General features: G+C 45.5%; 42 protein-coding genes and 1 pseudogene (2 of these 43 cut by a window edge). 26 read left to right on the top strand and 17 right to left on the bottom strand.

Annotation, left to right across the window (positions count from 1 at the left end; all coding sequences use genetic code 11):
* The 5 genes in view from ACMHKJ_RS15125 to tssF are tightly spaced (at most 33 nt apart) and all read right to left on the bottom strand, a layout consistent with a single transcriptional unit that may run on beyond the window.
* Positions 1–1,212 carry the 5' portion of a GlcNAc-transferase family protein gene (locus ACMHKJ_RS15125; protein WP_413495157.1) on the bottom strand. It extends 135 nt beyond the left edge of the window, so the window shows 1,212 of its 1,347 coding nt (coding positions 1–1,212); its start codon is at positions 1,210–1,212; the stop codon falls past the left edge of the window.
* Between the two features lie 20 nt (positions 1,213–1,232).
* Positions 1,233–2,249 (bottom strand): fimbrial protein, encoded by a 1,017-nt coding sequence (locus ACMHKJ_RS15120; protein WP_413495155.1) that lies wholly within the window; start codon positions 2,247–2,249, stop codon positions 1,233–1,235.
* A complete protein-coding gene (locus tag ACMHKJ_RS15115) occupies positions 2,249–3,373 on the bottom strand; it encodes a type VI secretion system protein TssA (RefSeq protein ID WP_413495154.1) in 1,125 nt (374 codons plus the stop codon). Before ACMHKJ_RS15115 ends, ACMHKJ_RS15120 begins: the two co-directional genes overlap by 1 nt.
* 33 nt (positions 3,374–3,406) lie before the next feature.
* Positions 3,407–4,423 (bottom strand): type VI secretion system baseplate subunit TssG, encoded by a 1,017-nt coding sequence (gene tssG, locus ACMHKJ_RS15110; protein WP_413495152.1) that lies wholly within the window; start codon positions 4,421–4,423, stop codon positions 3,407–3,409.
* Positions 4,423–6,300 (bottom strand): type VI secretion system baseplate subunit TssF, encoded by a 1,878-nt coding sequence (tssF, locus tag ACMHKJ_RS15105; RefSeq protein ID WP_413495150.1) that lies wholly within the window; start codon positions 6,298–6,300, stop codon positions 4,423–4,425. Before tssF ends, tssG begins: the two co-directional genes overlap by 1 nt.
* A gap of 968 nt (positions 6,301–7,268) precedes the next feature.
* Here tssF and tssH point away from each other — a divergent pair.
* The 17 genes from tssH to ACMHKJ_RS15020 all read left to right on the top strand — a co-directional run bounded on the left by tssH (position 7,269) and on the right by ACMHKJ_RS15020 (position 30,902).
* Positions 7,269–10,046 (top strand): type VI secretion system ATPase TssH, encoded by a 2,778-nt coding sequence (gene tssH, locus ACMHKJ_RS15100; RefSeq protein WP_413495149.1) that lies wholly within the window; start codon positions 7,269–7,271, stop codon positions 10,044–10,046.
* Positions 10,047–10,110: 64 nt separating this feature from the next.
* Positions 10,111–10,671, top strand: a complete 561-nt coding sequence (locus tag ACMHKJ_RS15095) for a fimbrial protein (RefSeq protein WP_413495147.1) — start codon at positions 10,111–10,113, stop codon at positions 10,669–10,671.
* 59 nt (positions 10,672–10,730) lie between these two features.
* A complete protein-coding gene (locus tag ACMHKJ_RS15090; RefSeq protein WP_413495145.1) occupies positions 10,731–11,495 on the top strand; it encodes a fimbrial biogenesis chaperone in 765 nt (254 codons plus the stop codon).
* Between the two features lie 69 nt (positions 11,496–11,564).
* Positions 11,565–14,150 (top strand): fimbria/pilus outer membrane usher protein, encoded by a 2,586-nt coding sequence (locus tag ACMHKJ_RS15085; RefSeq protein WP_413495143.1) that lies wholly within the window; start codon positions 11,565–11,567, stop codon positions 14,148–14,150.
* Positions 14,141–14,728 carry a fimbrial protein gene (locus ACMHKJ_RS15080; RefSeq protein WP_413495141.1) on the top strand — a complete coding sequence of 196 codons (588 nt, stop codon included), beginning with the start codon at positions 14,141–14,143 and terminating at the stop codon, positions 14,726–14,728. The genes ACMHKJ_RS15085 and ACMHKJ_RS15080 overlap by 10 nt, the downstream gene beginning before the upstream one ends.
* 200 nt (positions 14,729–14,928) lie before the next feature.
* Positions 14,929–15,462, top strand: coding sequence for a type VI secretion system contractile sheath small subunit (gene tssB / locus ACMHKJ_RS15075; RefSeq protein ID WP_067365490.1), 534 nt, complete (start codon positions 14,929–14,931; stop codon positions 15,460–15,462).
* 21 nt (positions 15,463–15,483) lie between these two features.
* Positions 15,484–16,989, top strand: a complete 1,506-nt coding sequence (gene tssC, locus ACMHKJ_RS15070; RefSeq protein ID WP_413495139.1) for a type VI secretion system contractile sheath large subunit — start codon at positions 15,484–15,486, stop codon at positions 16,987–16,989.
* A gap of 170 nt (positions 16,990–17,159) precedes the next feature.
* The gene (locus tag ACMHKJ_RS15065; RefSeq protein ID WP_067365484.1) at positions 17,160–17,645 is read left to right on the top strand and encodes an Hcp family type VI secretion system effector; all 486 of its coding nucleotides are present in this window, start codon (positions 17,160–17,162) and stop codon (positions 17,643–17,645) included.
* A 172-nt stretch (positions 17,646–17,817) separates the two neighbouring features.
* A complete protein-coding gene (gene tssJ, locus ACMHKJ_RS15060) occupies positions 17,818–18,378 on the top strand; it encodes a type VI secretion system lipoprotein TssJ (protein WP_413495137.1) in 561 nt (186 codons plus the stop codon).
* 3 nt (positions 18,379–18,381) lie between these two features.
* Complete coding sequence (gene tssK / locus ACMHKJ_RS15055) at positions 18,382–19,728, top strand: type VI secretion system baseplate subunit TssK (protein ID WP_067365478.1); 1,347 nt, start codon at positions 18,382–18,384, stop codon at positions 19,726–19,728.
* Entirely contained in the window at positions 19,728–21,116 is a 1,389-nt protein-coding gene (gene tssL / locus ACMHKJ_RS15050) for a type VI secretion system protein TssL, long form (protein WP_413495135.1), read from the top strand. The genes tssK and tssL overlap by 1 nt, the downstream gene beginning before the upstream one ends.
* Before the next feature lie 9 nt (positions 21,117–21,125).
* On the top strand, positions 21,126–25,025 hold the full coding sequence (tssM, locus tag ACMHKJ_RS15045; protein ID WP_413495133.1) for a type VI secretion system membrane subunit TssM: 3,900 nt from the start codon (positions 21,126–21,128) through the stop codon (positions 25,023–25,025).
* An 811-nt stretch (positions 25,026–25,836) separates the two neighbouring features.
* Positions 25,837–28,416 carry a type VI secretion system Vgr family protein gene (locus tag ACMHKJ_RS15040; RefSeq protein ID WP_413495132.1) on the top strand — a complete coding sequence of 860 codons (2,580 nt, stop codon included), beginning with the start codon at positions 25,837–25,839 and terminating at the stop codon, positions 28,414–28,416.
* 60 nt (positions 28,417–28,476) lie between these two features.
* A complete protein-coding gene (locus ACMHKJ_RS15035) occupies positions 28,477–28,737 on the top strand; it encodes a PAAR domain-containing protein (protein ID WP_413495130.1) in 261 nt (86 codons plus the stop codon).
* A gap of 3 nt (positions 28,738–28,740) precedes the next feature.
* Entirely contained in the window at positions 28,741–29,568 is an 828-nt protein-coding gene (locus ACMHKJ_RS15030) for a TagK domain-containing protein (protein WP_413495128.1), read from the top strand.
* 19 nt (positions 29,569–29,587) lie between these two features.
* Positions 29,588–30,418, top strand: coding sequence for a type VI secretion system accessory protein TagJ (locus ACMHKJ_RS15025; RefSeq protein ID WP_413495126.1), 831 nt, complete (start codon positions 29,588–29,590; stop codon positions 30,416–30,418).
* Positions 30,408–30,902 (top strand): type VI secretion system baseplate subunit TssE, encoded by a 495-nt coding sequence (locus ACMHKJ_RS15020; protein WP_413495124.1) that lies wholly within the window; start codon positions 30,408–30,410, stop codon positions 30,900–30,902. The genes ACMHKJ_RS15025 and ACMHKJ_RS15020 overlap by 11 nt, the downstream gene beginning before the upstream one ends.
* Positions 30,903–31,016: 114 nt before the next feature.
* Here ACMHKJ_RS15020 and ACMHKJ_RS15015 read toward each other — a convergent pair whose 3' ends face one another.
* Positions 31,017–31,847 (bottom strand): FkbM family methyltransferase, encoded by an 831-nt coding sequence (locus ACMHKJ_RS15015; RefSeq protein WP_413495122.1) that lies wholly within the window; start codon positions 31,845–31,847, stop codon positions 31,017–31,019.
* Between the two features lie 727 nt (positions 31,848–32,574).
* On the opposite strand from ACMHKJ_RS15015, the gene ACMHKJ_RS15010 reads away from it, so the two are divergent.
* From ACMHKJ_RS15010 to ACMHKJ_RS14985, 6 genes and pseudogenes are all read left to right on the top strand, one after another.
* The gene (locus ACMHKJ_RS15010) at positions 32,575–33,954 is read left to right on the top strand and encodes a hypothetical protein (protein ID WP_413495120.1); all 1,380 of its coding nucleotides are present in this window, start codon (positions 32,575–32,577) and stop codon (positions 33,952–33,954) included.
* 489 nt (positions 33,955–34,443) lie between these two features.
* Positions 34,444–35,805 carry a nucleobase:cation symporter-2 family protein gene (locus tag ACMHKJ_RS15005; RefSeq protein ID WP_413495118.1) on the top strand — a complete coding sequence of 454 codons (1,362 nt, stop codon included), beginning with the start codon at positions 34,444–34,446 and terminating at the stop codon, positions 35,803–35,805.
* A 262-nt stretch (positions 35,806–36,067) separates the two neighbouring features.
* Positions 36,068–37,957 (top strand): bifunctional glutathionylspermidine amidase/synthase, encoded by a 1,890-nt coding sequence (gene gss, locus ACMHKJ_RS15000; RefSeq protein ID WP_413495116.1) that lies wholly within the window; start codon positions 36,068–36,070, stop codon positions 37,955–37,957.
* Positions 37,958–38,266: 309 nt separating this feature from the next.
* Positions 38,267–38,389, top strand: a pseudogene (ykgO, locus tag ACMHKJ_RS14995) (type B 50S ribosomal protein L36); the annotation flags it as partial.
* A 5-nt stretch (positions 38,390–38,394) separates the two neighbouring features.
* On the top strand, positions 38,395–39,039 hold the full coding sequence (gene zinT, locus ACMHKJ_RS14990; protein ID WP_413495114.1) for a metal-binding protein ZinT: 645 nt from the start codon (positions 38,395–38,397) through the stop codon (positions 39,037–39,039).
* Between the two features lie 298 nt (positions 39,040–39,337).
* Entirely contained in the window at positions 39,338–41,302 is a 1,965-nt protein-coding gene (locus tag ACMHKJ_RS14985; RefSeq protein WP_413495112.1) for an FAD-dependent oxidoreductase, read from the top strand.
* A gap of 76 nt (positions 41,303–41,378) precedes the next feature.
* Here ACMHKJ_RS14985 and ACMHKJ_RS14980 read toward each other — a convergent pair whose 3' ends face one another.
* From ACMHKJ_RS14980 to kbaZ, 11 genes are all read right to left on the bottom strand, one after another.
* Positions 41,379–42,860: a nucleobase:cation symporter-2 family protein gene (locus tag ACMHKJ_RS14980; protein WP_413495111.1), complete on the bottom strand. Its 1,482-nt coding sequence runs from the start codon at positions 42,858–42,860 to the stop codon at positions 41,379–41,381.
* Positions 42,861–44,496: 1,636 nt separating this feature from the next.
* A complete protein-coding gene (locus ACMHKJ_RS14975; protein WP_413495109.1) occupies positions 44,497–45,669 on the bottom strand; it encodes a MalY/PatB family protein in 1,173 nt (390 codons plus the stop codon).
* A gap of 13 nt (positions 45,670–45,682) precedes the next feature.
* Entirely contained in the window at positions 45,683–47,254 is a 1,572-nt protein-coding gene (malX, locus tag ACMHKJ_RS14970; RefSeq protein ID WP_413495107.1) for a maltose/glucose-specific PTS transporter subunit IIBC, read from the bottom strand.
* 137 nt (positions 47,255–47,391) lie between these two features.
* Positions 47,392–48,249, bottom strand: coding sequence for a tagatose-bisphosphate aldolase subunit KbaY (gene kbaY / locus ACMHKJ_RS14965; protein ID WP_067365150.1), 858 nt, complete (start codon positions 48,247–48,249; stop codon positions 47,392–47,394).
* 2 nt (positions 48,250–48,251) lie between these two features.
* Positions 48,252–49,421 carry an SIS domain-containing protein gene (locus tag ACMHKJ_RS14960; protein ID WP_413495104.1) on the bottom strand — a complete coding sequence of 390 codons (1,170 nt, stop codon included), beginning with the start codon at positions 49,419–49,421 and terminating at the stop codon, positions 48,252–48,254.
* Positions 49,422–49,701: 280 nt separating this feature from the next.
* A complete protein-coding gene (gene nagA, locus ACMHKJ_RS14955) occupies positions 49,702–50,841 on the bottom strand; it encodes an N-acetylglucosamine-6-phosphate deacetylase (RefSeq protein WP_413495102.1) in 1,140 nt (379 codons plus the stop codon).
* Positions 50,838–51,272 (bottom strand): PTS galactosamine/N-acetylgalactosamine transporter subunit IIA, encoded by a 435-nt coding sequence (gene agaF / locus ACMHKJ_RS14950; RefSeq protein WP_413495101.1) that lies wholly within the window; start codon positions 51,270–51,272, stop codon positions 50,838–50,840. Before agaF ends, nagA begins: the two co-directional genes overlap by 4 nt.
* Before the next feature lie 23 nt (positions 51,273–51,295).
* Entirely contained in the window at positions 51,296–52,174 is an 879-nt protein-coding gene (gene agaE, locus ACMHKJ_RS14945) for a PTS N-acetylgalactosamine transporter subunit IID (RefSeq protein ID WP_413495099.1), read from the bottom strand.
* Positions 52,164–52,943 carry a PTS N-acetylgalactosamine transporter subunit IIC gene (gene agaW / locus ACMHKJ_RS14940; protein WP_413495097.1) on the bottom strand — a complete coding sequence of 260 codons (780 nt, stop codon included), beginning with the start codon at positions 52,941–52,943 and terminating at the stop codon, positions 52,164–52,166. Before agaW ends, agaE begins: the two co-directional genes overlap by 11 nt.
* 10 nt (positions 52,944–52,953) lie before the next feature.
* Positions 52,954–53,427, bottom strand: a complete 474-nt coding sequence (gene agaV, locus ACMHKJ_RS14935; RefSeq protein WP_413495095.1) for a PTS N-acetylgalactosamine transporter subunit IIB — start codon at positions 53,425–53,427, stop codon at positions 52,954–52,956.
* Positions 53,428–53,439: 12 nt separating this feature from the next.
* Positions 53,440–54,714, bottom strand: a complete 1,275-nt coding sequence (gene kbaZ, locus ACMHKJ_RS14930) for a tagatose-bisphosphate aldolase subunit KbaZ (RefSeq protein WP_413495093.1) — start codon at positions 54,712–54,714, stop codon at positions 53,440–53,442.
* A 259-nt stretch (positions 54,715–54,973) separates the two neighbouring features.
* On the opposite strand from kbaZ, the gene ACMHKJ_RS14925 reads away from it, so the two are divergent.
* The 3 genes from ACMHKJ_RS14925 to ACMHKJ_RS14915 all read left to right on the top strand — a co-directional run.
* On the top strand, positions 54,974–55,783 hold the full coding sequence (locus ACMHKJ_RS14925; RefSeq protein WP_067365129.1) for a DeoR family transcriptional regulator: 810 nt from the start codon (positions 54,974–54,976) through the stop codon (positions 55,781–55,783).
* A 303-nt stretch (positions 55,784–56,086) separates the two neighbouring features.
* Positions 56,087–57,484 (top strand): hypothetical protein, encoded by a 1,398-nt coding sequence (locus tag ACMHKJ_RS14920; protein ID WP_413495091.1) that lies wholly within the window; start codon positions 56,087–56,089, stop codon positions 57,482–57,484.
* A 22-nt stretch (positions 57,485–57,506) separates the two neighbouring features.
* On the top strand, positions 57,507–57,671 hold the 5' end (the start) of the coding sequence (locus ACMHKJ_RS14915) for a hypothetical protein (protein WP_413495090.1). It continues 336 nt past the right edge of the window; only the first 165 of its 501 coding nucleotides appear in the window; the start codon lies at positions 57,507–57,509; its stop codon lies beyond the right edge, outside the window.

Here is a 57,671-nt window from a genome sequence, read left to right as displayed (position 1 = left end):
CATCAGCGCACTGAGTTGCGTAGGTGTAATCCGCTGCATAGCAAGCAGAGAATCATCTTCTGTGAATACACCTAATGACCAGTAATCTATATTGTCACTGTTTTCCGCAATTTCATTTTTATGGATATCGACAGAACGGTAATACGGGCTGTAAAGTGTCACAATCCATTCTTCTCTGGATACCGGCTTTTTATCAAAATAGCAGGGTTTAATATCACAAAGCAGTTCCTGAGAAAGCAATTGTTCATTGAAACAGATACCGGTCAGATATTCATATTCTTCCAGTGTCCGTTCAGTGCCCAGGATATATTTTCCGAGATCTATTTCATTCTCCTGACTAATCTCCAGCACCCGGCGAACCCGTTGTTTAGAGACAATATCCCGTTCCCACCAGCCTTGCTCAACCTGTTTTGCCTCTTTTTTTTCCTGGGTGTGATCCCCCCAGATTTTGTCACAGCCTTCACGCCCGTAAAAATGCCAGAGAAATTGTTTTTCCGGATAAAAAATATCATATCCATGAGTGAATGCTTTTGCGGACATCGATATTTCTTCACCGATGAAAAAAACCAACGGATCATTGGGGACATCCAGAACAAAACGACCGCAAGTGAAGGTAAACCCGCCGGCAAGAAAACAGCCACGGCTGGGTTGTGTTGCATCAAGAAGTGCGATCGGGAGAAATGAAGGGATATCATTATCATTAAAGGCATTAAAAACCATCCGTGCACAGCCTTGATGCAATACTTCTTCTTTCTCTTCCGTTGCTGGTGTATAGCCCGGCGGATAGCCTGAAATAACTGGTTTCTCTGTTTTTTCTTTCAGGGATAAATAGTATTTAATCAGTTCTGTATCCCAGTTTTTAATAAACCGGCAATGAGAGTCTATTTGCAGGAAGTACTGTTCATCTGTGTAATATTGTTCACAGCAGTATCTGGCCCAGCAGGCACCTTTAGCCTGATATATCTGAACAAAATGAATGTTCAGTGTTGCACCAAGATATTCCAGGCGAACAACGTCCGGATTATCGCTTTTGTAATCTGCCTGCCGGGCTCCCATATCCATAAAAATGGAAAAATCCCGCTCTTCAACCTGCCAGCAGATTGAGATAAATAACTGTTTCGGATGCTCCGCTTTTGCAACCATATCTTTTATGGTCGGAATTAATTCATTATCCCGATAGCTGGCGATGCTGACAAAAATTGTATTATTCATATCATCAATGTCACTTAGTACTATTGTAAATCAAGGGTAATAATAGCGGATGCTTTAAAAGGACCTTGTGCCGGATAAGGTGTTCCATCTTGTTTTTTCAGTATTGCATTCCATTCGTAATTTGCTTTTACACCACTTGATTTTGTTCCGGACTCTATCTTTGTTGATCCATCTACATTAATTTTATTACCGGTTTTGTCAGTAATTTCGATTATTAATGAGTCGCTATTATTTTTTGCATCATCAACTTTTATAAATTTTCCATCAGGTGTTCGTTGTGCCGCAGTAATTGAAGCAACAGCATTGTAATCATTGTAGTCAGTCATACAGGTGATACCGAAATTAAACAAACGTGATACACCTGCTCTTACTGACTCAGCATTCACGGTATTAAAATCGACAGGCAGTGGTTTATCAACGGTACAAACCGGAATGCCGACAATATCAACTTTATCTAATCTATAATAAGCGTAAGTGAAGTCTTCTATTCGTGATTCAGCAACGGGGGTAGGCATCATCAGATTAACTGTATTTTGATACGCTGATTTTAATTTAACGGTATCTTCTAATTTATAGAAATAAGCGACGAGACGACCCTGTCCAATTAGAGTGGTGGTTGCATTCCCGTTTGGTTTACCAGGTGTTGCCACGTATGAATCTACAGGTAATTCTACACCGACATCACCACCGGGGCCGGTAAGAACAAATTTAACACCAATACCATCAATATTTGTACGGTAATAATTGGTATAGCCCGGATAGACCTGAAGACCGGGTCCCGTGATAGGACGGCTTCCGTTGACACCATTAATCCCCTTGCACAGGACGGTCATATTCGTACTGTTTGTTGCAGAATTGGCCCGGCCGATAGGTGTCTTATCGTTTTTTTTCGCGTCAGCACGTAACCGGATTGGTGCTGACGAGGCGAGTAAATGTTCCGGCATATAACCCGCAGGCTCACTTATACTACAATCGGCAGCCATTGCATTTCCGGCCATTCCCATTGCAGCTAACAACACGAGTAATTTTAGTTTCATTACATTTCCTTGTTAATATCTAAAATAGCAAGCATGTCAGCAGGGAATAATTTACTGAGTTCAACGAAATTTTTTCCTGCCGCTCCTTCGGCATAGGTCAGCAGCAAAATAATCGGGTTACCGGGTTCGGTTTGCTGAAACCATGCACGCGCTTCGCGGATCTTTTCCAGGGCATCCTGCCGGGTATTGATCACTTTTTCACGGTAGACAATGCGTTCAGTTGTCACCGTTGTTGTATCACCATCAACCACTGTTTCAGTGGTTGTGCTGACAGAATCTTCGGGTTGATTATTGTTGTCTTTGTCCGGGGACTCATCAGAAAAGACTAAAGCCGACATCGAGTTTTCACTTTCAGCCACCGCAGCGGCAGCGGCTGATTTATTACCGCTGTGAGTAAGATCTTTATTAAACAATGCCAGTATTAATGTCAGTACCGGCAGTGTCGGTGTTTCATTTTCTAAGGTTTCACGAGCCAGCTTTTTAATTGCATCCAGGATGAATGCCGCATTATTCAGTGATGCCAGTGTCTTATCATTTTTGGTACGCCATTCATTGAGGATCCCGACGACACTCTCTTCCGCTAAGGAATTTTCGTCTTTCGGGATAGCAAAGGCGCGTTCAATTTCTTTAACTGTCAGTTGAAGTCCGTTAATCTTCGGCAGTGTGAGCTGGCGTAAATCCAGCAGGAAGCCATCGATATCATCCAGCTCAGAAATAGCATTTGCCCGCATAAACGGCTCAAATTCCCCTTCATCGTAAAGTTGGGGATGAACTTCATTGGGAAAATCTTTCAGCAACTGATACATCGCCATCAGACCTTCTTCCAGGGCAAAAAGACCTATCTGACGGCTGCGTGAACGAATTAACAGAATAATCAGGCGAACGTGTTTACTTTTCGTCAGAAGCTCAAGGCAGTCATTTTCAATTTCACGCCAGTTAACCGGTTCGGTCGTTTCGACGAAATCACCATACTCAGCACCGATTTTTGGTGTCATTTTGGACTGCAATGTGATGAATAACGGGTCATATTCAATACCTTCACCGCAGACGAATTTACCCGGCAGCGGTTTGAGTACGTCTTTATAAAAATCGGACTGAAAAGTAGATTGCAGTTCTTCGCTCACGGTCATATTCCATTATCTGTTGAAAATCAGTAATCAGTTAAGGTGCGTTTCGGGATCAAAACTCATCCCCGAAATAGGTTCATCCTGTTTTTCACGGGGAAGCCACGCGGCATACCCTAACTGGTGGCTGCCATCAAGGTTCGCCTGTGGTATTGCATCCGGCGCCAGTACTAACTGGACATCCCAGGCATATTCGAAACCAATGAAGTTTCGGACCCACTCTTTAAGGATTGGCAGATCCTCACCCCATAAACTGAAGCGCATATATTGTTCTAATGTTAACGGTCCCAGAACCAGACTGAATTTATGCTGCCGGTCCTGAACGGTATTACCTAAAATGGCACCTTCCGATAACAGTAAAGAGGAGCTTAAATCCCCTATTTTTGTCTGGTCTGAGGTTTCCAGAAAAATCCATTGCTTGGTAAATTCTTTCAGCCCGACCTTTATCCCGAAATAATATTCCAGCGCACCGACAAGTCCCTCGGGGTTACGTGCTTCGCGGATCAGGTGAGATGAAGAGGAGAGTCTGGCGTGTGTCGGCAGAACCGAGTCACGGATTTCATCCGGTACCAGCCCGATGAGTGACCCGATATAAAAAGAGAACTTTTCATCATCTTTGCGATCGAGTGTGGCGACATCCTGTGAAACAAACCAACTGCGGTAAAACAGTGAGAGCGCCCGGTGATGAAAGATATTAGCGAAGTCACGGAGCAGGGTGTCCTGGTGCTCCATGCGGATAAATGCCTGCTCGGTAAAGTTTATTGGCATTGCACCCTGAGGACCCCAGATCCCTAAACTGAAGAGATCAACGTGGCACAGGTTATCTTCATGGGTAATCTTTGCAATTTCGCGCGGGGCAAACACCATATTGGGGGTTTGCCCCAGACGGTAAGGCTCTTGCTGGGGACGATCCGCGGTTCCGATAGCCGGCATATCCGGATATTTTGCCGCAACCGCCCGCATCAGGCTGACGAAACCACTGTTCCACGGCTCGGCTTCGTCATACCAGTGCGAAAGTTCGCTTAACATATTATGGTGCAAATGGCTCATTATAAGATCCCGCGCTTACCCGGACGTGGTGCCCATTTGGCGACCAGCCCGCGCTGCATTGAGTGCAGCTCAGTCTCAGTAAAGACATTAATTGCCGCATGGCGGGATAAATAATTTTCCATCACTAACCCGAATAAATAAGGACTTAACCCGGAGAACCCGACTTCATCCACTGTCAGTACGCACTGAACGCCGCGTCCGTATACCAGAAGCTCATTTCCCGGTAGTCGCCGGATAACCGGTTTGGTTTTGCTGCCGACCAGGCTGTCAATTTGTGTCATTGATTCCTGATCTGCCGGGCTGACAAACAGGCGCAGCAGATTACGCAGCGATTCCCCGCCCTGGCTGTGATCCATATCGTGCAGTGGCAGATAGTTAAAACTGAGCTGGCGGATCAGGCGCCAGGCGGACTCACCCTGTGCAAACGGCGGGTGAGGAGGGCTTGGCTGTGACAGAAAATTGGCACCGTAAACCGGCACGGAATCAGATAGTGTTAAATCGTATTCATTGCCCCGGTCAATCAGACGGGGGAGATCCCGGTTGGTCACAAGTGCTTCCACGGAGAGATAACGGATATCGTCATCAAATGGCGCTTCCTGCTGATCCACCAGGGAGATGAACACTTCTGTACCGATATACGGCGTCAGTGTTTCATATTTACGGCGGGCGCTGCCGCTGGCTCGTGTTTCCCGGCGCAGTGAGAAATAACGCCCGAAGTTACCGGAATCACAATGCCGGGTCTGATAAATAGGGTTAAAGATAACTTCGCTGCTGTTTTCTGCCTGCTGCCCCATAACCTTACTGATCGAAAAAACTTCATAATCCATCGGGCGGCTGCGATCCGGCACAACGTGGAAGTCATTTAATGCCCGGTTTATTTCAATTTTATCGATTCGCTTGGGAAACAGGTTAATGACCGGTGTGCAAAATAACAGGAAGCGATCTTTATCAATGTGACTAATCAGATCCTGCGGGAAGCGGTCCAGCAGAATAATAATTTCTGCTTCATTGGTATGATTGTTACGCATTGCTTCACGCAGATGATTGAGCGTGAAGAAATAAAAACGCTGACGACAGGCAAAGTATTCCTGTATCAGATTATGGCCCTGGAACATATTCCACTGAACCGGTAACAGCGCCTGATCCGGTTTAAGGCCTTCAAAGGTAATGCCGCCGTTAACAATCGTTGTATCTTGTTTTTCACTGCCGCCGGTCCGGATTATCATGGCAACATAATGTGCGTGGATCAGTTCAAATATATGTGAAACTACGCGCTCGTCCCCGTCAATATAGAAAGGGAGATTGTCCAGATTTTCCAGTTGAGAAAACAGATTATCGCCGTCAAGTTTCAGTTTGATCCGTAGTGCGCCTTTCAGGCGTGAATAAGAGATACGGTATTTTTCCAGACTGGAGATATCCGGCGGAATAGATGTCAGGCGGACATCTTCAATTTCGATTGGCCATAATGTCAGTTCCTGGCTGTTACGAAACTCACAGCGGGACTGCTCTCCCGGTAATAAACGGGTAAACATCTGGCAATTTTTCGGCACATGGTAACCATTTGAAAGGTCACCTTCCTTTGTATTCGGATGAAGCCGGACAACACCCATAGAAGGGGTTTGTGCGTTGTAATTCGGATAAATAACATCCAGAAAACGTTGCGTAAATTTCGGAAATTCCGCATCCAGCTTCACTTGTGAACGGGCGGAAATAAAACAGAATGCTTCGATAAGTCGTTCTACATAAGGATCAGCAACTTCGATACCATTCATGCCCAGACGCCCGGCAATTTTCGGATGTTTCTCCGCAAATTCACCGGACATTTCTTTCATAAACGTCAGTTCCCGATTGTAAAAATCAAGAAATTTCTGATCCACGGATATACCTCTGAAAAAAAATGAGTAATAAAGGCGGTGATCCACCTTTCAAATTATAAAAGACTATTAATATAAAAAAAAGACGCTGAAGTAAACTCCTGAACAAAATAAAACGAGGGTGTTTTAATCGATATCAGATAAGTCTGCATTACCGTGTTATTACCCTGCTATGCGGCAATTATGTGATAGATAAAATAAATCACAATAGTGATGAACATTATATGATCACCATTTGAATATGTTGTATTCATTCCGGATGTTCGTATTTTCAATGTTGCGTCCGGTTTTCCTCTGAATTTAAACTTATTAAATAAGGATGAGGTAAGGTGGGGTGCGTGTATTTGTATTCGTTTATTGTAACTGAGTGTGATAATTTGTATCATTATTTCATTGAGCTGATTTCATCTTACCATTGATTGTGGGTTAAACTAAGTTGGTTTTTTATTGTGTGAGTTACTCATTTGGTATTCATTACTGGTCATGCCGGTAGTTTTGGTTTAACTCATTAATTTTGTTTGTTTTTTAATTAATTTTCGTGTATTAAAACAATTATTTTTATATTTATTTCGTTAAATCTTAGGAATTGTCCAAATTAGTAAGTTTATTCGTACGGACAGTTGTATTTTTTTCTGGCGCGTAATAGTCTCATTATATAAAAGACGCGTAGTGAACCTCAAGACGGTGTAGTACATATAAAAATAGAGATTTGTTGCTCAGGTAAATGCATTGAGAGTAAAGTTAGGTGAAAATCTTATTGCTAAGTAACATTGTTTGTTTTTATTATAACTTAACGTTTCTGAAAATAGAGAAGCTAACATTTATATGTTTTCTGCTGGTTTTTTTATATTTGACTAGTTATTTATGCGAATTAACGGCTACGGCATTCAGGAACATAATATGTTTTATAAATCGAACATCCTGTTATGGATGAATTATTAGTATAAACAACACTTGATTAGGTAATAATTGTGGCTTTCAGCAGACAGAGTCTATTTGGAAAACTCGATACCACACTTTTCCGTAGTATCGAAAGTGCAACGACACTATGTAAATTAAAAGGTAACCCATACGTTGAACTCGTTCACTGGATGATTCAGCTGTGGCAACAAGAACAAAGTGATCTCCGGCAGATTGCCCGTCACTTCCAGCTTGATGTCCAATTATTGGAAAAAGGGATGGAACAGGCGTTAATCCGTTTACCAAGCGGTGCCAGTTCTATTTCTGATTTTTCATATCATATTGAAATGGCTATTGAACGTGCCTGGGTATGTGCAAGTCTGGAATATTCAGAAAATGCCATCCGCAGTAGTCATTTATTACTCGCCTGTCTGACTACAATGGAGCTGCGTCGTGCGTTGTCCGCCATCTCCCCTGTATTTGATAAAATCCCGCTGGATATTCTTGCGGCAGACCTGACTTTTATCACAAAAGATTCACCGGAAGCTGATCAAAGTGCGACAGATGACAGTGAACTGGGTGGTAAAAACAGTATTCCGGGAGAAGCCAGCAATGCAATGGGCGGAGAATCAGGTAAAGCAACCCTGGCTCAGTATACGACTGACCTGACTGCACTCGCCCGTGAAGGAAAAATTGATCCGGTTATCGGTCGTGAGCATGAAATCAATACAATGATTGATATTCTGCTGCGCCGCCGTCAGAACAACCCGTTACTGACCGGTGAAGCCGGTGTCGGTAAAACGGCATTAGTTGAAGGGATGGCGCTGGCCATCGCCGCAGGTGATGTGCCTCCTGCACTGGTAAAAGTGCGCCTGCTGAACCTGGACATCGTCGCACTTTCTGCGGGTGCGAGCATGAAAGGTGAATTCGAGTCCCGCCTGAAAGCGGTTCTGGAAGAAGCGATGTCTTCTCCGAACCCGGTCATTCTGTTTGTTGATGAAGTTCATACACTTGTTGGTGCCGGTGGTAACAGCGGAACCGGTGATGCGGCAAACTTACTGAAACCGGCTCTTGCGCGTGGCAAACTGAGAACCATCGGTGCAACCACCTGGAGTGAGTTTAAGCGTCACATTGAAAAAGACCCCGCGCTGACCCGCCGTTTCCAGGTATTACAGGTTGAAGAACCGTCTGAAGCGAAGAGTGTTGCGATGTTACGTGGTCTGGTTCCGATGCTGGAGAAACATCACGGTGTCTGGATCATGGAAGAAGCACTTCAGTCAGCGGTGCGTTTATCCCATCGTTATATTCCTGCCCGCCAGTTGCCGGACAAAGCAATCAGTCTGCTCGATACAGCCTGCGCCCGTGTTGCGGTTGCACAAAATGTTGCGCCGAGAGATTTGCAGGAACTGAAATACAAAACCCAAACGGCATCATCTGAATTGTCACTGGCAGAAAAAGCCCTGCATTTCGGTCGTGAAGAGAACAGTACGCTGGAGTCGCTCCGCGATGACATTAAAGAGCAGTCTGTACTTGCCGAAGAAATGGAAAACCGCTGGTTGAAAGAGAAATCAACGGTTGCCGCGATTGTGGAAATCCGTAGTCAGATTCAGGCATTAATCAGTGGTGAACGTACTGAAGAACCGGCAGCGGTTATTCAGGAAACGCTAATAGTTGCTGAAACTGGTGGTGATGTTGCACTGGCGGAAGCTGAAACAGTAACAGAAGCCGCTGTTCTCAGTGATAAAGAGCAACTGGCGGAATTGCAGAAGCAGCTGGCAGAGCTGGAAACGGAACTCAGCGCAATTCAGGATAATCAGCGCGAGGATGCGGTTATTCAGGCTGAAGTAAATGCCTCTGTTGTTGCTGCTATCGTCGCTGACTGGACCGGAATTCCTGTTGGCCGGATGATGAAAGATGAATTAAATGCGGTGCTGGAATTGCCTAATCATCTTGCAGAGCGGGTTATCGGTCAGCAGCACGCGCTGGATATCATCAGTGAATCTATCCAGACATCCCGTGCGGGATTGGCTGATCCGCAGAAACCTATCGGTGTCTTTATGCTGGTAGGTCCTTCCGGTGTCGGTAAAACAGAAACGGCTCTGGCTATTGCAGAGCAGCTCTATGGTGGCGAACAAAATATTATCACCATCAATATGAGCGAATACCAGGAAGCGCATACTGTTTCGTCACTGAAAGGTTCACCTCCGGGATATGTCGGTTATGGTGAAGGTGGTGTGTTAACGGAAGCTGTCCGCAGAAAACCGTACAGCGTCGTGCTGCTGGATGAAGTGGAAAAAGCACATCCGGATGTTCATGAGCTGTTCTTCCAGGTCTTTGATAAAGGGCGCATGGAGGATGGTGAAGGAAGAGTCATTGATTTCAAAAATACGGTGATTTTACTGACCAGTAATACCGGTAGTGATTTGATTTCAAGTTTGCATGCTGACCCTGATACCGCACCTGATTTTAGCGGAATGCGTACCGCGCTCCAGCCCGAACTGCTGAAAGTATTCCCGGCCGCGTTCCTGGGACGCCTGAGTGTTGTGCCCTATTATCCGTTACAGGATGAATTTTTGGGTCGTATTGTACGCATTCATCTGGATCGCATTGGTGAACGTTTGTTTGCTCATCACGGTGCTGCATTTGAATATAGCGATGACGTGGTTAATTCCATTATCAGTCAGTGCTCAGTTGCCGAAACGGGTGCCCGTATTCTGATCCGTTTCATTGAACAGCATATTTTACCAAAAATCGGTTTATATATTTTAAACCGGAACTCAGAATCGCCTATTCAAAAAATTAGTTTGAGTAGTGATAACCAAAACGGCTTTATTGTGACATCAGAGTAATGTCAGGTATTCCGTTTTATATAAAAGTAATGAAGTGAGTTAATCATATATTAAGGATATAGATATGAACAAAATTAAGTTAGCATTATTAGTATCAGGTGCACTGTTTGCTGGTTCTAACGCATTTGCTGAAGGACAGGGTACAGTAACATTTGATGGTCTTCTGATCACTGAAACATGTGTTATCGAACCAGCAGATAAAGATCAGACTGTTACTTTGCCAGCAGTATCAATTAAAACATTAGATGTTGCCGGTAAAGAAGGTGGTTATACACCATTTAAAGTTCGTGTTACATGCCCGACTCCAAAAATTTCCGATGCACTTTTAAATAATGAAGTTGCAATGAACTTCGAACCAACAGGTGCAACAACAGCTTGGGATCCTGCAACTGGTAACCTGAAAAACTCATTAACTGGTGCTAATGATGCCAAAAATGTTCAGGTTAAAATTATTACCGGTGACGGTAACAGCACTCAGATTAAAATTGGCGACCATGGTCAGTGGGTTAAACCTGATGCAGCCGGTAAAGTAGAATTCAAATACTTTGGTGGTTATTATGCAACAGGTGTAACTACTGCGGGTAAAGTTGCAGCTAAAGTTATGTATACATTAGTTTATCAGTAATAGTCATATCAGACAGAGCCATATTTCCGGCTCTGTCTTTCAATTATCTGAGGTTTGCCATGTTGATTAAATCACTACAATCGGTATTTATTTATACCATTTTTTCGGGTCTTGCATATAGCGCAGTTGCTATTGAGGGTACCCGTGTCATATTTGATGGAAGTAAAAAAGAGCAGGTCGTAAGAATTAATAACAGGGATCAGACTCAGCCGGCACTTATTCAGGTTTGGGCCGATGATGGTATTGAAGTAAATAACATCAATAATGCCAAGCTTCCGTTTGTTATTACGCCACCTATCAGCCGCATAGAGCCGAATAAAGGGCAAAGTGTCCGTGTCATTTATAATGGTATGGCACTTCCTCAGGATAAAGAATCTGTTTATTATTTTAATGTTCTGGAGATTCCGCCGGAAACCACAGATGCAAAAAATGCTACTCAGCGTTTAGATCTGGCATTTAAAACAAGAATTAAACTTTTTTACCGACCTGAGTCGTTATTGAAAGGTACAGTTACCAGTGAGTTGGATAAGCTTAAGTGGAGTGTTGTAAATAACGGTAGTAAAGGAACTGGGTTAAAAGTTGAAAGTACATCGCCATATTACATTTCTGTAATTGGGATAAAAACAAAAATTAATGGTAAGGATGTAGACATGAGAGCTGATATGATCAGCCCTATGTCATCTTCAGAGTATTTTCAGGATGATAACACTCAAAAAATAAATGGAGATATATCTGAGTTTACCTTTGTTATTTTAAATGACTTTGGCAGCCAGGTTGCAACAAAAGTTGTTAAATCAGGCTCAGGATTTACCATCGTTAAATAATGCTGTTTTAAAGGGATTTAACACAGGCAGTTGACAGGGAGTGTAACTGCCAATAACAGGAGTATTAGCATGAGACAATGTCAATGGAGATTAATGCTCTATTCGTTTTTATTTCCGGCAGTATCATTCGGTAACACTACTTCATTGACTGGTGGTAAGAGTGATAATGAAAAAATTGAATATAACGCCAGTTTTATTCAGGGGATGGATGTTGATATTGACGATTATAGCTATGGTAACCCCATTCCGGAGGGAAACTATACAGCAGAATTAGTTCTGAATGAAGTTAACAGAGGTAAACAGAGCGTTCTTTTTAAGAATAATGAAAATAATAAACGCGCTGAAGCCTGTTTCACTCTGGAACAGATTGAAGCGTTAGGTATTATCCCGGACAATAAGGTCGGCAGCCAGCCAAAGACAGAAACTGATTATACTGCTAACGGGGGATGTCATCCGATCGGCTATTTTGTCAATTATGCGAAAGTATATTACAACACGGCAGATTTAGTGCTGAATATTACAGTACCACAAGCTAATTTACATCATCAGTATGCTGACTATATTGATCCGTCCCGCTGGGATGAAGGGGTTACCGCGCTATTTGTCGATTATAACCTGAACAGCTATATGTCAAACAATAAATCGTCCGCAGGTAAAGAAACGGATTACAATACCAATATTAACTGGACGGCCGGGTTTAACTACGGGGGATGGCGTTTCAGAAACCGGAGCAACTCGGAGTGGTCGAAGAATAATAAATTCAGTAATAAAAATATTTTACTTTATGCTGAAACCGATATTACGCCATTAAAAAGCCGATTAACAATTGGTGAAACATTTACATCGGGTCGTATTTTTGATGCGCATGGATTAAGAGGGGTAAAGCTTGGTTCAAACACAAAAATGCTGCCGGACTCACTCAATAATTTTGTACCGACTATTGCTGGTATAGCGGATAGCAATGCCCGCGTCTTATTGAGACAGAATGATTATACAATTTACGAAACAACTGTAACACCAGGTCCGTTTGAAATTAAAGACTATGGTGCTCTTGGTCATAACGGGACACTTCAGTTAGTTATTATTGAAGCCGACGGACGCGAAAAAGTACAGGATATTGTCTTCTCGGCACCACCGATGATGCTGCATCCGGATACAATATTGTATTCACTTTCTGCCGGTGAACTCCGTGATGATTCCTCTGGTGCCTCTCCTGTTGTTGTAGAAGGTGAATTTGTTCAGGGAATAAATAACTTTTTAACCTGGTATACCGGTTTCCAGTTATCTGAAAATTATAAGGCTGCCGCAATTGGTAATGCGCTGAATACACCGTTGGGTGGTATTTCACTTGATATGACTCACGCACAGAGTGATTTAAAAGATAAATCACAATCAGGTGAGTCATTCCGTATCAGCTACAGTAAACTTTTTGAACAAACAGATACAAATATACTGGTATCCAGTTATCGTTATTCAAACGATGGTTATCTGAGTTTTCGTGATGCAGTCATGCTTAAAGAAAAAGGCGAAAACTATTATAGCAATAAGCATAATTCAGATGGAGAGCTTTTTAACAGCTACCTTGGCGTCAGAGCAAAAAATCAATACTCGGTAAATGTAAACCAACGGTTATGGGATCGCAGCTCGATCACAGTACTGGGGAATTATTATGATTATTGGGTTAACCGCGCAGCATCTACGCAGTGGTCAGTCTCTTATCAGCAAAGTCTGGATTATTTCTCCTACAGCCTTGCATATCAACGTGCAAAAACAGGTGAAGATTCGTACGACAATACCTACATGGTTAGTGTCAATATACCGTTCTTCCGCTCTTATCTGGATAAGCCTGCGTTTGATAACCTGACACTGACGGCAACCAGAAATGCTGATAGTAATACCTCTTTCCAGACAACAGCTTCCGGTTCTCAGGGTGATCAAAGTGAGCTGAATTACTCAGTTGGTGCGACGGCTAACTCACATTCAGAGACCAGTGACAGCCTGAATGCTTCAGCTAACTACCGATCTTCTGTCGGGAGCTTTGGTTCGACGGTTTCTATGGATAACCGCTCTAACAGACAAGCCTCTATCTCGGCTAACGGTAGTGTTGTCGCACACGCCGGTGGGGTGACTTTAGGTCCTTCTGTTGGTGATTCGGCATTTGCGATTATTGAAGCGCAAGGTGCAAGCGGTAGTGCCGCTCTGAATGGCTACGGCAGTGAGGTTGACAGCAGAGGGTATGCCATTGTTCCCGGTTTGAATTCGTACAGAGAAAACCAGGTTGGTCTTGATGTAAGTAAGGCAAGCCCGGATGTTGATCTTATTGATGACCAGACAACCGTTGTTCCGCGGGATGGGGCAATTATTGCTGTTAAGATAAAAACAGTTGTTGGTAAGCCTGTTGTTCTTATTATCAGAGATAAAAGTGGTAACTATTTGCCTATCGGTACGAACGTTTATAGTGGCAGCGGAGATTATCAGACAATAGTTGGTCAGGCAGGGATGGCATATTTAAGAGGCTGGGATGGTACCAGCGAAGCGTTATCTGTTAAATCAGGTACGCTCGGAGAGTGTGTTATTAATCCGGAGCCATTTATTGCGAAGAAAATATCTGATTCCGGGGACTCAGTGGTCCAACTGGAGGTTAAATGTATTTAATATCTTTAATTAATCGACGCATGATTTTTGTAATTACTAGTGCATTATCATTATTTGTTTTTTTAGGAATATTTACATACTCGAAGGCAGAGTTTATATGTGATAATTGCAATATAAATGTAGAGTTTAAAGGAATCTACAAAGAGGAAACTTGTACAATCTCTGTTAATGGCGGATCTGAAAATGAAACAGTTAAATTACCAACTATTTCAGCTCAAACGTTATCATCAGCAGGGAATGAAGCCGGTTCAACTAAATTTACTGTTGCCTTAAATAATTGTCCTGTAAATATTAATGTAGACTTGTACTTTAAAAGTGCAGGTAATTTAGCACCGGGAACAATGAATTTACTCAATAGTCCGGGCGCTGACTTTGCGAAAGATGTAGAGCTCAAATTAAGAGATATGAATTTAACTCATATTCGTATTGACGACCCGAACAGTGCTCAGCGTTATATCATTCCGGGGTTATATTCGTCAGTAAGCAAAGATTATTATGTGAGTTATTTTGCAGGTTCTAACAGTGTGTTAGCTGGTAAGGTTCAATCTAAGACCATTTTGGAAGTAGTTTACAAATAATCCTAAAAGTTTGTTATGAATATATTTTGTTCATAACAAACAGATTTATCTTAGTATATCTTCATTAATAACGTTTAATATGTAAATACGCCTTCTATCAAAAGTCAGCTGTTTATTATGACTAATGAAACCGGCTAATTTGAGTGAAGTAATATTAGTATTCTTACTAATCAAATTAAACAAAATAAGAGAATCACGGTATGCGAATTAATAACGGTAGTGCTCAGAAGTTCATAGCAAGAAACCGCGCTCCGCGCGTGCAAATTGAATATGATGTCGAGATTTACGGTAGTGAGAAAAAAATTGAATTGCCATTTGTAATGGGTGTGTTAGCGGATTTATCTGGTAAGCCTTTAGAGCCGCTTCCGCCTGTTACAGACAGAAAATTCCTGAGTATTGATATCGATAATTTTGATGACCGCATGAAGAGCATGAAACCTCGTGTTGCTTTTGCTGTACCAAATACCTTAACCGGTGACGGTCAGCTGATGGTCGATATTACGTTTGAAAGCATGGATGATTTTGCACCGGATGCAATCGCCCGCAAAATCGAACCGCTGGCTGAGCTGCTTGAAGCACGCACTCAGTTAACTAACCTGCAAACTTACATGGATGGTAAAGCAGGGGCGGAAGGTCTGATCATGCAAATTCTGCAGGATAAAGAACTGCTGAAAACCTTGGCGTCTGCACCAAAGCGTGAAGACAAAGTTGCAGATCCGTCTCAGGACGATTAAGAATTGTAGGGTGCCAGAAATATGTTAGCTCAAAATACTCAGAAAAATGCGGGCGCTAAAGCGACGCAGACTCAGGAAAAAAGTGATTTCAGCTCACTGTTAGCGCAGGAGTTTAAATCAAAGACTGAACAGTCTAAAACTGCGGTACAGAACGCAGTTAAAACACTGGCTGAACAAGCATTAGCCAACTCAATCACGATTTCGTATGACGCGTATAAAAATATCGAGTCAATCATTGCCGAAATCGACCTGAAAATGTCAGAGCAGATCAATCTGATCCTGCACCATAAAGAATTCCAGCAGTTGGAAAGCGCATGGCGCGGCCTGCATTATCTGGTCAACAATACTGAAACCGACGAGAAACTGAAATTACGTTTCATGGACATCTCTAAAGATGAACTGCGTCGTAACATGAAACGTTACAAAGGCGTTGCATGGGATCAGAGCCCGCTGTTCAAGCAGGTTTATGAAGAAGAATATGGCCAGTTAGGTGGCGAGCCGTATGGCTGCCTGGTTGCTGACTACTTCTTTGATCATACTCCGCCGGATGTTGATCTGCTGGGTTCAATCGCGAAAGTTGCTGCCTCTGCACACGTGCCGTTCATTACCGGTGCATCTCCTTCTGTCATGCAGATGGATTCATGGCAGGAACTGTCTAACCCGCGTGACCTGACTAAAATCTTTACCCAGAACCTGGAATACGCAGCATGGAACTCCCTGCGCCAGTCTGAAGATGCCCGTTATATCGGTCTGGCAATGCCACGCTTCCTGGCCCGCCTGCCATACGGCATCCGTACCAACCCGGTTGAAGAATTCGATTTCGAAGAAACCACTGACGGCGCTGATCACAGCAAATATTCATGGTCAAACGCGGCATACGCGATGGCTGTCAATATCAACCGTTCATTCAAGCAGTTCGGCTGGTGCACGCTTATCCGCGGTGTGGAAAGTGGTGGTGTTGTTGAAAACCTGCCTTGCCATACATTCCCGAGTGATGATGGCGGCGTGGACATGAAATGTCCTACAGAGATCGCAATCTCTGACCGTCGTGAAGCTGAACTGTCCAAAAACGGTTTCATTCCGTTAATTCACCGTAAAAACACAGACTATGCAGCGTTTATCGGCGCACAGTCTCTGCAAAAACCGGCTGAATATTATGATCCGGATGCAACAGCAAACGCCAATCTGTCTGCGCGTCTGCCATACATGTTTGCCTGCTCCCGTTTCGCGCATTATCTGAAATGTATCGTCCGCGACAAGATCGGTTCGTTCAAAGAGCGTGATGATATGCAGAAATGGCTGAATGACTGGCTGATGAACTACGTTGACGGGGATCCTGCTAACTCTTCCCAGGAAACGAAAGCACGCCGTCCACTGGCTGCGGCTGAAGTGGTTGTTGAAGATGTTGAAGGTAACCCTGGTTACTACCAGGCTAAATTCTTCCTGCGTCCGCACTTCCAGCTGGAAGGTCTGACTGTATCTTTACGTATGGTTGCGAAATTACCATCACTGAAAGGTGCTGCGTAACCGCATCGGTAAGAAAAATTCTCTCGCTTCACAAAGGGAATAGCAGTTAGTTGCCGGTGAGATTCATAAGGATATCAGATTCAATATCCGGCACAACAAAAGCGGTAATCACAGGGCGTGATTACCAGTCAAAGTTAATTTGATTAATGCATTAATAAGAGGAAATACAGATGGCTCAAGATATGTTTTTAAGAATCGCAGGCATCGACGGTGAAGCACTGGATCACGCACACAAGGATGAAATTGAAGTTCTGTCATGGCGCTGGGGTGTTAACCAGCAGTCCAACATGCACAGTGGTTCAGGTGGTGGTTCTGGTAAAGCAACTGTGGAAGATTTCACATTTGTTCACTACACCGACCGTGCAAGTCCAAACCTGCTGAGCTACTGCTTATCTGGTAAACACATCAAAGACATCCAATTTACCGTTCGTAAAGCGGGTGGTACACCACTGGAATACCTGATCATCAAATTTACTGATGTTATCGTTACAGATGTTGCGATGCAGGGTTCTGTTGAAGATGAAAGCCGTCCTCGTGAAGTGGTTAAATTCTCTTTCACTAAGATGACTCAGGAATATGTAATTCAGAATGCTGATGGTAACAAATCTGGTACTATCGCAGCAACCTACGATGTTAAAGCTAACCTGATTGGCTGATAACATTTTGTATTGAATTAAAACCTGCCATTTTCGGGTGGCAGGTTTTTATTCCCAACTCTCGGTTTAATACATATTTAATTGTTTGCAATTTAACATGGCGGACAATACTATTACACACTCTTAGTTATTTATACATATAAGCATTTTCAATAATGCCAGGCATGGTTATATGTCGATTAATACAGTCATGAAACATACCGATTTTAAGGTAGTAAATATCTTGTGTGTCCTTGTGATATCGTTGTTATTAACAGGGTGCAGTATTTTAAATTTTTCCGGATCAACTCCGTCTGAAGCTAAATCAGCATCAGATCTCAAGATTACTTTAGTGGCCAGTGCTGAAATTAATAAAAGTAAAAACCGGTTGCCATCGCCACTGAATATATTTGTTTATGCTGTTAAATCTAAACAATCATTTTTAAGTACGGACTATTTGACGTACTTATATAAAAACAAGCCTAACCCTGAAAATGAAATGCTTATTTTAGAATATATTATCAGGCCGGGTGAAACAAAAACAATAGATTACAAGATTAATTCAGATTATCCCTATATCGGAATAATTGCTGCTTATAAAGATATCAGTAATGCAAAATGGAGCACTGTTTATTCGCTGGACAATCTGCGCAGTGCAACATGGACTGAAAAATACATTTTATTTACCGAGCCTGAACATGAAATTAAAGTCTTATTTTCAAATTCAGTTGTGTCAATCAAAGAGAATGGATGAGTTGTGAGAACAAATAAAGTCGTATGGAGTGAGGGACTGTTCCTGCGCCCTCAGCTATTCCAACAGCAAGAACGTTATTTTGAATATATTGCTCATAAACGTGCAGCGACCATTAGTCCATTCTTCTGGGGTTTTGCACAATACGAGATTGACCGTGAGGCGCTGTCTTATGGCAAGTTAGTCTTACGTTCAGGGCAGGGCGTTTTTCCGGATGGTACACCATTCGGGATCCCCGGTCATGATGAGCAACCGGAACCCTTAACCATTACAGCCGAGCATCTCGGAAAGATGATATATCTGGCTGTACCACTGCGTCTTGATAACAGTGATGAAACTATTTTTGATGAATTTGATGCAAGTTCATTAGCACGTTTCAATTCATTTGAAGAAGAGATTAATGATACCAACTCCGTACGCCAGGGACCGAAACCGATCCAGCTGGCGCGTATGCGTTTGCGCCTGATGGCGGAAACAGAAATGACGGAATCATGGATTGGTATTGCGCTGGCTAAAGTTAAAGCGATTCAGCCTGACGGCAGCGTGTTGCTTCACTTTGAAGATCATATCCCTCCGGTTACCGGCTACGCCGCAAACTACCTGCTGATGGAGTGGATAACCCACTTAAACGGTCTGGTAAAAATGCGTGCGGATATGCTGGCATCCCGTCTGGCATCCAGTGATGGTAAAGCCAGCGCCAGTGCGGAAGTTGTGGATTATCTGTTATTACAGATTTTCAATAAATATGAGCCGATTTTAAACCATCTGCGCCATATTCCGGAAACGGCACCCATCATTATTTATGAAGAACTGGCAAAATTCGCGGGAGAATTATCTACATTCCTGCGGGCAAAAACCCGCCGGCCGAATGTTGCCCCGGGCTATGATCATGCCAATTTATATGCCTCTATCCGCCCGCTGGTGGATGAAGTTCATGGCCTGCTCAATCAGATGCTCGTCCGTTCCGGTCAGAGTATTCCGCTGGTACGTCAGGAGCATGGTGTCTGGACTGCGTCGGTTATTCCGAGCGAATTGCGCGGCTTCTCCAACCTGGTACTGGCCGCATCATCTCAGTTACCGCTGGATGTTATGCAGCATCAGTTTGTGGCACAGACGAAGATCAGTTCGCCGCATAAACTCCAGGAACTGGTACGTTCTCACCTGCCGGGCCTGATTTTACGTAACCTGCCTGTACCACCAAGACAAATACCCTATACCTCCGGGTATCTGTATTTTGAACTGATGAAGCAGGGGCCTTACTGGGAAAATATTCTCAACAGTGGATCCCTTGCCCTTCACGTTGCCGGGGACTTCCCGGGGATACGGCTTGAGCTCTGGGGCGTGAGGGATTAATGAATCTGTTTAATGACAATTACGGTGATGATCCGGATCAGACCAAAAAAGGGTCTGACGGCGCATTAACGGATAATCAGGAAGAGCAGACCCCCCAGTCGATGGGGGCTTTTTTGCATGATGACGGTAGTTTCTTTGCCCCGCTGGACAGTGATCCACTGGGCATGGGCGCGGAAGCGATCGATTACCGTGATCTTGCAATTAAGAGTGAAAGCATCCAGGCCCGGATTCAGCGTGTAAGCCGGGCAGAAGATCCGTTACTTGAAGCTGTGCAGCCATTACTACGGGCGCTCAGTGAACTGCCCGATCAGGTCTCTGACCTGAAACAGGTGGAAATTCTTAAAAAAAGCCTGAAGAACGAAATTGCCACCTTTACGGCAGTGTGTGATGCCGTGAGTATTGCGTGGCAGAAAATGGCGATTATACGTTATGCCATTTGTACCGCAATCGATGAATCTGTTCACTCAAAAGCCTGGGGTCTGGCCTCCGGCTGGTCTCAGAGTAACCTTCTTAACCACTTTGAAGGGGATAACGACGGGGGGAATAAATTTTTCCTGCTGATTGGCCGCTTATCCATGAACCCGCAGGAATACACGGATGTACTGGATATCCTTTCCCGTATTCTCGGCCTCGGGTTTGAAGGCCGCTACAGTATTATTGAAAACGGCGATCGTCAGCTGAATAAAATCCGTCAGCGCCTGCTTTCATTACAGCAGAGCACCAGAGACTCTGTACCGGCAGCCTTATCGCCGAATGCGACAGTGACTCAGGATGATAATGAAGTGCGCCGGGTTTATTTACCTGTTCGTATCTCAATGATTATCAGCGGCTTTATTCTGATCAGTCTGTTTGCACTCTTCAAATACTGGCTAATGGTTGATCTCGGTGAATTTAATGACCGGGTCGCCTCGCTCAAACGCGGTGAACTGAAACAGACCCAACTGGCAATAGCTGTACCACGGATGCGCCTGGCTATTCTGCTGAAAGATGAAATCGCCAAAGGGTTGGTCACAGTGGATGAAACAGGTCCGCAAAGTATTGTGACGTTCCGTGGTGATGCCATGTTCCTCTCCGGGAAACAGGAAGTTAAACCTGAAATGGACAGTATCCTTGTTCGCGTAGCTGATGAAGTGAAACGCGTCGACGGTAAAGTGGTTATTTCCGGCCATACTGACTCGGTTCCTATCGGGCGGGCGAAGTTTGCGAGTAATGAAGAATTGTCACTGAAACGGGCAGAATCTGTGGGTCAGTTCTTTGTACAGACCGGGATCCCTTCTCAGGACATTCAGACAAAAGGCATGGGGGCTTCACAACCTGTCAGCAGTAATAAAGATGAGCAGGGGCGTGCGCTGAACCGGCGTGTTGAAGTTTATGTTACCTATCTGTGAGTTTTAAAAATGTCATTCTGGAATAGAACATTTGCACTACGGTTTACAAAAAGAGTCCTGATTTTTCTCTTCTTTTTGTTATTAGCCGCCATTATATGGTACCTGGGACCGACATTCGGCTACGGCGAAATCCGTCCGCTCGAAGACAGCACATCACGGATCACGTATATCGTGTTGCTGGCTGTCGTATTTGTCGGGCTATGGTGCCGTGTTCCGTGTTTCCTGCTCGGGGTACTGACGGTCTGCGTCACATTCTGGGTTTTCTCGCCATACCTGTTGCTTGGCGAGTCTTATCCTTTTGAGGAGACGACCCCGCGTCTGATTGTTATCGGCGTTATCACGCTGGCGACGCTGCTGTATTGCGTCTGGCTGCTGATCTCTATGTTGCGCTTCAATCCGGAAAAATTGGATCGCTTCTTTAAAGGCAGAAAAGACGATTCCGTAAGGGTGGAACGTTACCGCGAGGTTGTTGCTATCATTAACAACGCCGCACGGTATGTCGCATACACCGGTCGCAAAATTTCCCGCTGGAGCCATTTCTGGCGTCCCAAAAAAGTAGTTTACGACCTGCCGTGGTACATGATGCTGGGTCCGAAGGACGCAGGGAAAACCACCGCTATCCTGTCATCGGGTCAGGAATTCCCGCTGCCGGAACAACTGCTGCGTGTCTCTAAAGAGAGCACCCCGACCACAAACTGTGAATGCTGGTTTACCAACGAAGCTATTTTTGTTGATACTTCCGGTAAATACATCAATGAACTTGATGAAAACAGCGGTGAGTGGGATGCCTTAGTTAAAGCCATCAAGAAAAACCGTCCGCTGAAATCACTCAACGGTGTGGTCGTGACAATTCCTGTCACTGATCTGATGGGCAAAGATAAAAAAGAGCTGTATGCATTATCGTCAAAATTCAGAACACAGCTGGATTTTCTGCGTCATGAGTTAGGTGTCCGCTTCCCGGTGTATGTACTGATCACCAAAATGGATATGGTGTCCGGTTTTGATGAATACTTCCGGTCCCTGACACTCGAAGAGCGTGATCAGATCTGGGGCTTCACACTGCCGTTCGGTGAGAAGAAGAAGAAATCGGATGCAGTTGTCGAGATCCGCGATGTCCTGCGCAATGAATTATCCGGGTTGGAGAGCCGCCTCGATAAAGATATGACCGCACGTATGCTGGATGAATATGATGTCACCACGCGTAAACGCATGTATCAGCTGCCACAGGATTTCCGTTTACTGGCGGATGCCATCACCGAGTTTGGTCAGAATGTTTTCTCACCATCCCGCTATGATGACACGCAGAAATATACGTCACTGCGCGGTATTTACTTTGCCAGCAGCACGCAGTCAACGATGCAGTCACTGCTTAATCCGCATACCATTGTTCAGAAATGGCGTGATATGGCGAGCAGCCTGGAAGGTAAAGATGTTATTACTGATAAGGCTGAGGATACGGAAGATCGTCTCGTTCAGGAAACCGTCAACGGTAAGCATTTCTTTCTGAAACAGCTGTTTGATAACTTTATCCGTGATCGCAATCTGGTGCGCTATAACCTGGCACTGACTGCGAAGTACCGTTTCCAGACGCTTGCCGGACATCTGTTATGTATCCTGCTGACTATCTGGTTATGTTATGCACTGGTGAACAGTTATCACAATAACCGTGTCTATCTGGATGAAGCGAACGAGAAAGTCGAACAGGTATCGACAGTCGTGAATGAGTATCTGGAAACGAACAGCGACGGTCTGCTGGCGAAAATGCTGTCACTGACGCAGGATATTCCGGTTCTGGGTGTGTTTGACTTTAAAGATCCGCGTCTCTCTTATCGTTACGGCCTGTATGTCGGGTTTGATATTCAGGAAGAATCGGACAAGATTTATCAGTATTTCCTGCAACGCTGGCTGCTTTTCTCTCTGGAAAAAATGGCAGAGAAGTCCCTGTTTGATGCGGTGACGACTGATAACCAGGACATTATTTACGATAAGCTTAAAACGTATCTGATTCTGCACGGTGAAGGGAAATTTGATAAAGATTACCTGATTAAATCACTGACAGAAGAAGCACAGACAACACATATGATTGAGAATTATGGTCAGACTATTGTCTTTGTTTCTCATCTGGAAGAATTGTTTAACGATCCGAAATGGAATCAGTACAACTCAGAGATTAATGACCGTCTTGTTGCGGCAGCCCGTGTGGTTCTGCAAAAAAAGCCGTTAGCCTCCCGCCTGTATCAAAAGGTTAAAGAACAGGCGATGACAGAGGCGCCTGAGAACATAACCTTGTATAAGCTTAGTGGTGATCAGTTAGGCAGTATTCTGGAAGTCAGCGATGAAACACTCGCAGTTAATGGTATTCCCGGCATTTTTACCAATGCCGGCTATCATCAGGTTTTTAAAAAAAAACTGACAGAGTATGTGAAAACTATCCAGTCTGAGGATAGTTGGATCACCGGACAAAAAAACGAAGGCCGTAAAGTTGAGATTAAGCAACTGGACGGCTTCTATATGACGGAAACCGAAGAAGCCGTTCTGAAGCTCTATCTTCAGGAATATGTGGCAACGTGGAATCAGTTCCTTAACGGGATCCAGTTAAAAAAACTGGTCCCGGACGGGGCGGTGGGAAACGATACAACGTTTGATATGTATGCGTTGCAAATCCTCAGCTCGCCGGATTCTCCGCTGATTGACATGATGACGCAGATCGCACATGAGACTGCGGTATCGGTTGATTTTGCAAAACAGGAATCTGAAATGCCGGATCTTTCCCAGACGCAGGCAGGCAGGAATCTGACTACCGGACGGATGGGATCGGTTGCCCGTAACCTGAAAGATATTAAAACAGTAAAAGATGCGTTATCACAACGTGAGAAAAAGATCCTGTACGACAATGTGGATCGCCGGTTTGCTGCGCTGCATCGGTTAGTTAATCTGGATACATCACCAAAACCGGGCAACAGGGTGATGCAGGCCGGTCAGGGTAGTGATAACGGATTAGTTAAAATTATCAACATGTTAGGTGATCAACATAACTATCTGGTTATTAAAGAATCAACCATGGAAGACGGAAGTGCGCTGCCGTTTCCGTCAGAAGCTGAAAAACGGTTGAAAGCGGAGTCCAGGCTCTGGCCGGCACCGCTTAAAGCGATAATCATGCCGCTGCTGGGCGGGATATCAACAAAGCTCAGCCAGCAATTTACCGCGCAGAGCAATGAAGCAGTAAAACTTGAATTAGGCGACATGTGTGTCGCCTCTTTTCAGGGAAGCTATCCCTTTGCAAACAGCGAAGAGGAAGTCAGTCTTGAGGAGTTCGAAGTCTTTTTCGGGCCGAATGGCATCGTTGATGCCTATTTTAAAGAGAATATGGTGAAGCTGGTTGATACCACGACTTCACCATGGCGCTATAAGCGCGAAGATCTCCGCGGAAATGAAGATAAGGAGGTTCTGCGTTTTTTCGAGCAGGCCCAGGAGATCAAAAAAGCTTTTTTTCGTAATGGGATGAGTGAAAACATATCATTTAGTTTTACTGCAAGTATTCCGGCCCTGTCGCCGAGGATATTGCAGTTTGGCATGAATATTAATGGTACAAATCTGACGTATAAACACGGGCCGGTCTGGCCAAAATCATTTAAATGGCCTGAGGCGGATTCTGAAAATACGATTACGATGAATTCCGTTTCTGCAGATAACGCAGAAAGTAGTGATGAACGGGTGCTCATGGGAGAGTGGTCGTTATTACGCTGGATGGATATGGCCAGCGAGCAGAAAATGACATCAGCCGCTAAACAGATAATGGTTTATAAGTTTGGTGATCAGAAGGTCAGCATAAATATCAATGGATTGAACTATAAAGGAAAGCCGATTAATACAATGTTAAAGAAATTCAGATGTCCGACTTCTATTTAATGATAGGTATTTATAATTAAGACTGTTCGTCCACTTATTTAATTGTGGACTTTTCCTATTAATTATTAGAGCAATTTCTTTATATTGATAAATGGCTGCTCATTATGAAAATAAAAATAATTTTCTCAGGCTTAGGAAATAGTTCCGGAAGAAAAAAACGGAAGAGTAATCACGTGATTCAGCGTGTTATCCGGCAATGCAGCCATTTGAATATAAATCATTCACTGAATAGTAAGGTGATTGCTGAACATTTTCCGTGGTGTTTTGTTGTACCGGCATCAGTAAAGAAAGACACATTTTATCTTGGTGCTTTCAGCCTTCTCGACGATGGGAAATGCATTGTTCTGTACACAAAGACTTCAGATAAATGGATGATTAAGAATTTGAGTAATATATCTAATGTTATTTTTTGGTGTTCCAGAATAATAGCATTTCATATTGAAAATGAAAACAGTGTGATAGATGAAAAGAAATTAAGAAGTTGGGTTACGTCGCTGCAACGATATTACTCACCGTTATGGGAGTCAGTACTCTTAAAGTCACAGTTTCAGTTTAAGAACAACCTGGACGTACTTATATCTGAAACGACTTATCTGGATTGTAATATCAATGACAATGGAGGGGTTAGCGCGATGCCATGGATGAATTGGCCTTATTGTATTAAGTCTTTTGACTCTGCCTGGCTATGGCGTCTGAATCGGCAGGGAAACATTTTAGACTCAGTCAAAATAGACATCAGAAACATGGATGTCTCCGTTTAATTATGAGCTTAATACAAATTTGATTTGTATCAAACCAATTAGGTGTGAATATGCCTCGAACATTAACCTTGCATTGCTCGGCAATGCCCAACTTACTGGGTGAGCCGGGATTAGCAATATCGACGTTTGAGGGCGAGGAAGCCCTTTCAACGTTGTATCAGTATAAGGTGGTTGCGAAAACACCCGCAAACCCGAACATTCCGTGGCAGACCGCGGCAAATCTGGATCTGAAGAAATTTATCGGCCAGCAGATGACAGTCACCATCGAACTTGATGGTAACGGACTGGACACTGAGCGCGGAACCGGTAAAGGTCATCGTGAGATCTCAGGTCTTGTTGAGCGGGCCCGTTTTGTCGGCCGGGATGAAAATCAGGCAATGTATGAGTTTATCGTACGTCCCTGGCTCAACCTGACCACACTGACGTCTGACTATAAAATTTATCAGCAGAAATCAGTCGTCGATATTATTGATGAAGTGTTATCAACCTATCACTTCCCGATTGAAAAGCGCTTGTCGGCGCTGTATCCGCCGCTCGATTTCCAGGTTCAGTATGGTGAAACGGACTTTGATTTCATCCAGCGCCTGATGGAAGAGTGGGGTATTTACTGGTTCTTTGAACATGACGATATGAAAAACCGCCTGGTGCTGGTTGACCACGTCGGTGCTCATAAACGCACCATCAGCCCTGCCTACCATAAGCTGCGCTATGAATCAGATAAGCCGAAAGATGGTCAGGAATATATTGATCAGTTCCATGCTCAGGAAACAATTACATCGGGGCAATGGCTGACATCGGATTATGACTTTAAAAAATCCCGTGCAGATATTTCCGCACTGGATAAAAAGCCGCGTAAAACTAACTATAACAACTTTGAAATGTACCAATGGCCGGGTGACTATGATGATCCGGGTGTGGGTGAATTCCTGGCGCGTGTGCGCAGTGAAGAACAAGGTTGTCTTGGTGCTCGTTCTACTGGTTCCGGTGAAATCCGCTCCGTGGTTTGCGGTACGACATTTACGATGTCGAATTTCCCGCAGTCGAAAGCAAACCGTGAATATCTGGTTATTTCCAACCAGTTGCGTGCGACAGAAATTAACCAGCAGACGGACAGTGACGGCTTCAGCATCTATACCAGCTTTGTGGTTCAACCGACAACAAAAGTGTATCGTCCGCCACAGACAATTAGCAAACCAGTTACTCATGGTCCGCAAACAGCACTGGTTGTGGGGCCAAAAGGTGAAACGGTCTGGACTGATGAATACGGCCGCGTAAAAGTTCGTTTCCTGTGGGATCGCTATGGCGATAATACGGATGCTGACTCCTGCTGGATCCGGGTTGGTCAGGCATGGGCCGGGGATAACTACGGTGGGATCTATATTCCGCGTGTTAGCCAGGAGGTGATTGTTGACTTCCTGCACGGAGATCCTGATCGTCCGATGATTATCGGCAGTCTGTATAACAACGTGACACCGCCACCATGGGATTTGCCGGCAAACCGTACGCAAAGTGGTTTGATCAGCCGGACCATCGGCGGAGGTAAAACCAACTATAACGGTATTCGTTTCGACGATAAACCGGGGCTTGAAGAGTACTGGGAACAAGCCGAACGAAATATGCACCGCGTAACAAAACTGAATGAAGATCAGTTAATTGGTGTGAACCACACTCAAACCATTGGTGTGAATTCTGCTTCGACCATCGGGGTAAACCGTAGTGAGACGGTGGGCGTTAACAAAAGCAACATGGTTGGTGCAAACCGCAGTGAGATTGTGGGTGCAAACTACAGTCAGGATGTTGTCGGGTTATCAAACCGTGTTGTTGGTCTGTCAGATACGGTTATTATCGGCGGCGCTTATTTAGGTAACTTTGGTGCTGCACACGCCGTTAATATTGCGGCGGCCAGCTCGATGAACGTAGGTGGCGCTTATGCTATCAACGTCGGAGGTGCGTATTCAACTAACGTCGGAGGTTACCACTCCATTGCGGTTGGCGGTGCGATGCAGATGGGTGTTGGTGGTGCATTTGCACTGACATCCGGCGGGGAGCTGGCTATTGGTTGTCTGGGGTCGTTGGTTATTACCGCTGACTCTATCAAAATTAAAGCTAAAAGTGGCCTGATTATCGATGGTGCCTGTACTGAAATTAACCCGGGAGATAATGCTCATGCCCGTGGGTTTGGTACACAGCCGGGCAGCCCGGTAGCTATCGCTGCGCCGGCAGTACCGGGGTTACCGGGATTCTTCTTCTTTGCAATTGTTCCTGTACCGACAAAACAGCCACCAACACCGCCGCCAACTGAAACGGCAACGGCTACGTCGCCGGTAATTACGACAGAGTCACCGCCGATAACGACGATAACACCGCCGATAACGACGATAACACCGCCGATAACGACGATAACACCGCCGATAACGACGATAACACCGCCGATAACGACGATAACGCCGCCGATAACGACGATAACGCCGCCGATAACGACGATAACGCCGCCGATAACGACGATAACACCGCCGATAACGACGATAACGCCGCCGATAACGACGGTAACGCCGCCGATAACGACGGTAACGCCGCCGATAACGACACCAGACCCAAGCATAACAGTATCGGGATCAATACCGTTCTGATCGGTATAGCCCCTCAGGGGGCTATATCCCTGCACAAATATGGAAGTATAAGGAGAGAATATGTTACCAGCAGCACGAATGGGTGATGTTGCCTGTCACGGCGGATGTGTGGAAGCAGGGTCATGTAATGTAACAACCAATAATATTCCGCAAACATTTATCGGAGCACCGGTTTGCTGCTCTATCCACGTTAAATGTTGTATATCCAGTGCTTCATGTTCTGTCTTTGTAAACAATATTCCGGCTGCCCGTGCAGGAGATTGTGGCGGGTGTGGTACTGTTATTTCAAGTGGTTCATGTAACGTTTTTATCGGTCATTGAATCATGTTATTGCATTTTAACTGGCCGACCCGGAAAGGGTCGGTCAAACTGACTGAACAAAATACCATTGATAATCCGGTGATTATTAATGCATTCACTGCGAATGTATCATTACAGTCCAGGAACGATCAGGATACTGATGTTTTATTTTATTACACCAATACGGGGCCGGTTTTACAGAATACCTGCCAGGACCTGGTGTGTTTTGTAAATAAACAGCAGGTTCCTTTTGGTACAAAAGTCCGTTTAATATATGGGTCTACGGTTCAGATCGGACATTTTTCGCTTTCATTTGTTGCAGCTGAAAATAGTCAGTCAGCGTCTGTTATTGAAGCTTTAACTGAGCTGACACCGACAAAAATAGATTTCAGTAATATTGAAATTCACGAAATATTACCGCAGGGTGCGGGATTTATTTCAATGGAATATGCAAGTGAAGAAAGCAGAAAAAATGGAGATGCATTAAAAAAACTGGAAGTTGAATATAAGAAATTTCTTTTATGGGGAGAAATTGATTCTCTTCAGAATGAAGATAGCACTGCACAGGAAGCAAAATTAACAACAGACGATGATGGTAGTTTTGATTCACTTTGTGAGCAAATAAAAGACCTGAATCTGACTGAGTGTATTTTTGAAACGTCCGCATTTATGGAACGTGTCTGGCGCGAACTATCAACTATGGAAGAAGTCGATTTAACACAGGATGAGCATGAGGATTACGACATTCTCAGAATGTTGGCTCCGGATGGAATTATTCCGTATGCAAAAGACTCGGTTTCATCACTTGTTTCGAAGGAACTCTATAAATTAGGCTTAGATAGCCGTTTATAATTAATTAAGGATTTTGATAATGGCCACAACGCAAAAACTCTCTGATATTCTCTCTGGTTCATCACTGGATGAATTTTTTGAAGAGACGCTTAATAAGGTAAAACAACAGCCGAGTGACTTAGTTTTTCGTGAAACACTGTTTAAACTCTATTGCCTGAAAGGTTATTGGGAAAAGGCAATGGTTCAGCTGGAAACATGGTCATTAATTGATGATCACAATGATGATAAGCAGCTTGAGCTGTATAAAAATTTAGTCTTCAGCGAAATTTTACGTGAAGAGATCCTGAAAGGAAAGCGTGAGCCAATGACGCTGCAGCAGGAATTACCTGAGTGGATGAAATCTATCTGGGAAGCGAATAAATTACTGATTGAAAATAAATTAGATAAATCAGAAGCATTGCGTTTGCAGGCATTTGAAAATGCCCCGGCTGTTGGCGGTAGTGGTGAAACGATTGGTGATTTTGCCTGGATGGCAGATAACGACAGCCGTTTAGGGCCGATTTGCGAATTTATTGTTGCCGGTGGTTATCGCTGGGTTCCGTTTGCAGACATTGAAACCATCAATATTGTAAAACCCCGCGATTTGCTGGATCTTATTTGGATTCATGCTCAGGTTAAAGTCAAAAGTGATATTTTTTATGGCTATATCCCGGCTCGCTATCCTGTCCGTGATACAGACAGTGATAAAATCAAACTGGGTTTTGAAACTCAGTGGGATCAGATCTCTGAATATTTCCTGACAGGTAAAGGCGGGAAAATGGTTATCACTGATATGGGTGAATATCCGTTATCTGAGCTGAATAAAGTTTCTATGGTAATGGCAAATACTGAAACCGAAAATGTTGGATAACAAAAAACAATATCTGCCTGCATTGCTTGATCGGTTGATTGATGAACATCCGAAAGAGCGGCGTGAGCCTGTCGATAAATTTTATTTCGATTCGCGTAAAATGCGTTCGGTGATATTGCGTGATCTTCTTAATATTCTCGGCACTGAAAATACAGAAGGGCAATTACAGCGTTACAGTAAATCGCCGGTTGTAGACTCAGTTATTAATTATGGCATCGCTCCGTTAACCGGGGCGTATGCCCGCCAATTGACCTGGGAACAGGTCGAAGAAAAACTACGTAATGCGATATTACGTTTTGAAAGCAGAATTATTCCGGACTCACTGATTATTTCACCCCTGGCGGATAAAGACCAGTATGCTCAATACGGAGTGATCATTTTTGAAATAAGAACCCTGGTTTATTGGGATCCTTATCCGTTAGATTTACGTATTAACGGAACGTATGATATGGAAACGCAGCAGGTTAGTTTAAGTTACCGGTAAGTCTTTCTCATATGACAGGGAAATTAATATCATCTCCTGATCTTTATTACGTTTTAAGTGTGGTATCAGATCCCGGTAAAAAGGGCATATTATGATATGCCCTTTTTATTTTAATTACATTGACAGGAAATCCATACCATACATGATGGTTTCTTTTTTTATTTTATAGCCATTTTCTGTGCTAAATACCTTTGGTCCCGGGTTTTCACTGTGCTGTGCAATATATAACTCGCCAATTTCCAGCACTTCATAGCCCAGTTCATCTTTCAGTAACGTCAGTATTTTCTTTTTCTTTTCTATTGTGGATTTCATGTAGTCACCCCAGGCTTCAAAAAGAATATAAGGATATCCTGATTTTATTAACCACTCTTTTCCACCGGTAAGGACTTCCAGTTCCATGCCTTCCACATCTATTTTAACTAAATGAGCCAGAGGTGGATTCAGATTATTCAGGGTGTTTATCTGAACTTTTACTGTTTTTTCCGGTAGTGTCGCACGTTGCTCTTTAAGTATATCGATATCCAGTGACAGAGCGCCAAGATTAGGATCTGCGAATGCATCTAAAACAGGAACGTCAATTTCACCATTATGGTCACCTATTGCAGAATTAAATGTAAAGCAATTGGTTATTTTATTTAAAAATATATTTCCACAAAGTTGGTTATATACCTGACGCTGAGGTTCATAAGCGTAAACTGTGCCATTTTTTTTGCTGACATGTTTACTCATCGGTACTGACCATGCACCTAAATTAGCGCCGATATCAATCAGAACAGCAGAATCAATATCTTCTGTTAATTTTTTACAGGTGTTAACAGTAAATTCTTCCCAGGCTTCACCGTTACGCAGGCGGGTACTAATATAATCCGGACCGGACGTGAGCAGGTAGTGGCAGCCGTCACTGGTTGTATAGATATCGCATTCACGTGATGTATTATTTTCCATGACTTAAAATCCAGGTGCTCTTTACAGGCACTCTATTGTGCGGGCTATAATGAAAATGATTGTCCTGCAATAATAACATTATACCTGAATTAACGAAAATCAGTTGTGCCTGATGTGTGTTTAATGAAAATCAGCATGTTTTATTAAATGCATTTAAAATCAGTAAGATGGTTTTTTATAATAAAATTAACTAATGGTTGGTTATAAGATAATTCCGGATATTTTCACTGTTAGTGATGTTTTATTTTATTTCACTGAAAATCCATTGGTGCAATCATCTCCTATCTGCTTTTACAATGTCTGTTATTAAAATAAAAACATCATATGCAGGGTGTTTTGTCTTATCATGAAAATGATATGCGTATTTTTTATGACTGGTGTGGATGGCAGGATATATTTAGGAATATACCGGATAAAAAACATGATTTATTTTACCTTCCTTTGTATGTAAAATCGGTCTCACTATTGCAGTGACACTGACATTATATGCAGGTGATGCTTCAGTATACCCGGGTAGTTGACTACGCTCAGATTGACACTTGCAGGCATCCCGGATTATACAGAGTATACATATTTATGAAAATAGAGTGTTCTTGTTATATATACTGCTACAGCTAATAAATAATGATGCAAAACCAATCGCTATGTCAGGGAATAATCAGATCTTATTCATCAGAGATTTATTCGACAGGCATCTGCTTCATTTTATATACAGGAGTTACGTAACATGCCTATCGTTATAGGTGTTGTTGATAAAACAACCCGCATTACGAAAAAAGCCGGCCCATCCGTAAAAAATGGGGTAAGTGTACTGAAGGCCATCCCCGGTGTGGATTATGTATTAGTGGATAAACAAACCGGTGCGGCGCCTCAGAAAGTGATTATGGTTCGTGATGGTAATAATCTGAAATTATTTTTGATGGGTGAAGAAGAGCCATCCATTATTATTGAGGATTATTATCTGGTTCCGGGACAGATTATCGGAGAAACGGCGGGTAAGCAGGTTCATGATTATACGCCTCAGTCTGCGGTGGAGCATGACAACATCGGTAATATGGCCGATAAGCAAGCATCCGTTCAGCAGCAGGGTGACAAGATCCTGGCGCCGATTACCTGGGAATCATCCGGTATCGGCTGGGAGTTACTGGCTTTCCTCGGTCTGACAGCCGCCGCGGGTGCTGCGGTTGCCGTATCAAAAGACCATAAGTCAGGTGATAATCATAATAATGATGACTCATCAAACGGTAATACAGACTCAGGCAGTAAAGATAACGGAAATACCGGCAAAGAGCCAGGCACCGACGGCAAAGAGCCCGACACTGACGGTAAAGAACCCGGCACTGACGGCAAAGAACCCGGCACTGACGGCAAAGAACCCGGCACTGACGGCAAAGAACCCGGCACTGACGGCAAAGAACCCGGCACTGACGGCAAAGAACCCGGTACCGACGGTAAAGAACCCGGCACTGACGGCAAAGAGCCCGGCACTGACGGCAAAGATGACGGTAACACCGATATTTCACCGGCGATTACTACCGTTGTAAATATTGATGCGGTGACTGATTCAGGTCTGCCTGACCCGGAAAACCCAGTGGTAACCCCTGTGTTAAGCGGACATATTGAGGGTGTTCTCAGTGAGGATCAGACGGTTACGGTATTTCGTGACGGGATCAAAATTGGTCATGCAACAGTGAATGATGATGGTAAATGGACATTTAATGATGTCACCGGGCGCTTTGAAGAAAGTCATACCTATAATTACACTGCATGTGTTGAAGGTAATGGTCTGACCGGACCTGACTCTGATGTGTTTAAAATCATGTATGACACGACAGGTCAGCATGACGGAACTGAACTACCGGTACAGCCAGAGAATGATGATGTGGGATCGCCATTATTACCGGATGATTTATTATCTGATAATGAGGATTCACTGACTGTTGATCATCTGCTGCAACATTTACCCGGCAATGAGGAATCCGCCGTACAAAATGGTGTCACGGAGTACGTGCAGAACGATACGTTGTCTCCGGCGGAGTTTATTGCTCATGATATGGTCAGTCCGGATCTCACGCTGTTAGCGGAAACGCATACCACACTGTTCTGATTGCTACTATTCTGTCCGTTTTGCTCATTTGAGCCGAATGTAAAACGGTCTGCCGGGAATAATACCGGCAGACCGTTTTTTTATTGTATTTTTACTGATTGATTCAGAGGTAAGAAATAAACGGCAGAAACAGCCGGAGAAATCCCGATATCAATGTGATAACGACATTATTAAATTGAGAAGGCAATCGATTATCACCGTTACCTGCCTGAAATATTACATAAAATACGATCAATAAAAATGCGGGATGCATCGCGTTTTTATGTCGCAATCAGGTACAAAAAGCCGCATGCCGTCACGGAATGCGGCTTTTATTTTGCCTGAAACCGGGTTTGGTCTGGATTTTGCTCAATTGATTAAATGATGAACAGATGCCGGGCCGGGTTTGTTCTCAATGTGAATCACAGTGAGACACCCTGCTGCCGGGTGTCATTTTCCGCGATCTTCGAATCGAAGCCGGGGGGCCCCGGTTGTAAGGGAGTCTGTTTCATGAGCAATCATAGTGTGGATCAAGCGCAGGAACCGGTAAAACCCGTTATAGACGAAGTTGAAGAGATACTGCCCACCGGTAAGTTACTGATGTTAGGGCTGCAACATGTGTTAGTGATGTATGCCGGTGCGGTAGCGGTGCCGTTGGTAATCGGTGACCGGCTGGGGCTGAGTAAGGAGGTTGTGACCCTGCTTATCAGCTCGGATCTGTTTTGCTGTGGGATTGTCACATTGCTTCAGTGTATTGGTATCGGTAAATTTGCCGGTATCCGCCTGCCGGTGATTATGTCGGTGACCTTTGCCGCGGTAACGCCGATGCTGGCTATCGGGGCAAATCCGGATATCGGTCTGATGGGGATTTTTGGCGCAACTATTGCCGCCGGGATTATTACCACGTTGATTGTGCCGTTGATGGGAAAAATGATGCCGCTTTTCCCGAACATGGTTACCGGCATTGTTATCACCTCTATCGGTCTGAGTATTATGCAGGTGGGCATTGACTGGGCGGCAGGCGGAAAAGGCAATCCCGAATATGGTCATCCGCTCTACCTCGGTATTTCCTTTGCTGTTCTTCTGTGTATTTTGTGTGTCACCCGTTTTTGTAAAGGTTTTCTGTGCAATATCTCGGTATTGCTGGGGATCATCTTTGGTTTTGTGTTATCGCTGCTGTGCAATGAAGTGAGTTTTGACGGCTATGCCGATGCGCCATGGTTTAAATTTGTCACGCCGATGGCGCTGGGAACACCCACTTTTGAGCCCGTCTCTATTATCACGCTCAGTATTGTACTGCTGATTGTTTTCATTGAATCAATGGGGATGTTCCTGGCGCTGGGTGAAATTGTCGGCAGACCTGTTACCAAAGACGATGTGGTGCGCGGACTGCGGGTGGACGGAATAGGAACTATCATCGGTGGTTTATTTAACAGTTTCCCGCATACCTCATTTTCTCAGAATGTCGGGCTGGTGGGCGTGACAAAAGTTCACAGCCGCTGGGTGTGTGTGGCATCCGGCGTGATTTTGATAATCTTCGGGCTGCTGCCGAAAATGGCAGTGATTATCGCCTCTATTCCGCAATTTGTGTTGGGTGGCGCGGGGTTGGTGATGTTCGGCATGGTGCTGGCGACCGGGATCCGCATTTTGTCCCGTGTGGACTACAACGGGAATTCCTACAATCTTTATATTGTGGCGATAAGTCTGGGGGTTGGTCTGACACCGACATTATCCAGCGGATTCTTTGCCAAATTACCACTATTTTTACAGCCATTACTGCACAGCGGGATACTACTGGCAACTGTCAGTGCTGTTGTGCTGAATGTCTTTTTTAATGGTTATCATCCGAAAAAAGAAAGTCCGGCTTTGTGAGTTAAATCGCAAAATATAACCCGACAGAGTAATTGGCGCCGGTGCTGAAAAGCCCCGGTGTTTTTTTATGAGCGGGCGTATACTGAATTATTAGCAAGCACATATGTGCAATCTATACGCAACGTCATTCAAGCTACAGGAAGGCGGCAAGGGAAGATAGACGGGGAGCATACACAAGTATGTGACCCGGATAGCTGAGCGTAGCCAACGAACCTGTAGTTTGAATGAATAAGGGTATAAATAATTTTAGTAAGGCCGCATTATGAGTATAACAATCACGGAGCATGAACCTTTCGGGGCATTGCTGGGCTATGCGCCCGGTGGTGTGGCTATCTATTCATCAGATTACGATTCCATGACTGACGCGGAGAAAGAGGATGATATCTCTTTCCGCAGTTATATCGGCAATGAATACATGGGATATAAATGGCAGTGTGTTGAATTTTCGCGCCGCTTTTTGTATCTCAATTACGGTGTGGTATTTACTGATGTCGGCATGGCGCATGAGATTTTTTCACTGCGTTTTTTGCGTCATGTAACGGACGACGGTATTTTGCCGCTGCGCGCTTTTACTAACGGCAGCCGGCGGAAACCAGTCGCGGGCAGTCTGCTTATCTGGCAGGCGCGCGGGGAGTTTGAGCGCACAGGTCATGTGGCGGTTATCACTCAGGTTTGTGCCGGTAAAGTCCGGGTTGCGGAACAGAATGTTATTCATCATAAATTACCGCAGGGTCAGCAATGGACCCGTGAATTACCAATGACAATCGAAAATGGCTGTTACACACTGACGGATACGTTCTCTGATACACATATTCTTGGCTGGATGATTCAGACGGATGATGATGAGCACGCTTATCATGAGCCGGTAATTAATCCTGAGCTGCTGACACTTCATGCTGCGCGACTGAGCGACAGCGCCGATTTCACCGGCACATGGCTGAATGAATCGGATCCGCTGGAACAGACCTATATCAATGCTAAAAAGGGATGCATTCTGAATGCAGATCCCCATGAGTATTTCACTATTTCAGATACTGCAGAACACGCACTGATTCAGGCGACCAATGAAGTTCACCTGATGTATCTGCATGCCACAGAAAAAGTCCTGAAAGATGATAATCTGCTTAAATTGTTCAATATCCCTGAGATCCTCTGGCCACGACTGCGCCGTTCATGGCAGGGACGACGTCATGATATGGTGACCGGACGCCTGGATTTTTGTATGGATGAGCGGGGGCTGAAAGTCTATGAATATAATGCAGACTCCGCATCCTGCCATACAGAAACCAGCCTTATTATCAAACGATGGGCGGAGCAGGGCGGACTGACCGAAGGCCGTGATCCGGGGGAAGATCTCCGTGATATTCTGACCGACACCTGGAAACATACCTCAGCAAAACCGTTTATTCATATCATGCAGGACCAGGATGGTGAGGAGAATTACCATGCGCTCTTTATGGCGCAAACCATTATTGCCGCAGGTTACGGATGCCGGATTATTCACGGGCTGGATGAACTGACCTGGAATGAAACCGGACAGGTGATTGATGGCGAAGGGCGCGTGCTGCAATGCGTCTGGAAAACCTGGGCATGGGAAACTGCACTTGAGCAACTGCGCAAAGAGAGTGAAAGTGACCGCGTACACTCTGCGCTGCCAATCCGTACCGGGCATCCGCACCATAATGATGTCCGGCTGATTGATGTGTTGCTGCGACCTGAAATCAGTGTTTTTGAGCCGTTATGGACAGTCATTCCCGGCAATAAAGCCATTCTTCCGATCCTCTGGTCACTTTTTCCGCACCATCCTTATCTGCTGGATACGGAGTTCGAAATCAGTGATGAACTGCGCCGTACCGGCTATGCCGTGAAGCCGATTGCCGGACGCTGCGGCAACAATATCGGGCTGGTGGACAGCCGGGATAAAATGCTGGATGAAACCAGCGGTAACTTTGGTGGTCAGGAGAATGTTTACCAGCAGCTCTGGTGTCTGCCTAATGTGGCACAGCGCTATATCCAGGTCTGTACATTCACTGTCGGCGGGCACTATGGTGGTGTTTGTCTGCGCTCTGACCCGTCACTTGTCATCAAAAAAGAGAGCGCGATTGAACCCCTGAGGGTTCTGGATGATAAGGCCTTTCTTGCTCAATCCTGATCGCTGACAGTAACCGGCCGGGCTTCCGGTCGGTTTTTATACCCTTATTCATTCAAACTACAGGTTCGTTGGCCGCGCTCATCCAGCCGGGTCACATACTGATGTATGCTCCCCGTCTGTTCTCCCTTGCCGCCTTCCTGCATCTTGAATGACGTTGGGTATATATTCAATCAATTACCTGCATTTCTATCCTCTTCTTCTTTTCCGTATAAAAAACAAAGTTAAAAAAATAGTAGTTATCAGACTCAAAAAACGATATTGTTATGTTATAACATATCCAGTTCGTTTTATGGGAAAGAGGAAAAAATAATGCAGGTAGTCAGCTCGCTGAAGTCAGCCAAACAACGCCATCCGGATTGCAAAATAGTCCGCCGCCGTGGTCGGATTTATGTTATTTGCAAATCCAATCCGCGCTTTAAAGCAGTACAGGGGTAAGCATGATCACAAAATCGATTATTTCTGCATTGCTGATGGGCGGGCTGTTAAGCAGTACAGCGATGGCTCATGGTCATCATCATGATAAACCGCAAACGCCGGCTCAGCGTAAAGCGGCAGAAGGGATATTTGACGCTAAAGATGTTCAGAACCGTACTTTGAGTGACTGGGACGGGGTCTGGCAATCTGTTGAACCTTATCTTGCCAGTGGTGAACTGGACTCTGTGATGCAGGCTAAAGCCACGAAAAATAAGGATAAAACGACAGAAGAATACCGAGCTTATTATGCTGAAGGATATAAAACAGATGTGGATATGATTGGTATTGAAAATAATATCATTGAATTTCATCGCGGAGACAAGGTGGATCAATGTGAATATCACTACGCAGGTTACCGTGTCCTGAATTATACATCGGGGAAAAAAGGTGCGCGTTACCTGTTTGAATGTAAAGATAAAAACAGTCAGGCACCGAAATTTATTCAGTTCAGTGATCATATTATTTCACCGGAAAAGGCAGAGCATTTCCATCTTTATATGGGAGATGAGTCTCAGGACGCGCTGCTGGCTGAGATGGATAACTGGCCGACATTCTATCCGTACACAATGAGCGGAAACGATATTGTTCACGAGATGCTTTATCATTGATTGCAATTTGCGTTCCCCGGAAATCCGGGGGACGCTGTTTCTCTGTGTGTTTATTATTAGCTGATTCGATTCAATTTATTTTATTCTGCCTAAGGCCGGTTCAGGTCAAAAAACAAAATCCCGCTCCCCGTTAAAGTAAAAAAATCTGATAACTCTGTTGCCGTGGTGTTATTCCTTCCCGGCACCGGCAGAATTTGAGCTGTTCCACAAAATGACCAGAAAATACGTATAAATGTGGAAATGAGCCCGGTTATTGCATGGTTATCATTACTGAGAAACCGGAAAGCGATAGGTGAACATGAATAAATGTATAGTTGCGGACAGTCAGAAATGTATCGGGTGTCATGCCTGTGAAATTGCCTGTGTTGTCGCGCATAACGATCACCACTGGCCACATGACAGCCGCGATTATTCACCCCGTATCCGGGTCATGTTCAGAGAAAATGACAGTCTGGCTGTGACCTGTCGTCAGTGTGAAGATGCACCGTGTGCGAAAAGCTGCCCGGTTGACGCAATCCGCCTGACTGACAATGTTGTGAAGCTCGATCAGGAAAAATGTATCGGCTGTAAAAGCTGTGTTCTGGCTTGCCCGTTCGGTGCCATGGAAATGGTGATGACGTTTGATTATCAGCATGAATTGGCACAAAAATGTGATTTGTGTGAAACCACCGGTGGCTCACCGGCTTGTGTGGCAAACTGTCCGACCAACGCACTGAGTATTCTGGATGAGCACAAACTGGTTATCCTGCGCAATGACCGCCTGATGCGGGCAGCGACAGGCGCATATAACAAAGCCCGTCAGTCGGAGATCCGCTTTGAGATCCTCAAACGTCCGCCGCGTGAAGGAACACAAAAACAGAGTGCCGCCCTGCGTAAAGTGCATTTCGGGGAGATTTACCGTGGTCTGGATGAACATTGCGCCGGTTATGAAAGTGAGCGCTGCCTTTATTGCTCACAGAAAGCGATGTGTAATTTATCCTGTCCACTGCACAATTCCATTCCTGATCTCATTCGTTTAGTCCGCGAAGGCAAAATTATTGAAGCGGCGGAACTGAGTAATTCAACCAGTTCATTGCCTGAGATTTGCGGGCGGGTTTGTCCGCAGGACCGGTTATGTGAAAGCCGCTGCACGCTGCGCAATCACGGTGGTGCGGTAACAGTCGGGAATATTGAACGTTATATTACCGATACCGCCTTTATGATGGGCTGGCGACCAAAAGTGGCAGCAGACATCACGCCGCGCACTGAACGGGTAGCGGTTATCGGCGCAGGTCCTGCCGGACTGGGTTGTGCGGATATTCTGACGCGTTCCGGTGTGAAAGTTGATGTGTTTGAGCGCCATCCGGAAATCGGCGGACTGCTGACCTTCGGGATCCCACCATTTAAATTGGATAAACAACTGCTTACACAACGGCGACAGATTTTTACTGATATGGGGATCACTTTTCATCTTAACTGTGAAATCGGCAAAGACATTCCGTTCAGCCGCATAATGAATGACTATGATGCGGTTCTGTTGGGGGTTGGTACTTACGGTATGATGAAAGCCGGACTTGAGCATGAAGATTCCCCCGGCGTGGTTCAGGCACTGCCGTTTCTGATTGCCAGCACCCGCGATGTGATGGATTTACCTGTGGCTGATGAATACCCGTGGGTTGATGTTAAAGGTAAAAAAGTGGTTGTGCTGGGGGGCGGTGATACCGCAATGGATTGTGTACGCACGGCTGTCCGCCGTGAAGCGGAAAGTGTTATCTGTGCCTATCGGCGTGATGAAGCCAGTATGCCCGGCTCGAAAAAAGAAGTGGTTAATGCCCGCGAGGAAGGTGTGGAGTTTCTGTTTAACGTCCAGCCGCAGTTTATTTCGCGGGATGAGCAGGGCGCGGTCACCGGCATCGGGCTTATCCGTACACAGCTTGGTGAGCCGGGCGCTGACGGGCGCCGGCGTCCGCAGCCGGTTGAAGGGTCAGAATTTGTTCTGGATGCCGATGTGCTGATTATGGCCTTTGGTTTTCAGTCCCACGAAATGCCGTGGCTGAGTGGCTATAATATTCAGCTGGATAAATGGGGACAGATTAAGACCGGCGGAAACGGACGCACAAATAATCAGACCACCAATGCCAAAGTCTTTGCATCAGGTGATGCAGTGCATGGTGCGGATCTTGTGGTGACCGCCATGGCGGCGGGTCGTCATGCTGCCCGTGAAATGCTGATGATGTTTGATGCGCAGTCAGATGCACCGCAGTACAGAGTCAGTAATATCTGATTTAACCATATGATTAAACACAAAAAACGCGCTGATGCGCGTTTTTTTACGGGAAGAAATGAGTGACGGTATTGTGTCAGACGACCCGTTTTCTTTTTGCCTGCATCGCCATATCCGGCAGGTCGCGCTCTGAATCAGGGACATCCAGCATAGTTTCAAGCTCATCGGCCAGCATATCAGGCTCTTCTTCATTGGCAGCATTACGTCGCTGACCCATCGGGATCAGCAGATTAAGAACAATTGCGGTCAGGCCGCCGACACAAATCGGGTTTTCTGCAAGGATATATAATGATGGCGGCAGAATGCTGAAAATTTGCGGGTCGTAAGACACACCCAGGCCCAACCCGAGAGAGGTTGCCACTATCAGTGTTTCGCGGCGGCGCAGCCCGTTGGAGATAATAATGCGCAGCCCGGCAATCGCAATCATCGAGAACATCAGTGTCATCGCGCCACCCAGCACCGGAGCGGGTATAGTGGTGAAGAACCAGCCGATAGTCGGGAACAGCCCGAGGAAAACCAGGATCACGGCAATAAAGCGCCCGATATAACTGGATGCCACGCCTGTCATCTGGATCACGCCATTATTTTGTGCAAAGGTTGTCAGTGGCAGAGAACCCAGTGCGGAGGCGATAACAGAAACTGCGCCATCCGCCATCACACCGCCTTTCAGCCGGTTTTGATACACTTCCCCTTTGATCGGCTGATTTGATACCATTGCGGTGGCCGTCAGGTTACCGACCGCTTCCAGCACACTGAGTATATAAATGATAGCGATTACCAGAAAATGGGTGAAATCGAAGGAAAATCCGAATTTAAACGGCATCGGCACTGTAATAAAGTGAGTGTTTTGGTAAGTACTGAAATCAACCAATCCCAGGAACAGAGAGGCGATATATCCGGCGACCAGCGCTATTGCGATACCGCCCATCCGCAGCAGCGGACTTTTACAGCAGTTAAAGCCTATCACCACCAGAAGCACCAGTAATCCCACGCCGATATTTTCATAATTACCATAGGTTCCTGCCGATTTGGCGGAAAATCCGCCGCCGAAATCAATAATACCGACTTTAATCAGGCTCAGACCTATCATCAGTACGACCACGCCGCTGACTGTCGGGGTGATTATCCGGCGCAGATAAGGCAGTACAAATGAGGAGCCGACAACCAGAAAAGCACCGGCAAAAGAAACGCCCAGCAAAGAGGATAAAATGAGTTCTTCATGTAAACCATCACTGCGCATGGTTGTACCAATAGCAATCATAGCAGTCACGAATGAAAAATTAACAGACTGAATAGATAAAAGACCGGACCCCATCGGGCCGTAGCGGTGAACCTGTATCCAGGTACCGATTCCGGAGGCTATCATAACCATCGATACCAGATATGCCGTGGTATCGGCAGACAGATCTAATGCTTTACCAACGATAAGCGCAGGCATGACCATCGGAACAAATAAGGCCAATAAATGGGTGATTGCACCAAGAAGGGCCTGAAAAAACGGGGGTTTGTCGTCCAGCTGATAAATAAGATCAGAGGTTGGATGGTTGAGATCTGACATCCTTCTCTCCTTTTATAATAAATGGAATGAGAGGTCATACGTCGGCCTCAGCGGGTCATAGGTCATAAGGAATAAAGCAATATATGAACCACCGGCGCGGGGAATAAATGAAAATGTGAGAGAGCTCTTAAATCAGCTTTGATTTGTGAAATACGTCACCTGATAATTGTGGGCAGGTTCCGGTGACAACAATATGACACAGACCGAAAGACGGTTAACCGCTTCGCGTATTGTATAAAAATGATAGCATCTCATTTTGATAATAAAACAATAATGATAATAGTAACGGGTTAAAGTCATAACCGTACGACAAGGAATTTCACGTAGCCGGAGTATTTATATTATTAACCAGTCGTTAATTAACTTTTATTTAAATAAAGTATTGCCATTATAATGCAATGATATTGCATTAGGATTTTCCTTATTAGTTATTTTGTTTTTAATATAATGACTATTAACGCAGGTTTTTTTATTTTAAGTAGATTAGGATTACGTGTTCTTCCTCTGAATGATTATTTCAACTAATGTTTGAGTGTTGCTTATTTGTAAGTAAAGAGGTCGTTTATTGTTTTTTTAATAATGATTTATTTGCGTCACTATGGTTATTTTATAACTAAATTAATTAGTTATGCTGATTTTATGAAAATGGTGGGTAAATCATCATCTGAGTATTATCCTAAAAACAGGAAGGCAGGATAAAATCAATTCGATTATAAATAATATGTCGATGAGCATTTGATGATATAAATCAGAGTAATTAACTTTATTTTCTTATTCTATCAGCATCATTATTTTTGTTTTTGATAATTATCCGGTGTTCATTTTGGAAGATAAAAAAGAAGGAAAATTGATTAAATGGAATAAAGATAGATAGAGCTATATTTGACATAAAAGCTAATCCATTTCTTATTGACGATATAAACTAAGGTGTTAGTCTTTATCCCGTAATAGAGCGTCGGAGTAAGTCTGAGTCGTATTTAAGTAAAGGCGGCGCGTTGTAAATTGAGTCTATTCTTATTGGTATTTTGTTTGTTTGTCTGTAAATTAATATTGTGTTCACGTTATTACGCTCAATTGAATTAAAAACCAGGTTATTGATTTTATAACCTCACATCGGACGTGAATCATAAAATAGATTTAGTTGTCTCTCTGAGTTTTTTTAAAGTACTGTTGTTACAGATGTTTCTTATAACCGGATTGTTATAAGTCAATATATCAGTAAGGATGCGAATATAACCTGATCAACGAAACTGAATCTTAAAAAATAAAGGAATTATTTTTTAATGGTTTACCGGGATAACGGATTTATCCCTCAGGGACGTAAACGGATGTTGCCGGACACGGAAGTCCGATGTAAAAGGATTTACCACACGGACGTTTTATCAGGAAGTTTGCGGTTTATACCGCAGGCAATAAAAGGAATTACCCCGGGACGGGGGCGGTTAAATGGATTTTACCGTTACAAGGATGTAAAAGCAGACGGGTGTCATGCCCCGGATGCTTCAATGAAAATGGCTTTTCAGTAAAGCAGAGCATGACAAACCAGAGCAGTTAAGTGTTGTTAGAATCAAGGTAAAACATCGGTAATTATGGCGACCCTGTTGATGGAATACAGCATGGTCGCCAATTTTTTAGTTTACGTTGTCCGGCACAGGCGTTCAAACGCATCTGTCAGTAAACGTCGTGGTGTACCAAAATTGATCCGCAGATAGTTTTCTCCGTCAGCAACATAATGACTGCCGTCCTCCACTACCACACCTGTTTTCTGTGCGTAATAGTGTGTCAGCTCTGTAGCCGTCCGCCCTGTTGCACTGATATCAATCCAGGCAAGGTAAGATGACTCCGGTTGCATCATGCGCCAGTCAGGGAAATTATCCGAAATAGTCTGCGCCAGATAATCCGCGTTTCCTTTCAGATAGATATTCAGTGCATCCAGCCATGCGGTACCTTTGTTGTAAGCGTCAATAATCCCCCATACACCAAACAGGTTAGGTGACGTGATGGAGTTTTTCTCCAGCTGACGGCGAAATTGCGCGCGCAATACAGGATCAGGAATAATACTGTATGAGGTTTTCAATCCGCCGAGATTAAAGGCTTTATTCGGTGAGGTCAGTAAAATCAGGTTTTCCGGTGCAGCACAGTCCGGCTGAAGACAACTGGTAAATGTTCCGTATAAAACATGCTCGGCATGCACTTCATCAATCACCAGCAGAACGCCATATTGCTGACATAAATCAGAGACCTGTTTTATCTCCGCGGCAGTCCAGATCCGCCCGGACGGGTTATGCGGAGAACAAAACAGCCATACTTTCGGCTGATACTCCCGCATCTGTTTTTCGATATTATCAAAATCAAGATGATAGCGGTTATCACGCACAACCAGCGGATTGGTCAGTATAGTGACATTTTGCCGGGTAACGGCATGGGCAAAGGGGTCATAAACCGGGGTATTCATCATCACACAGTCACCCGGCTGACAAAATGCCTGCACCAGATAGTGCAGGGTAGATACGGTGCCGTAGCTCAGGGTTATCCAGTCCGGGGTAATCTGTACCTGATGCCTCTGTGCCTGAAAACGGACGACGGCCGCATAGAATTCATCAAAGCACCAGGTGTAGCCGAATGTTCCGTGCTGTGCTATCTGAGAAAAACGCTCAATAACGGCCGGAGGTGATTTGAAATCCATATCTGCAATCCACAACGGAATGAAATCCTGCGGGACATCACCGAAGCGCGAACAGACATACTGATGATCCCATTTCCGGCAGCGGTCACTTTTTCGCTCAATGATTTCGTCAAAATTGTACATGCTCACTTCCTGTTTAAATTAAGGCTTCAAGGCCGGATTTCACACTCTGTACCTGCGGTCCGATAATGACCTGAACGCTGTGAGCATCCAGTACCACAACAGACAATGCACCGGCATCTTTCAGTATTTTTTTGTCGATTTTACTCATGTCTTTTACCACAAGACGCAAGCGGGTGATGCAGTTGTCGAGTGAGTCAATATTCTCTTTACCACCAAGCGCTGTCAGGATCAGATTATGATCGTATTTTGATTTCCCGCGCACACGGGTATTAGCCTGAACCGCTTGTTCCGCACCTTCAGGCTCATCTTCACGTCCCGGGGTTTTGACATCATGCTTTAAAATGTACCAGCGGAAGACAAAGAAGTAGATTGTGAACCAGATAACCCCGACCGGGAACACCAGATACCATTTGGTCGCAGTACCCTGCATTATGCCGAAAATCAACAGATCCAGAATACCGCCATCCGTGTTGCCTATCGTGACGCCGAGCAGTGCCATGACAAGTAATGCGAGGCCGGACATAATGATATGGAAGATATAAAGCACAGGGGCGATAAACAGGAACAGAAATTCAATCGGCTCTGAAATACCGGTGACGACAGAAACCAGCACACCGGAGAGTAATAATCCTTTGATAACCGGACGGTTAGCCGGTTTTGCTGTGCGGTAAATAGCATAGGCAACCGCCGGTAAACCAAAGATAAAGGTCGGCATAAAGCCCTGGGACAGGAAGGCGGTTACATGCGGGCTGAACGGCAGCCCTGCTTTCAGCTCGGCATAGAAAATATTCAGCGCGCCGGCGATTTCATAGCCATCTACCATCTCTGTGCCGCCTGCCGGGGTAAAGCGGACCATTGCCAGAAGAATATGGTGCAATCCGAAAGGCTTCAGTAACAGCACTCCGACACCATACAGGAAAGGACCGAATACATCAGTGCTCTGAATAATATGCCCGATACCGGCAATGCCCATTGCCACATATTTCCACAGGAACGGAATAGCCAGCCCGACGAGAGAAAGCGTCAGTGCGGTGATAATAGGAACAAAACGGATCCCGCCGAAGAACGCGAAAGCATCATGCAGCACGGTATCCTGAAAGCGTTCGTGCAGAAAATAGGTAATGATGCCGACAACAATTCCGCCCAGCACGCCCATTTCGAGAGTCTGTATCCCCAGTACTATGGATTGCCCGACCTGTTTCATCATGGCAGGGTCGGCGAGCTGGTGGGTGACGGTCAGATAATAGTTGATGCTCATATTCATCAGCATATAGCCGACAAACCCTGCAAATGCGCCGACCGCTTTATTACGGTTTGACAGACCGAACGGGATCGCCATGGCGAACATGACAGGCAGATAGGTAAAGGCGAAGCCGCCGACCATGGCCATAAAACCGAACGTCAGCTGAACAAATTCATTACCGAGAAACGGGAAACTGCTGATTGCGGAAGGGCTGGTGACTGAACTGCCGACCCCCAGTAATAATCCCATGAAGGCCAGTAATGAGACGGGAAACATAAAGGTTTTTCCCAGACTTTGAAAAAATGCCCAGAGTTTAGATTTAAACGACTTTTCCTGCGACATCGTAGAGTACTCCTCAGCTTCTTTATAATTTATTGGTTAAGGGGTATTGCGGGACAGTATTTTTTGTTGTTTTTTATTATTTTATTGTGTTTCTGGTGGTGACAGCTCCGGCGGGGGAACCGGAGCTGTCTGACCGGCTACAAAAGCTGTCCGTCCGCACCGCATACGCGGATTTTGTCGCGGACAACGGCTTTCATGGCATCCATTCCTGTGCGCATGTAGTAGCGCGGATCATTACCCTCAGGGTTTGCAGCAAACCATTCTCTGACGGCACCGGCAAAGGCAATTTTCAGCTCAGTGGCGACATTGACTTTGCATACCCCAAGCTCAATGGTCCGGCGCACATCGGCATCGGGCACATCGCTTGCACCGTGCAGTACCAGCGGGATATCCACAATGCTGCGGATTTTTTCCAGCCGGGCAAAATCAATTTTCGGGCGGTGGGTATACAGTCCGTGAGCTGTACCGATGGCGACCGCCAGGCTGTCAATACCGGTCAGTTGTGCAAAGCGGCGGGCTTCTTCCGGGGAGGTCAGAAATGCACTTTCCGCATCAACGTCCATATCATCTTCCACGCCACCCAGGCGACCGAGCTCTGCTTCCACGCTGCAATCGTGTGCGTGACAGAAGCTGACGACAGATTTCACCAGGGCAATATTTTCCTCAAACGGGAAATGACTGCCGTCGATCATTGCACTGCGCACGCCTTCACCGACTTTGGTCCGGATATCATCAAGGGTTTCATGGTGATCAAGATGAAGTGCGACAGGCATGGCAAAAGAGTGCGAATAGGCCTGACACAGGGCATAGATTTCCTGAAATCCGATATGTTTAAATGTGCCTGGTGTCCCTGCCAGAATAACCGGTGAACGCATTTCCGCGCAGGTTTCCAGAATAGCCTGAATCGTTTCGGCGTTGTGAATGTTAAAGGCCGGAACGGCATAGCCATTGGTTTGTGCGTGGGTCAGTAAATATTTTGTTGAGATGATGGCCATGATTACGCTCCTGTGTGTTGGTCAGTCCACGGATGAATAATAACGCCCTGAACAACCCGGTTAACGGTTCCGCTGGCAGACGGTGTGTCCGGGGTTATCCCGGCCTTAACGGATTGGCTGAGAGCAAAAAGCTGTGCATAAGGAAGGAAGCAGAACAGAAGTTCTGTGTCGCTGAGTGTGTCACCGGCGGGCAGATAACAGTGTTCACCGGCGCTGATGGTGTCATCCGGTTTATCCGCAATGGCGATAACGCATTTCGCTATGCGGTCACGGCGCAGTTCGGCCAGCAGATCCAGGTCATACTGACGGGTGTATGGTTGGTTTGAGATATACATGACCACCAGGGTTTCTTCATCGACCAGTGATTTCGGACCATGGCGGAAGCCGGTCGGGGTATCGTAAAACGCGGCGGTCTGACCGGCAGTCAGTTCCAGTAGTTTCAGGGCTGATTCACGGGCAAGCCCCAGAAAACTGCCGCTGCCGAGATAAACAACCCGCGAAAAACAGTCATTTCCCGGTAAATTTTGTGTGCCGTTTCCATGTGCCGCGATAGTCTCACGCGCCCGCTGAGCCACACGGGCAAAGTGTTGTGTGCTGAATTTTTGCGGGACAAGTGCGGCAAGGCAACTGCACATCATGGAGGTAATGCTGCTGGTCATAGCAAACGCTTTATCATTTGTCTGCGGCGGCATCAGTAGTGCAAAACCATTCTTTTTACCCTGCACGCGCTGATACAGATGTCCCTCTTTATTGCAGGTGATCACCAGATGAGAGCAGTCCGCAATACACTGATTGGCAAGATCAAATGCCGCGACACTCTCCGGGCTGTTACCGGAGCGGGCAAATGAAATAAGCAGTACCGGCTGATGTTGCGGCAGATAATCCACAGGGTTTGTGACGATATCGGTGGTCGGGATGGCGGTGACGGATCTTCCGGTCAGGCGGCGCAGTACCGGCGAAATCATCTCACCGATAAAGGCAGAGGTTCCCGCGCCGGTAAGAATGATATTCAGATTATCCTGTGCAAGCAGAGGCGCAAGGAAGGTGTCCAGCGCAGCACGCTGTGAGTCAATTGAGTGCAGCGCATTCATCCAGCAATCCGGTTGCTGGCGAATTTCGGTTTCAGTCCAGGTGGAATAGTGGGGTGTGGCGGGAGCTAGAGGGGCATGCATAGTTTTATCCTTAACATTTCGTTCAATCCGAAAGTGATATGAGTCAAAAGATAAAGCAAGTCTTTTGTCTTTCGATTGGTTTCGATTGGTATTTAAATTCAATTTACAGGAATGAAATTGAAGGATCAATTACGAAATGAAAAGAAAACGAAAAGTGTGACTTGTGCCACAGGTGAAATGATTAAGCTGTTGTTTATTAGTCTGTTATATAAAAATAATTAACGGGAAATAATAAGGAAAAGAAAGGCGTAGTTTTACTACGCCTTATAATGAAAGAAAATCAATAAACCGGCAGTCCGTGGACCCAGGTCTGTCTGACCCGCCAGTCAGCACTCAGGTCATTAAAATGCGCCCGTTTACCGGGTGCTATCGTGCCGTGAGTCTGTGTTATTCCCAGCAGTTGCGCGGGGTGCAGTGACGCCATGCGGATTGCGGTTTCCGGTAATGTACCGGTATTGGTTATCATCCGGCGGACAGCATCATCCAGCGCCAGCGTGCTGCCGGCAAGACCCCCGGCGGCAGTCCGGACAATGCCGGCGTCCATGGTGACATCGTGACCACAGATGTCATAGATACCGTCAGGTTGTCCGGCGGCTCTCATCGCATCCGTTATCAGTACAGTGCGGTGTGCGGCACACTGACAAGTAATCTGCATTACTGCGGGATGCACATGGTGTCCGTCCGCAATCAGTTCCAGCCATGCGCGCGCGTCAGATAACCCGGCACCTGCCATTCCCGGTTCGCGGTGATGCAAACCGGTCATGCCGTTGAAACAGTGAACAAGGCCATCGGCACCGGCATCGAAAGCCGCCACGGTCTGTTTATATGAAGCAGCGCTGTGTCCGAGCATAACATTCAGCCCGCGGGCTTTCAGATGGCGGACAGCATTCAGGGCATCTGTTTTTTCCGGTGCCAGCGCGACCACTTTCAGGGTGTCCTGTGAAATCGCAATTAATTCATCCAGTTCACTGATAACCAGTTCACGGAACAGTTCCGGTGAGTGTGCACCTTTGTTTTCCGGCGTAAAGTACGGACCTTCCAGATAACTGCCCAGTACTTCAGCTACCGGTACAGATACTGTCTGCTGCTGACAATAGCGGGCAATGCGGGCGAGGGTGGATTTGATGTCCGGCAGCGGTGCGGTGACCGTTGTTGCCAGCCAGGCAGCAACCCCCTGTTGCGCTTTGAAAGCGGCAATGGTTGCCAGCGCATCAGGAGAGTCATCCATCACATCCATACCTTGTCCGCCATGAACATGGGTATCAATATAAGCAGGGCAGAGTTGCTCTGCATCAAACCGGTTTTCCCCTGCGGGCAGCGGGGTGATAGTGGTGATGATGCCGTTACAGATGCTTATCGCCTGATTTTCACGCCAGCCATATTCTGTCAGCACTCTGCGGGCCCGGATCTGCTGTGTCATATTCCTTCGCCCTCTGTTTCACAGCAGCGCGCACGCTGTAATTCATCGGTCAGACTGGTTAAGCCACGGTGCCCGCAGGCCAGCGCTTCCCTGCGAAAATCATCCCGTGAGAGAGTATCCCGCTCCAGTGACATCTCCAGCAGTAATTGCAGATTCGTGCCGGTGATCACCTCACGGTCTGCCCGTCCCTGTGTCAGTGTGGCGGATACCCTGAACGGCGTTCCTCCAAGGATATCCGTCAGAAAAATCACACAGTCACACTGTTTCAGTTGTTCAAGTGCAGCTTCCAGTTCCTGCGTCAGGCGGCTGGTGGTGGATTCAGCCGGGAAATCAATGGCAATGAAATCGTCCTGTTTCCCGATGATTTGCAGCATGGCTTTTTCCAGTCCGGAGGCAAAACCCCCGTGACCACATAAAATAATTCCCGGCATCAGTCTCTCCTTTATATTTCTGTTTACAGGAAGTGTGCAAATTTCCCGGCAATTCCTAACACCACGGTCAGCAAAATCAGACGTAACGGGCTCCAGCCCCGGCGAACCAGCCAGAACATTGTCAGGGTATAGACCAGCGGCAGAAAGGCCGGCATCAGTTTATCGATAACATCACTTTGTAATTTGACGACTGCATCACCGGCGGTGATTTCCAGTGTGGTCGATAATTTCACATAGGTTGCAACCAACGCACCAATGACCGTCATACCGACAATCGAGGCGGCATGACCCACTTTTTTGGTATTGGCTTTAATCAGCGGGATAGCCGCGACACCCATGCGGTAAGCATAATGTGCCAGTCCGAAACGCAGCCCTAAGTGAACGACGTTAAACATCACCAGAAAAACCACGGCGCCGAGAATCGAGCCCTGTAATGCGAGGCTTGCGCCGATCCCACCGCAGATAGGCAGGAGTGTCAGCCAGAACATGGCATCCCCGATTCCGCCCAGTGGTGCACCGACAGCAATTTTAGTGCTCTGGATACTGTTTACATCCTGTTTGGAGCGCTCCATTGCCAGAATGATGCCGATAACAAAGGTCACCAGGAACGGGTGGGTATTGAAAAAGCCCATATGGCCTTTCATGGCGCGGGCAAGATCACGCGGATTGGTATGGATTTTTTTCAGTCCGGGCAGAAGACCGTAAAGCCAGCCCGCAGCCTGCATACGCTCGTAGTTAAATGAGGCTTGTAATAGCATGGAGCGCCAGGCTATCCGGTTAATATCTTTGCGTGTCAGGTCAGCGCCGGTTGTCTGATCCTCATAAACGTTCTGATTACAGTCCGCGGGCAGCAAGGTTTCTGCCTGACCGGGCGCAGATGAATGAGTCTTTTCAGATGCCATCTTCAAATTCCTCTTGTGACGGATGTGCCGGTTCGGTTGTCGCCGGTTTGCGGACAAAATCGATCATAGCCATTGCCAATGCGGCGGCAGCGATTGCCAGTACCGGCAACTGAAGCCAGGCGGCACCGACAAATCCCAGGATAAAGTAAGGAATGTAGGTATTTTTCATCATGATTTTCAGCAGAACGGCAAAACCGATAGCCGGCATGATACCGCCCGCGACACCCAGCCCGTCGATTAACCGGGTCGGCAGAACATCAATCAGGTTTTTTGCGTGATCTGCGCCGAACCAGATAGGTAGAAACGCACAGAGAAAATAGAAAATACCAAGGGCAAGCAGCGCCAGATAGTTGATGCGCTCTATACCCCGCGTATCGGCATTGGCAGCCATTTTGTCACAGCGGGACATGACGCCGGACATCACAGAGAACAGGAACGTGATCCCCATCTGTACCGCCACAGCAAATGGTACTGCAACGCCGACGGCGACTTCCGGCTTCACTCCGGTGGAAATAGCGAAAGCGGTGCCCACGATAGTGCCGATTATTACATTCGGCGGTTGAGCGCCCGCGAGCGGGGCAAGTCCCATCCAGACCAGTTCCAGGGTACCACCGGTCAGTATCCCGGTATTGAGATCACCGAGTATCAGCCCGACAATCGGCCCCAGTACAACCGGGCGGTGAATATGCGTGAGCCCGTTAAACAGATCCAATCCGGCGATGAAAGCTACCAGCCCGAGGGCGACAGCTTGTAACAGACTGATTTCCATATATGTATCCTCAGAGCAGTTTAAACAGATCCTGCGCCGGTTCTGTCGGTACTCCCTGAATGAAACAGGCGACACCGGCTTCGTTGAGTCCTTTGAATGCAGCGAGATCCGCTTCATCCACAGACACTGTTTTGGCTATCTGACGTTTACCTTCCGCATAGTGAATGTTGCCGACGTTAATGCGTTCCACAGGAACGCCGCCTTTCACCAAGGTCAGAAAATCAGCCGGAGTTTTGCAGACCAGCAGAATTTTTTGCCGGTCTGCGGCTTTATGAATATTGTCTATTACTTTTTGCAGCGGCCAGAAACGCACCGCAATACCTTCCGTTAATACCATTTCCATCAGATTCTGCTGCAACGGATCGGCAGCAACCTCATCATTTGCAACCAGTACCAGATTGGCACCGGCAAAACCAACCCACTGAACACCCACTTGCCCGTGGATTAATCGTTCATCAATACGACTTAACACAATATTTGGCATGGTACTCGCTCCTTACCGGCAGGCATTGTGATAGTGGCGCAGCACTGTCTGAATGTGCGCAATGATTAAATCTTCCGGCGCAGCCGTAATATGTCCGGCGCGGACTTGCGGGTATTGAAGCGGCAGATACTGGCTGATCAACGGCAGCGGAATCGGTGTTTTAGTCAGATTTTTCAGCAGGCAGTCAACCGCCGCACTGATCGCTTTATCCGGCCAGTAATAGCGGATGCGGTCTGAATAACTGTAGCTGCGTGCAATGTACTGTATCTGCTCATCACCGGTGTAATAGCTCTGCCAGTAGCCCGGTTTTTTCAGCATGATATCCTCTGTCACCTGACGCAGTGAGGAACGCCCCGCAGGTGCTATCAGCTCATCTTCAATGGCTGCCAGTGCATAAAGAGCTTCACGCAGAGCAAAGGTAAGCCCCGGACCAACTTTAAGGATCGCGAAGTGATCATCAACCAGCTGACTGAGCGCATGTGGCATCTGATAATCTGTTGAATGCGCTTCAAACACCAGATGGTCGTGATGTGTGACCATATTACTCAGTGCGCGTGCTTTCTCAGGTTGATAATCAATCACATTTACGTGATCAAACTCTACCCCCGGTTGCACCACCAGTCCGATGATCCGCGGCCAGATGTCGGTCAGATTTTGTTGTGAAAAAGCCCGCTGATGAGCAAGTAATGTTGCTTCAGCCGCTTTTGCTGTTGTGACCGTCAGTTCAGCAAGTTCTTCATGAGCGCCACCCGGCACAGGGACTTCAGTACCGATAACATAAACCAGATCACGTGTTCCGAAACATTGCTGACAGGTTTCTTCAGCGATAGCCGCCAGGCGTGCAGCCCGTTGTGCCACAATTTCATCTGTCAGCGGAACGGGGTCACCGGCACAGGACATACTGCAATCGAGGTGAATTTTCTTAAATCCGGCAGTGACATAAGAACGGATCAATTCGTCCGCTTTTACCATCGCCTCGTCAGCCGGTTCATTCTGCCAGCGGTTTGGTCCGAGATGATCGCCGCCGAGGATAAGATTTTCCCGGGGAAAGTGGTTGTCATCCGCCAGTTGCCACAGAAAATCGCGGAAATCAGCCGGTGTCATTCCGGTATAGCCGCCGAATTGATCCACCTGATTGGATGTTGCTTCAACCAGTAACGGAGTCTGTTGCTCACGGGCGAAGCCTATCGCGGCTTTCAGAACATACGGATGTGCGGAGCAGACAGCATAAATGCCCGTTTTATCTCCCCGTTTGTGGCGTGCAACAATATCAGTTAAAAGTTTCACTTTCCTCTCCTTACAGTCTTGCGTGGTTTGTTTTTGTTTCAAGTCTTGTAATGCATACTGCTATAAAGGAAAAAGAAAACAAAACGAAAGGTTTTAAAATCCTGATCCGCATCACAAAAGAAATATAATGAAAGTAAGGCTTCTTTGACTAAGTGTAGTTACGCATTTTTCCGGGCTTGCATTCTGCATAAAGAAAAGCGTTAATAGATGAAACGAAATGAAATGAAAGATTTTTTGAATGAATAGTAAGGATAAGGTAATGAATAGTCCGGATACCGGTACGGATAACCGGATTATGGGAACGAGCGGGCGACGCGAACACATCATCCAGTTACTGCGTTCTAACGGCAGCGTCCAGGTTAATGAATTATCACAGCAATTTCGCGTTTCTACGGTAACCATCCGCAATGATCTGGCTTTTCTGGAAAAACAGGGAATTGCTATCCGTGCCTATGGCGGTGCGCTTATCTGTGAAGGCGTTGCACTGGTTAATGAACCCTCACTGGAAGATAAAAGTACCCGGCACACGACAATCAAACGCAATATTGCAGCCATTGCGGCGGAGCGGATAACGCCGGGTCTGCGGGTTATCCTGGACTCCGGCACGACAACGTATGAGATTGCACGTCAGTTGCGTCATCATCAGGATATGATTGTGATGACCAATGGTATGAATGTGGCGAATGCCCTGCTGGAAGCGCCCGGGGTGGAACTGATGATGACTGGCGGGCAACTGCGCCGTCAGTCCCTGTCATTTTACGGCGATCAGGCTGAGCAATCTTTGCATAATTATCACTTTGATATGCTGTTTCTCGGCGTGGATGCGATTGACCTGGAACGCGGTATCAGCACGCATAATGAAGATGAGGCGCGTTTAAACCGGCGGATGTGTGAAGTCGCCGGGCAGATTGTGGTTGTCACTGACTCAAGTAAATTTAACAGCTCGAGTCTGCATAAAATTATTGATACTCAGCGTATTGATACCATTATTACCGATGACGGTATTCCGGAAGCAAGTTTGACCGGTCTGCGCCGTATTGGCGTGGAAGTGATACTGGTGAAAGGCTGAAAAAGAGGATTGTCACAAAAAGAGGTAAAACAACACTGAATATTGCAGAAAGAAAAAGGATAATCGGTTATAAGGATAATATGATTAAGCAGAACATAAGAGCGGGCTGTGAAAATATTATTAATGGCACTGCTATTTTTTTATCCGTTCATTACTTTCGCGGCTGAGACTTGCTCAGATATTTCCCGACGTGCGGAAAACGAGGGAATATACAGTGAAAGAGTGATTTACAAAGTTATGTCTGAGGGGCGGCTGTACTTTCATTCCGCCCCGGACAGCAGATGTAAAAGTAAAATCAGCTTTTTGGTAAAAAATGATTCTGTTATTGGTTACCGGGTTAATGGTGATTACTTATTTTCGGGCTATGTTAATGGCGAAGGTGAAATAACAGACGGCTGGCTGGAATTATCTCAGCTGACGCAGACGAATCTGAGAATTGTTCCTCTTGCTGAGGAAGTTGATCATGTTAACCGTTCTCACGATAACAAAAAAAATAATCCGCTGACCACTGATGATTACCGGCTGACTGTCAATGAGATGGCTCTGCGCCCCGGAGAACCATTAAGTGAAGTCAGTCGTGATATTCTCAGAAACTACCACCGGGAGCCTGAGTTAGTCTTTATTGGCTATGGCAGGGCCGGCAGAACCGTCGGTGTTTCATTTCCTGAGGATTCCCTTTCTGTTTATGCGACCTATATTATCAATGATAATACTGATGAGGATGTTATCAATCAGATAACATTGTCTTCTGATAAATATAAAACACATCGCGGTATTGGCGTGGGTGATCCTCTCAGTCTGCTTTTTGAACGTTATGGACTTCATGATGATTATTCGGCTGATGAGAGTACAGAATCACTTATTTATCATAGTATTGATATGAGTCTTATTTTTGAGGTCAGTAAAGATAAAAAAATAAAACGGATTACGTATCTCCTGAATGCACCGGGAATGGTGAACTGTACAATAAACAGTGATAACTGGTCAGCAGTGCCCTTTATTATTCCGGTACAAAGAGAAGTGATATCACAGGCCAGGGTATGGCTTTATTTGCAACCTGATGAGAAGTGTAAAACAGAGTTATTTATTATCCGTGGAGACCGTGTATTACAGTATCGGCAACACGGCGATTATGCTTACATTAATTACATTAACAGCAAAAATAAAGTGGTTGAGGGTTGGATAAAAAACTCAGCATTAAAGGTTGCTGATAATATTGCTGATAAAGTAGATTACCGGGATTTTATTCTGAAGTCAGGTAATGGTCAGATTGATTTTTTAGGCAAACCAGTAACAGATAATACGGTGACCCACTGGCTTGAAACGCAGCGGGAAGGTGTATCAAAACCTGTATTTCATGATTTTTCTCACGGTGTTGAATCATGGATTTCTGATATCGCCGGGTTTAATGTCACAATTTCCCGGACTAATACGATTGTGGAGAAACGCACCGGCAGACAGGATGCATATATATCTGAAATATCGTTTAAAGATGACCGTTATAAGACGTACCGGGGCGTCACTGTCGGTGATACCTATAACGAGATGATTGCCGCTTACGGGGAATACAATAATATGGTAGCCGGCAGTGCCTGTTATTATTACACCTGGTTTGACCGTCAGCTCTGGTTTTGTTTCGATGATAACCTGGTTATTACGGCTATTTTGTATAAGAACTATCCGGAATCGGATACCAGGTAATCTATCTGATATGGAGTTAACAATGAAAAAACTATTCATTATTTTACCTGCTTTAATTCTTACCGGATGTGTAATGAGTGATGCGGAGCTTAAAACAGCGTATGCAGATCATTATTATCAATCCCCTGAGTATATTGCGGGCTATAAACAAAAAATAAGCACTATGAGTGTGAATGAACTGGCAGTG

This window comes from Morganella psychrotolerans (assembly GCF_965118875.1).
Lineage (GTDB): Bacteria > Pseudomonadota > Gammaproteobacteria > Enterobacterales > Enterobacteriaceae > Morganella > Morganella psychrotolerans_C.
Note: the sequence above shows the minus strand (reverse complement) of the source record. Positions and strands in the feature narration are given on the sequence as shown.

What these genes read in the sequence shown, in the direction of transcription:
- ACMHKJ_RS15120 (WP_413495155.1), bottom strand. Translation starts at nt 2,249, where the DNA reads ATGAAACTAAAATTACTCGTGTTGTTAGCTGCAATGGGAATGGCCGGA.
- ACMHKJ_RS15030 (WP_413495128.1), top strand. Translation starts at nt 28,741, where the DNA reads ATGTTATTGCATTTTAACTGGCCGACCCGGAAAGGGTCGGTCAAACTG.
- ACMHKJ_RS14985 (WP_413495112.1), top strand. Translation starts at nt 39,338, where the DNA reads ATGAATAAATGTATAGTTGCGGACAGTCAGAAATGTATCGGGTGTCAT.
- ACMHKJ_RS15095 (WP_413495147.1), top strand. Translation starts at nt 10,111, where the DNA reads ATGAACAAAATTAAGTTAGCATTATTAGTATCAGGTGCACTGTTTGCT.
- tssL (WP_413495135.1), top strand. Translation starts at nt 19,728, where the DNA reads ATGAATCTGTTTAATGACAATTACGGTGATGATCCGGATCAGACCAAA.
- nagA (WP_413495102.1), bottom strand. Translation starts at nt 50,841, where the DNA reads ATGACACAGCAGATCCGGGCCCGCAGAGTGCTGACAGAATATGGCTGG.
- tssJ (WP_413495137.1), top strand. Translation starts at nt 17,818, where the DNA reads ATGTCGATTAATACAGTCATGAAACATACCGATTTTAAGGTAGTAAAT.
- malX (WP_413495107.1), bottom strand. Translation starts at nt 47,254, where the DNA reads ATGTCGCAGGAAAAGTCGTTTAAATCTAAACTCTGGGCATTTTTTCAA.
- tssM (WP_413495133.1), top strand. Translation starts at nt 21,126, where the DNA reads ATGTCATTCTGGAATAGAACATTTGCACTACGGTTTACAAAAAGAGTC.
- agaE (WP_413495099.1), bottom strand. Translation starts at nt 52,174, where the DNA reads ATGGCATCTGAAAAGACTCATTCATCTGCGCCCGGTCAGGCAGAAACC.
- ACMHKJ_RS15005 (WP_413495118.1), top strand. Translation starts at nt 34,444, where the DNA reads ATGAGCAATCATAGTGTGGATCAAGCGCAGGAACCGGTAAAACCCGTT.
- kbaY (WP_067365150.1), bottom strand. Translation starts at nt 48,249, where the DNA reads ATGGCCATCATCTCAACAAAATATTTACTGACCCACGCACAAACCAAT.
- tssG (WP_413495152.1), bottom strand. Translation starts at nt 4,423, where the DNA reads ATGAGCCATTTGCACCATAATATGTTAAGCGAACTTTCGCACTGGTAT.
- agaF (WP_413495101.1), bottom strand. Translation starts at nt 51,272, where the DNA reads ATGCCGGGAATTATTTTATGTGGTCACGGGGGTTTTGCCTCCGGACTG.
- ACMHKJ_RS15090 (WP_413495145.1), top strand. Translation starts at nt 10,731, where the DNA reads ATGTTGATTAAATCACTACAATCGGTATTTATTTATACCATTTTTTCG.
- ACMHKJ_RS15015 (WP_413495122.1), bottom strand. Translation starts at nt 31,847, where the DNA reads ATGGAAAATAATACATCACGTGAATGCGATATCTATACAACCAGTGAC.
- ACMHKJ_RS14980 (WP_413495111.1), bottom strand. Translation starts at nt 42,860, where the DNA reads ATGTCAGATCTCAACCATCCAACCTCTGATCTTATTTATCAGCTGGAC.
- agaV (WP_413495095.1), bottom strand. Translation starts at nt 53,427, where the DNA reads ATGCCAAATATTGTGTTAAGTCGTATTGATGAACGATTAATCCACGGG.
- ACMHKJ_RS14960 (WP_413495104.1), bottom strand. Translation starts at nt 49,421, where the DNA reads ATGCATGCCCCTCTAGCTCCCGCCACACCCCACTATTCCACCTGGACT.
- ACMHKJ_RS15065 (WP_067365484.1), top strand. Translation starts at nt 17,160, where the DNA reads ATGGCTCAAGATATGTTTTTAAGAATCGCAGGCATCGACGGTGAAGCA.
- tssB (WP_067365490.1), top strand. Translation starts at nt 14,929, where the DNA reads ATGCGAATTAATAACGGTAGTGCTCAGAAGTTCATAGCAAGAAACCGC.
- tssC (WP_413495139.1), top strand. Translation starts at nt 15,484, where the DNA reads ATGTTAGCTCAAAATACTCAGAAAAATGCGGGCGCTAAAGCGACGCAG.
- ACMHKJ_RS15040 (WP_413495132.1), top strand. Translation starts at nt 25,837, where the DNA reads ATGCCTCGAACATTAACCTTGCATTGCTCGGCAATGCCCAACTTACTG.
- agaW (WP_413495097.1), bottom strand. Translation starts at nt 52,943, where the DNA reads ATGGAAATCAGTCTGTTACAAGCTGTCGCCCTCGGGCTGGTAGCTTTC.
- ACMHKJ_RS15025 (WP_413495126.1), top strand. Translation starts at nt 29,588, where the DNA reads ATGGCCACAACGCAAAAACTCTCTGATATTCTCTCTGGTTCATCACTG.
- ACMHKJ_RS15035 (WP_413495130.1), top strand. Translation starts at nt 28,477, where the DNA reads ATGTTACCAGCAGCACGAATGGGTGATGTTGCCTGTCACGGCGGATGT.
- gss (WP_413495116.1), top strand. Translation starts at nt 36,068, where the DNA reads ATGAGTATAACAATCACGGAGCATGAACCTTTCGGGGCATTGCTGGGC.
- ACMHKJ_RS15085 (WP_413495143.1), top strand. Translation starts at nt 11,565, where the DNA reads ATGAGACAATGTCAATGGAGATTAATGCTCTATTCGTTTTTATTTCCG.
- ACMHKJ_RS14975 (WP_413495109.1), bottom strand. Translation starts at nt 45,669, where the DNA reads ATGTACAATTTTGACGAAATCATTGAGCGAAAAAGTGACCGCTGCCGG.
- ACMHKJ_RS15080 (WP_413495141.1), top strand. Translation starts at nt 14,141, where the DNA reads ATGTATTTAATATCTTTAATTAATCGACGCATGATTTTTGTAATTACT.
- ACMHKJ_RS15010 (WP_413495120.1), top strand. Translation starts at nt 32,575, where the DNA reads ATGCCTATCGTTATAGGTGTTGTTGATAAAACAACCCGCATTACGAAA.
- ACMHKJ_RS14925 (WP_067365129.1), top strand. Translation starts at nt 54,974, where the DNA reads ATGAATAGTCCGGATACCGGTACGGATAACCGGATTATGGGAACGAGC.
- zinT (WP_413495114.1), top strand. Translation starts at nt 38,395, where the DNA reads ATGATCACAAAATCGATTATTTCTGCATTGCTGATGGGCGGGCTGTTA.
- ACMHKJ_RS15020 (WP_413495124.1), top strand. Translation starts at nt 30,408, where the DNA reads ATGTTGGATAACAAAAAACAATATCTGCCTGCATTGCTTGATCGGTTG.